Below are 57,671 nucleotides of genomic sequence, written 5' to 3' on the forward strand. Positions count from 1 at the left end.
TCTATTTACACAAGATATTTTACGCTCTCCAAATCGTTTACTGAAATGAGTTTGATAAATGCAACTTTTATTAAATCATTAACTAATTTGTTTGTACGTTCTTCATTACTCTCCGCTCTACAATTGCAAGCCGTGTGAACAGCGCAACAGCTCCTGCTGCTAGACCGCTAATCAGTCCGATCCAATAGCCATACGCTTGCAGCTCTGTCCAATTCGCCAGTACATAGCCTAACGGTAGACCAATAATCCAATACGAGGCGAATGCGATCATGAACACGGCATTGACATCTTTATAGCCGCGAAGCGTTCCTTGCACCGGTGCCGCAACTGCATCAGACAGCTGGAAGAATATCGCGTACATCAGAAACGTCGATGTAATCTCACGCACACCCGCTTCCTTCGTGTACATGCCTGCCACTTCATTGTGGAACAAGAACAGAAATACCGCACAGAGCGAGGATAAGCCCACCGCTGTAAATATACCAAGTCTTGCATAGGTCTTCGCATCCTTGAATCGCTTAGCGCCTACCTCGAATCCAACGAGAATCGTTAATGACATCGCGATGCTCATCGGAAGCATGTATAATAATGAAGCAAAATTGAGTGCCGATTGATGTGCTGCAATTGTTGCCGTGTCATATTCACTCATGAATATGGTTACCATGGAGAAAATACTTACTTCAAAGAAAATCGATAATCCGATCGGCATCCCAATGCGAAGAATCTCTTTCCAATGGGTAAGCGATATCCCCTTCCAAGAACGAAACATGCCCATTTCCCGCATGCGATCGTTACGACGCAAAAATGCAAATGCGATGCATGTAATAACGAAATACGTAATTGCCGTTGCTATTCCAGCCCCTGCCCCACCGAACTGAGGAAGTCCCATTTTTCCGAAAATAAACAAGTAATTCAACAGCACATTAATTGGGAAGGACAGCAGGGTAATGATCATCGTAACCCGAGTTAAGCCAAGTCCATCAATGCTTGCGCGCATTACGGTATAAAGGAAGGATGGAATGACTCCGAATCCGATTGCAGTCAAATATTCTCTTGCCACCCGGTGAACATCCGCATCCAGCTTCATAATAGTAAGAATCGGATCAACCGCAAATATACCAATCCCAATGACAGCAGCTCCGAAGATGACCGCTAAATATGCTGCCTGGGTCACACTTGGAGCAATTAACTGCTTGCGTTCTGCTCCCATATGCTGCGCCACAATTGGCGTCACCGCAAGGAAAATACCGCTTAGCCCTGTGTATACGGGCACCCAAATACTCGTAGCGATCGCTACACCTGCTAAGTCAGAAGTTCGGTAGTTACCTGACATGACCGTATCAAAGAATGTCATCAGCTGCATCGCCACTTGCGTAACGAATATGGGCAATAAAATATGTAGCATTTGAATCAATTTTTGCTTTAATGAGTAAGTCTGTTTCATGTCTTCTTATCTCCTTGTATGCACAACTTTAACCATTGTAGCATCTCTCCCCATTGGTTTGAACAACTATTTGACCATTGACTCCTTTACGTGGGATCACTCGTTCATTACAATAGAAGGAGTATGGAAGGAGGTCTCTGCCCAATATGACGATTCAGAAGACGAGAGACCGTGCTGTGCTTCAGCACAAGCTGCCGTCCCTGCCCTGGTACGTGCAACAATTCATTGAATATAAAATGCCCGATTTATCTCCATCCTCCTTGTTGGAATATGTGCGGGACTACGAAATATTTCTGGGCTGGCTCGTGTCCGAGCGATTAACCGATGCGCATGATCAGAAGGATGTTACCTTATTAGATTTGGAATCGCTTCGCATGGAGCATATCACTTCGTTTCGCATTTATTTGACGACATACAAAGAAACAACCAATGCTCGTGTAACCGTGTCCCGCAAGCTATCATCGCTACGCTCCTTATTCCACTATTTGAGCCAAATTGCGGAGGATGAGAACTTCTACCCGTTATTGAAGCGCAATGTAATGGCCAAGATCGAAATCAAACGCGTGCATAAACCAAAAGACAGCGCCTCTAAGCTGAAGGGTAAGCTGCTTGAAGATAATGAGATTAACGGGTTCATTCATTATGTGCGGGATGGTTATGCCCAAGATGTAGCCAATAACAAACAAGCTGCATATGCTCATGCGCAGAATGCGGTTCGGGACGCTGCCATTGTCAGCCTAATCCTGAATTCCGGGTTGCGGGTTAGCGAAGTTGTGAATCTCAACATGGATGATGTCGATATGAACAACAAGCTCGTCTATGTATACCGCAAGGGTCATAATGATGAGACGTTCAAGACTCCAGTTTATTACCGTGACAGCGCAAGACAGGACTTGGCCGAATACTTGGAGGCTAGATCAACTCGGTATGCAGCGCCTAAAAAGGAAAAAGCCTTCTTCCTCGCGATCAAGAATGGCGAGAAGGAAGGAAACCGCATGACGAAGCGTGCTATTCAGCAGATGATTATTAAATATGCAAAGAGATACGGCAAGCCTGCTCTAACTGTACATAAGCTTCGGCACTCATTCGCCACAGATTATTATTTGCAAAATGACATCTACAAAACAAAGGAACAGCTAGGACACGCTTCGACAGAGACAACGGAGATCTATGCACACCTGACAGATAAGACGATGTCTGAAGCTATTGAGCGGCGGCAGGACGAGGAAGAGTAATCTCTTCTAATTTCCCCTGGAAGAATATCAGGAGGATTGGATGGGAAATCCATTGTGTACCAACTGTAATGAAATAGTATCAAATAAGAACCGCTCTTCTATCCTAGAAGAGCGGTTCTTATTTGCCTTCTGCTATCGCTTTCGGCGGAATATACTTCCCGAACCGGAACGAGTCTTCGGCGGTTTCGATTTTTTTACTTTCGGTGGATTATAACTTCCCCCGCTACCCCCTCGTGATATGGAGCCGCGATTGCTATTATCCTTCGGCTGCCTTGAGAAGAACCCGCCCCCCGTATTCTTCGACGTATCTGTCGAGGAGCCTCTGCGGAAGATGGATCCCTTGCGATCCACTGTCATTGGAGGAGCCTTCTTCTTATCCTCCACCGTAGGCTTTTGGTATGATTTCGTCGGCTCGTATGTACGACGCTCATTATAACCCCGGTACTTCCCATACCCGCTTATTGAATCGAACAGTGTATCGAGAAGCTTGTATTGCAGGTACATCTCCAAGAAGCTTCGATCATAATTCTGCCTTACGTATTCCTGTGAAGCCACTTCAATAATCGAATCTTCTGGTTTGTCCTTGTCGCGCTGCACCTGTATGAGCTCATTATCATAGACGAGAAACATTCGCTCATCGCTCTGTTCAGAAGTCTGCTTCGGCTTGCGTTTATCCGCAATCTCCTTGGCCACTTCAGGTACGGTCGTATTCTCAGCGCGATAAATATAGGAAGTGCTCTTACCATCACGACTAACAGACTCCAGCGGATACGTTTCCGCTACATCATACTGTCCACAAGCCGTTAGCAACGGAATCAGTAAGCTGAAAATGACAAGCCATTTGATTGAATCCAATCCGAATTTTCGCATAGGCGCCTCTTAAGAACCGCGCAGAATACGTACGTCGGCGGATATGACGGAATCTCCTTCATACAACTGGAATCGTCCATCCTGCCATTCAATGCGAAGCAGCTTACGATCATCGGCTTGATAATGCCACACGTACTGCTCCCCAGATACGCCAAATGGCGTTTGTCCTGTACACACGACTCTGCCGTTATATTGGTCTTCCATGTAATACCACTTACCATCCAGTTCAATTTCTGTAGGAACTTCCTCTACATCATCCAGACGTCCGTCAATAGAATCGTACAGACTATAATAGGCTTGCTCTCTTTGCTCCACGAATAAATATTTGATGTGTGATCCGTCTCTCAGTGTCAGCCATGCAGAATTGCGCATACGCCAATCTGTACGGCCAATAATTTCATAACTGACGAGTGAGATTTCACAAATATCCCCGGGGCCAAGCGTAGAGGGCGTTTTCTCTGGTTGAGGTGCTTCCGGCTTCGCCATAATATTTTTAATGCGTTTCCATAAGCTCATTAGTTCTGCCTCCTTCCTGTTGAACCCTTGTTATATGCAGGCTGCAATAATTAACGCGCCAACCACATGCAGCGAACCAGCCACGAGTGCATACGACATATTGCCTTGCTTCGTTCCCTCTTCCAAGTTCATGTTGAATACAGTACGGAACAACAAGCGGATTAGCAATTCTAGAATAAGCAATATGACAAATGAGAAGAGAGACATCAACAATGCCTCGCCTAAGCTGTAAGCGACACGAATAGAACTAGATAGAATATAGCCTTGCGAGAACAGCTTCATAATAAAGCGAGTCGTTACCGCTACATTGCCTTGTCTCATTTCATGGACATCCTTATAGCCTGTAAACAAGGAGTCTACAATCATGAGAATGAATAAGAGCACCGCTCCTATCGCTGTCCACACCGCAATACGCGGCACATTCTCCAGCAGAACTGACCAGTTTTCCAATCCGAAACTCAATTCGAATCCTCCCCCATTGCCCTTTGGACGAAAGCCTGCTTACACAGCAGTTTGTCCAGATTCGGCAATCTCGTGTAAAAGTGTGTTCTCTTCATTTTATTTCATTAACGAACCCATATACCTGTACAAGAATAAAGAAAGACGCTTGTAACACAGATAACAAGCGTCTTCTGTATCCGATTATTCGGCAGATTTGTCGTACTTCTTCATCAGAGCTGCCAATTCATCCTCGACACCTTTATCCTTCGTCAAGCTCGCGAACTCATCATCGAGCGACTTGCCTCCCGCTCCACGGATTTCGTTGCTTGCTTCTGCTTGAGCTTCCATTTGAAGCATTTTGTCTTCCATACGCTTCAAGCCTGACATCGCAGTATCGGAGCTGAATCCCGCCATCGCTTTGTTGATTTCCGTTTGCGCCTTCGCAGCGTTGAAACGAGCGACCAACGTTTCGCGTTTGTTCTTCATATCTGTGTACTGCTTGCGCATTTCTTCCAGCTTCGCGCGAAGAGCGTCTGCTGAAGCTTTGTTCTGATCATAGCTCGCTTTGTACTCGTTCATTTTCGCTTCTGCTGCCTTCTTCTCTTCCAGAGCGCGGCGTGCCAATTCAATATTGTCGGCCTGTACTGCAATTGCTGCTTGCTCAGCACGCTTGTTCACAAGTGCTTCTTGCTCTTCATAGGACTGCTTGAAGCGCTTCTCGATCGCGATCTGCTGGGCTACTGCACGTTCTGCTTCTTCCAAATCCTCTTGCATGTCACGTAAGTATTGATCTGTCATCTTAATTGGATCTTCTGCCTTCTCGATCAAGGCATAAATATTAGACATCGTTAAATCACGCAAACGTTTAAATACGGACATTGTATTGTTTCCTCCTTTGTGTGCATAACCATTGAAACAAAATACCCATCAGCTCAATATTATGTTTCATTACACATTCATACGAATCAGTTCTGAAGTTGTTTCAAAAAAACAAAAAAATCATATCTCTATTGTATACGGAAATGTGGAAAATTGTATACTCTTCTCGCTGCTTAAAGAAATCTTCATTCCATTCATACTTTCTTTACATAATGACTCGTAGGTAGCCATAAAAAAGAAGAAGATCAGGATTGCCCAATCTTCTTCTCCGTATTCTAACCATTGTGATTTAATCAAGGGTGGACAGCATAAGCAAAAATTGTGACCACGCATGATCAACAACTGCATCAATATGTGCCGAACTTAGATTATCATAATGTATCCCTGCACATACGGTAACCGTAGCCTGAAGCTGACTCACCGCTTGCTTAGCCATTGGCTCTGTCAGTACATATTCTTTATGCCCAGGAACTCTATTCGTCTGCACAACCCATTCGTGCTCATCCGTACTCGGATCCCTATATGCGGTAGATACCGCCCCAATATGCTCGTCTCCCCCGGCAATGATGAACAGGTAGTCTCGCCCAATTTTGCGATATTGAATGGTTATGTCTGCACCCGGTCGTTGCTCCTGCATGTATTCAGAGCCCCCCTTTAATGAAATACATTTGTCCAGAAGGCCTTACTTAATAATGCCGCGAATCTCATCCAGACTTTGAATGTTCTCCATTTCCATGAAGCTTAGAAGACCAGCAAGCAACTCTTCGCCAGCACGCAAGTTCATGAAGTTGTATGTGCCTACTTGAACCACCTCAGCCCCGGCCATAATAAATTCAATAATATCCGAAGCGGAGGCGATGCCGCCCATGCCCATGACGGGGATGGATACATGCTGGGACACCTGATGAACCATGCGCAGCGCTATTGGCTTAATAGCCGGCCCAGACAAGCCCGCGTACGTATTGGAAAAAACACTGCGCCGCTGATAAATGTCAATCTTCATTCCCGAGAACGTATTTACTAAAGAGACACAATCCGCTCCCTCGTCTTCACACATCACTGCCATTTCTACAATATTCTCAGCATTCGGCGATAGTTTCACAGCAAGCGGCAGTGAAGTGACTTGCCGTACTTCGCGAATAACCTCACGCGCAACGTCTGTTTTCACACCGAAGGCAATGCCGCCTTCCTTCACATTCGGGCATGAAATGTTTAACTCAATCATATCTACAGCCCGAACACGTGCTTTGCGCCGCTCTTCTGCATCCTTCGTTATCTTCAAGGCCCCGAGGACGTATTCTTCTATATTACTGCCGCCAAGATTGGCAATTTTCACGGGCTCTATCGTTTCCCAGAATACCATTTCCTCTTCCAAAAATGCATCGATACCAGGATTCTCAAGCCCAACACTATTCATCATGCCGCCTGGTGTCTCCCACACCCGAGTTCCGTTATTCCCTTGACGTGGATGTAGGGTGAGTCCTTTGCAGGAGATGCCCCCCAGCTTGTTAATATCATATAATTTGGCATATTCTTGCCCAAAGCCAAACGTTCCCGATGCCATCACGATCGGATTGTTGAACGGAATGCCGGCTACATTACAAGCTAAGTTCCGCATGCCATTCCACCTCCTCCGCCAAAAATACAGGTCCATCCGCACATACTTTGCGGTTGCCGTTTTTATTCTTTACTGAGCATACATAACAAGCCCCGATTCCGCATGCCATACGTTTTTCAAAAGATACATACACCTTCGTATCTAAGCCTTCTGCTTGCAAGGCAACTGCCTTCATCATTCCCAATGGACCACACACCAGCACATTATCGTATTTACTTAAGTCCAAGTCATCTAGGAGGTTGCCGTTTACACGGACAACCAACTCATTCGCGTAAGGTTCGTATGCTTCCGTTAAATAGGACTGCCCTCGAAAGCCAAGATAGATATCCGGTTTATCCAACTGCTTCGCCGTATATAATAAGGGTGCAATGCCAATACCGCCTCCGATAAGTGCAGTTCGTCCCTCCACTTGCGGAAAGCCATTGCCGAATGGCCCCTCTAGCTGGATACGGTCTCCATCACGCAGCTGTGCAATTAAACGCGTACCCTCTCCTGCAATCTTGTACAGGAACTGGATGCTATCCTTCTCCAAATTGCAGATGCTAATTGGACGAGACAGAATAGGTGCCGTATTCCAGGCTCGCAGCATAAAGAATTGACCCATGCTTGCTTGAAATTGACCCTCCACCGTCATGAGGTAAATGCCTTCAGAGATGCGTTCGTTGGAAAGAATCGTATACACAAGTATGCTCCTTTTTTCACGAGTAAGGACAGTCTGCATCCTTCTCACGTTTATTGAGATGTGCAGATTCCTGCTCGTAAGAAAAGCCCACATTCACAACCTTATGGATTGCTGCCTATATGGCCTATGCATAAGCTTTTCTCACCTTTACACTTCTACTATGCATGTTCTGGTTGACACCCCACTGTGACCCATGTCACATTAGCGTATGAATTATGACAATGGTTTCGCAAATTTTCAGAATATTAGCAAGAAGTTACAAGTGAACATCCTAACAATTATAGTCGATGAGATTATTTCCCTACCGTACTAGGTAAGTGGAAGGGCATATTTCTACCACCCCAAGGACATAACAAGAACATTGAACTGTTTATGGAATGGGGGAATGGCGCTATGCAACATTGTCGAATCTGCTTATCTGTACTATCCCTTTGTTTGCTCTGTATTACTGGCTGCTTCCATCGTTCGCAGGAAGCAACGCCTCCCATACCCAATCTTCCACCAAGCAAGCCAAATCAGTCGGAATCGATCCATTCATCAGCAGACAGTCTGTGGAGACAAGATCGCACTCATCCAGTACCACGTATCTTCAAGGCAGACTCTGTGAACATGCATTCCCCACATGCTAAGGAGAAGCAAGAGAATGCAGCTTCATCGGATCATCTTGAGATGCCTAAATTCACCATATCAGCTGAGCATAAAGAGCGTGATAACCAGAAAAGTCAGAAGAGAATGGAGTCGCAGCAGGCAGAGTCAGAATCTGGCCAGCAGAAGCAGCGCTCTTCCTCTTCGAATGAACGCCAGAACAAGTGGCAGAAATCAACCACGTCGCAATCTGCGGCGCAAGCTTCACAATCATCCCGCTCAAGTATGCATAAGATGAAGAAACAGCATCTCACGATTGCGGAACTGCGGTTGAAGTACCCACATATCTTTAAATTGAATGCGAAGCAGCGTCATGGAGAACGACAAGTTGCGCTCACCTTCGATGACGCACCGGATAACCGCATTACGCCGCTTGTATTGGATATATTGAAGGAGCACAATATCCGAGCCACTTTCTTTCTCGTTGGCTCTCGTGCCAAGGCATATCCAGGACTCGTCGAGCGGATGGTACGCGAGGGGCATGTGATCGGTAATCATTCGTACAATCATCCGTTGCTGACAAAGCTGACGCTTCCAGCTTTTGAACATCAGGTGAAGGATACTGAACGCATTATCGAGCAGTCAACCGGATATAAGCCTCGATACTTCCGGCCGCCATATGGAGAAATCAACGAAGAGCAATTGCGCTGGGCAGGAGATAATGGATACATGGTCGTCAATTGGGATGTAGATACGAACGATTGGAGAGGATTAACCGCTTCACGTATTTTGCAAAATGTGATGCGTGGGGTACGCCCAGGTTCCATAATATTGCAGCATGCCAGCGGAAGCACACAAAATGGGTATCTGCATGGAACCGTGAAAGCACTCCCATCGATTATTCAGCAGTTAAGGGAGCGGAAATATGAATTCGTCACCCTGCCTGATCTGCTCCAAGATCAGAAGGAAAAGAAGGAATAAGAAAACAAGCCCCGCCATAATGGCGAGGCTTGTTGTTCAATTGCTATTGTAAGTATTCATCTACATCTATATATAATAGTAGATATTATTTCAACACGTATACTTTAACGTCTTGCACGCCGAATGTGTTGCCTGTCTTCTTGCTTACCGGTACAAATATGTCAACCTTTTTCCCCTTGATTGCACCGCCTGTATCCGTAGCTACAGCAACCATACCGCCTGTCGGCAAGTGTTTGAAATCATATCCCGTAATATACAATTTCGTACCAAGCGGAATCACTTTTGGATCAACCGCAACTGTACCTAGTTTCAATGCATTACCCAATGCATCCACTGCGCCCCATTTGCCGTTTTCACTCGGATGAGCGGTGTAGGCTGTTGCACGCATGCTTATCGTTTTCTTGTATGTCGCTGTACGTCCAGAGGACAATTGAACTACATTTTTAGGAGCAGCTTGTTGTACTGCTGCTTTCTGATTATTCGAAGCCGTTTTGACTGCCTGTTCGTCATTTTTTGCTACACCCAAAGCATTATTGACTGGCATCCCTTCCAATACCGACTTTTGAACAACAGGGCTTGGAAGTTCGATGGAGAGTCCACCATACAGATTTTTCGGATTAATTGTCGGGTTTGCCGACAATACGGATTCAACACTCATGTTGTAATTCTTAGCAATTGAATAGAACGTTTCTCCTTCTTTTACCGTATAGGGCTCAGCCTGTGCCGGCAAAATTTGAAGAATGGACGCAAGTCCAAGTAAAGCTGCTGTAATCGTTAGTGTAATTCTTTTACGCATATGTTTTGTTTTCCTCCTGTGCATTAGCCTGCGGGGTTAGTTGTCGGATTCGGGTCAAGGAGTTCCCCTACGCCATTCCAAGTTGCGGAATAAGCGATTCACCCCAAGGTGTTCTCGTAATATCGAACACCGGTCAATAGTCCCCCGTACGGGTGTGTCGTTTCGGCTCGGATTGCATCATATCACAATTTTGTAACCTGTGCGCAGGAATATGATGGTAAGTCTCTGGAACCCGCGCCCCCCAATGGATTGAAGCTTCAAACTTTTTTTATTTCATAACAAATTTGTAATCAGAGATGACATTTTTGTAATCTTTCTGTTTCTATCATAGCACATATTTCAGATTTGTAAACGAAAACGCTTACATAATACAGCAAACAACAATAGGCACCCCCTAAGGATGCCTATTCGAACACCTATATATTTACAATACCTCTTTACAATACTCTGCTTAGAAAATCCTGCGTTCTAGCATGCTTAGGATGGTTAAATAATTGGTCTGGAGAACCTTCCTCCACAATATTGCCGCCATCCATAAACAAAATACGATCGCCCACTTCACGTGCGAAGTTCATCTCATGAGTTACGATTACCATCGTCATTCCTTCTCCGGCGAGTGATTTCATGACCTCAAGCACTTCGCCGACCATCTCTGGATCAAGCGCTGATGTCGGCTCATCGAACAGCATCACATGCGGCTGCATAGCAAGTGCTCGCGCAATCGCGATACGCTGCTTTTGTCCACCGGACAATTGTCTAGGGAATGCCTTGGCCTTATCCGCCAATCCAACCTTGCCAAGCAGCTCCATTGCTAGTTTATTTGCTTCAGCCTCTGGCACATGTTTCACCTTTATTGGGGCAAGGGTAATATTTTGCAGCACGGTCATATGGGGAAATAGGTTGAACGATTGGAATACCATCCCCATTTTTTCACGTGTTTTGTTAATGTTGTGCGACTTGTCAGTGATGCACTGATCCTCGAATCGGATATCCCCTTGTGTCGGAGTTTCCAGCAAATTAATGCAACGAAGGAGAGTACTCTTTCCGGATCCGCTAGGGCCTATGACTACAACCACTTCACCACGATCAATAGAGACATTTACCCCTTTTAAAATCTCCAATTTATCATACGATTTATGCAAATTTTGAATTTTAATCATGCTCGCTCAACTTCCTTTCCAAACGTGCCACCACTTTCGATAAAGTGAAGGTTAGAATGAGATAGATACACGCTGCTCCAATCAGTGGTCCCATCGCTGAATAAATTTTGGCTCGAACGATATTTGTCTCAAACATCAAGTCTGCAATCCCGATGGTGCTGACAATTGAAGTCTCCTTAATAATCGTAATAAATTCGTTGCCGATCGCCGGAATAACATTGCGGAACGCTTGTGGAAGTACGATCAAGCGCATCCCCATTGGTTTTGACATTCCGAGAGAACGAGCTGCTTCCAATTGACCGTGGTCGATCGATTGTATGCCGGCACGGAAGATTTCAGCCAAATACGCACCACTATTTAAGGATAGAGCAATCGCTCCAGATGTTAGTGCACTGAATTCTACGCCATACTCTGCAAGTCCATAATGAATAATGAATAATTGTACAAGCAGCGGTGTTCCACGGAACACCTCGATATAGGTGACAGCAAACCATTTAAGCGGCTTTATTTTAGACATTCTCATCAAGACAATGGCCACTCCCAATAATAATCCGAACAGAACGGATATCGCGGATAGCAGCACGGTTATGCCAGCACCGGATACAAATCCTAATTTATACGTCCATAACATGTCGAACCAATCGAACATGACAAACTTCCCCTTCCCTATCTATCACGACTGTTAATCTGCATTTCTTCTATATAAAGAGAAAAAGCTCCTCACTGGTTGAATTCCCACGAGGAGCGAACATATCACATCGAGATCCGTATAGACCGCATATAGATGCAATCCATCTGATCTTATTGTTCCGCCAGTTGTACCGCTTGTGTAATGAATTCATCCAGCTTGCCCTGCTGCTTCAAGCGTTCAAGCGTCTTATTCACTTCATCACGCAGTTTCACACTGCCCTTGCGTACTCCAATTACATATCCTTCACTTACTGGCTTCAATTCCACCGGCGCGACAGCGACTTCCTTGCGATTCGCAGCAAATGCCGCTGCCACAGGCTTCTCCACAACGACAGCCTCTAAACGATTCGACTCCAGTGCAAGAACGAGGTCGTTCACCTTATCCAGCATTTCCTTCTTCGCATCAGGGATTTGCTGAACGACATCCTCGAAGGTTGAGCCAAGCTGTACGCCGATCTTCATGCCCTTCAAATCTTCAGGTGACTTGTACTTATCCTTGTCTGCAGCACGTACAATAACCCCTGCTTCCGCCAAGTAATAAGGTGTAGAGAATTCCATTGCATTCTCCCGCTCCGGCGTTGGATCTAGTCCCGCGATTGCGATGTCAATCTTGCCTGTCTTCAGTTCCTCTGGCAATGACGACAGTGATGTATCCTTAATCTCTAATTCAGCGCCCAAATCCTTCGCAATTTCCTTCGCTATCTCAATATCGAAACCGACAATTTGATCCTTGCCGTCGATTGTTTTTCGGAATTCAAATGGTGGATAGTCAGCACTCGTGCCGAGTACCAGCTTTTTATTCTCTTGAACAGTTGCTAGACGGTCTTCCTTCGCACCGCAACCAACTAATAATGATAGAATGAGTGTGCATGCTGCAACAATTTTTAATGATTTCATTTGCTCCAACCCCGCTCTGTATATGTGTAATATTCCCCGCTCGCTCTTAGTGAGGTAACATCATTATACACGTAGATGTATAGTTATACAACCATTATTTCTTAGGAATTGGTTATTAAAGTAGAATATTAGCGCACAACTCTTCCATTTTATAATACATTGGTCAATTATGGCAACATCCAAACTAACCTTCTTGCTTCTTGCGGAATAGCGGGAGACTAATTGTGATAACTGTGCGCCCTGGCACAGATTCAATGATAAGGTCTCCTTCATGGCGCTCAACGATACCGTAGCAGATGGACAAGCCTAGTCCTGTCCCCTTCTCCTTCGTCGTGACAAAAGAAGTTCCTGCCCTGGCTAAAACCTCGGCTGGGAAGCCTGGCCCTTCATCTTCAATACATAGAAGAACTCTATCCCCTTTCATACGAGTTCGAATCGTCAACATCTGGTTTTCACTCATCGCTTCAAGTCCGTTCCGAATGAGATTGTGAAGAAGCTGCTTCATCTCTTTCTCATCCATTTCAATTGAAGGAACTGGTGATATGTCCAGACGGATATCCTGGCAGTGTGCCGATGCTGATGCTTGCACAAGCGGGTATAATTGTGTAATGATTTCATTCAAGCAATGAGGACGAAATTGGACGAATTTATGTCTAGCCAAGGTCAAATACTCCGTAATGATCGTGTTCGCCCGCTCAATTTCCTCCATCATCGTACGGAAATAGACATGCTCATCCGCATGCTCCGGCTTATTGCGAAGCAGCTGCAGAAATCCCTTGATTGTCGTTAGCGGATTTCGAATTTCATGACTAAGCGCGGCAGCCATCTCTCCCACAACCTGCAGCGCGCTCATACGCTTCATTTCTTGCTCCATCTGTGCCTTCTGACGCAGCGCCTCACTCATCCGATTCATATCTGAGCCGAGCTGGCAAAATTCATTATTGGATTCGATTCTCACTGTCACGTCATAATCCCCACCGGCAATACGATGAGACGCCTCGACTAATTGATGCAGTGGAGTCACGATCAAACGACGGATCCACCAGTTTATTAGGAAGTAAATCGCAATAATAAGTAAACTGATCGTAATTAGGGTTACGACCCATACGTAAAGCAACACGTTGCTAATAACTCCCGCAGGCAGCATAATGATTGCTCTCCAGTTCGTCTCCTCAAGCGGAATTGAGAATATATACATAGAGTTCCCACGATAGTCATCAATGATAATAGACTCCTTAGAGTCATTTACTTTGCGTAATAAAGTCGCTATATCTTCATTAAGATTGGTGTATATATTGTCATAAATCGTTCGTTCTTCATCTGGGTTATATAACAAATTGCCTTGTAGGGAAGTAAGTAGAATCTTGCTGCTGGGGTGTACACTTAGCTTGTTAGCTAACTGCTTCAAATCGCCAAACCGTATATCAACTCCGGCCACACCGAGCAGTGTGCCTCCTGAGTCGTATACAGGCGTGCTGACGGATATCATCGGTAGGTTTACATAAGGATCAATGTATGGTGCTGTTAAATAGGTTCCATTCTTCTTCACTGAACCATGATAATAGTCGTATTGCGGGTCATCTCGATACTGTGGCAGTGACTCGTCCACATGTTCTTGTTTATTGAAATTACGGAGCAGACCGGATTCATCATGACCAAACCAGGATGTAAATTTCTCCTTCCATTTCGAACCGGTCTGCAAGGTGAACCAGTACCCGAATACGAGGTTCTTCGGTTGAAATGCATACCATTCTGTCAATTGATTCACTTCAGCCTTGATGCGCCCAGATGTGTCGAATATGCCCTGAATGACTCTCGCATATGTCTCAACCATTAGCTTGTGGTGACGAATGGCCGCTTCAACATCGTGAGCGGCCATCTTAACTTGATTCAAATAATTGTTCTGCATGCTCGTCTCAATAATCGAACGAACAGCTGCATACGAAAATGAAAAAATAATGGCCAACGCAGCAACTATTGTCGTCACTACCCGGGCGCTTAGTTGGCTATGTATCGTTCTAAACATAACATCCTCCGATTGACAATTGTCAAGACAAGATATCGTAGCCCGTTACAGTCTGGATGATATGTACGCGCGCAGTTCTTCTAAGTCGAATGGCTTCGAGAAGAAGCCAATCGCTCCTGCCGCCTTCGCTTCGTTAACCTTGTCTGCATCGCTATAGGCAGACATCATTATGACTTCGGTATCTGGACGCATTGTACGAACCGTATGCAGTACATCCAGGCCATTCATATCCGGTAGGCTCACATCCATGAGCACAATTTTACTTGGACACGCACGCATTGAATTAAGCGCCTGCTCTCCCGTCTCTGCTTCCCTTACTTCCAGTGGCAGTTCATCCAGTGCTTCCTTCAATAGAATCCGTATAGGCATCTGATCTTCCACGACAAGAATGGAGCAGTGACTCGCCACGTCTTCAGCTTCGTCCATCTGTGCATGCGTAAGCGCATTACGATCTACCGTAACCGCAGCTTCTTGTACACATGAACGCTGCTTGATGACAAAGTATAAGTAAATGATAAATGGGACAGACGCGGAAAATATAACGAATAAAAATAGTTCCACTATCCTATCCTCCTTCCGATGAGGACGACAACAATCGAGTTATTACGACAACATCATGGATGATTATGATACATATTATAGTATGTTTTGTCGAAGTAAGATATGCTATTTTCTTAATTTCCCCGAAAAAAAGACCTCTGCATGAAATAATCACGCAAAGGCCGTATAAATTCAAATGATATTCGAAGAGATCATGAATCCCTAGATTCCTCTATAGCATCTGCTTCAATCGGCATGTTGACTGGCAACGTCACAATAACCGTCGTCCCTACCTCAGGCTCACTTTCGATGGACATTTCTCCTCCATGAGCCTTCACCAATTCGTACGTAATCGCCAGTCCGAGCCCTGTACCGCCATGACTAGGATTCACCTGATAGAACTTGTCCATTACTTTGGTCAAGTGTTCTTCGCTTATTCCAATTCCTTGGTCAACAATACGAACAACCACTTTCTCAGCATCCCACGACGTATGAATCGTGATCACCGACTCTTCTGGGGAGAACTTGACCGCATTATCAATCAGATTCAGGAATACTTGCTTCAATCGATTTGGATCCGCATTCAGAATTTGCTCGTTGCCTCTGACGCGTTCCTCCAATCGAATTTGCTTCTTCTCTGCTTTCATTCTCACTTGCAGAATCGTGTCTTCGATAATTGTCGCGATGGATACCTGCCGCCAGTGGAACTGCAATTTATTCTCCTGCAGCTTCGAGAAGTCTAGCAATTCCTCAACAAGACCAATTAATCGATCCGTTTCCTTATGAATAACGTTCAACCCCAGCTTCGTCTCCCCTTCATCTAACGGACCAGACAGCAAGGTCTCGCTCCATCCCTTGATTCCCGTCAATGGAGTCCGCAATTCGTGAGAGATCGATGAGATAAAGTCATTCTTTAATTGGTTGCTTCGCACAATCTCATGAGCCATGAAGTTGAGTGTCTTAGACAGCTCCCCAAGCTCGTACTTATATCCATCCTTGGCTCTGACATCGAATCGTCCCCGCGCCATCTGAGCGGATACAGCCGTAATCTCATTAATTGGCTTCACAATCGAATTCGCCAGCCCAAGGCTAATCACTAATACAATGATTAATATCGTAATCGAAATCAGTATAGACACGAGCACAATGCTATTCAACTGACTGTTCACTACTTCTAGTGAGGTGACAAGTCTGACAATGTAGCTGATGTCGCCTCTCTCTAACAATGGAGCAGACACAGCCATTATCGACTCACCGGTTCCAGGCTGCTTGCCGATCCATTGTTCCAGCTTCCCTTGCTGCTGTACAGTAATCACATCTAGTGAGTTGATCGGCTTGTCGATTCGGAACCCACTGGAGGAGATAAGCACCTTCCCAGTCCGATCCAGAATTTGCACCTCGGCGCCCGGCAATTTGAATAATTCGAGCAGCTCCGGCAATATGCCTTGATCATCTTCACTGGAACTAAGACTTATATATTGCTGATAGTATTTCGTCGTTACGGATGCATGGTTAGTTAAATTGCTGGATACTGAATCATAATAATACGTTCGCACCGAGATGAGAAAGACCACTTCCAGCATCAGCATCGTCATAAAGACGACGATGAAGTAATGCATGACTACCGAGCGGCGTATGCCCGGCTTAATCAAGGAGTTGTTCCCTTCCATTTGTACCCGTGCCCCCATACCGTTTCAAGAAATCTTGGTGATGATGGCTCATCCTCAATTTTTTGACGCAAACGGCGAATGTTTACATCCACAATCTTAGGATCACCCATATAATCCTTGCCCCATACATGATCAAGCAGTACGTCTCGACTTAATGTCATCTCTTCCTTCTCCATGAAAAACTGTACCAGCGAGAATTCCGTAGGAGTTAAATCGATTGCTTGATTATTTTTGGTAAATCGTTTCGCAATTAAATCAAGTGAGAACGGACCAGATTGATACACTACCTTCTGGGTAGTGTGCTGATAAGAGCTGACCCTGCGCAGCAAGGACTGAATGCGCGCAACGAGCTCAGTAGGACTGAACGGCTTGCTCACATGATCATCCGCACCAACAGATAAGGCATATACTTTGTCCTGTTCCTGCACCTTAGCAGTCAGGAAGATGATTCCGAGCCGCTCATTCTGTTCCCTTACTCGTCTACACACCTCAAAGCCATCAATACCCGGTACCATCACGTCTAGTAGTGCGATATCTATCGTCGGATCGCTCATGATCATTTGATAAGCATCATTGCCGTTATCTGCTTCCACCACATCGAATCCATTGCGTTTTAAATTAATGACAATAAAGCTGCGGATTGATTCTTCATCTTCAAGAATGAGTATTTTCGTCATCTCTACTTATCTCCTTACTTCGTTTCCTTTAAGAATCACTATCACTTTTGTCTAGTTCTGGTATTTTAGGAACCCCTTGTTTCGCATTCAATGGCTCCTTGCTGTAAATGCCGATAATCTTGTCACCAAACGAACTGAGGTACGTCCATTTCTCCTTATAAGACTCCCATGCCTCAGGTGTAAAGAATCGGATAATGGCGAACGTTTCGTTCGTATGAAGATCGACAAAGCGGAGCATTTCATCTTTTTTCGATTTTGTATCCACAGTCACACGTCCATACCAAGATTTTGGGAAAGTCAAATGGAAGCGATCCATATGGTCGCGATATTGCTTCTCCACTAACTTCAAGCCATGCTGTCCATCCCATTGGAAGAAGTTCGTAAAATAAGGGATTTCATGAGATTGATACAGATCCCAGCCGTGAGGCTGCTCGGGAATACCGATCTCAATAATGCCATCGCCGTTCATGTCAGAGCTCTTAATACCTCCCCATTTGCTTTCCGTTAAGCCCTCTTGCAACAAGGATTCAAGGATATGATCCTTATTCATTCCGATAATATTTGATATATAGTAGTTGGCCCCTGAATCTGCATCAAGCACGAGTCCTTTGCGGTCTTTTGATATAAATCCAGACACCATATTCATGTACGCATTAGCATTAGATGATAACTTCACCTCATGAAATTTAACCATCCTGCCATTTTGGTAATCGAATGAAAAGAGGACTGGTATTTGACCTGAGCGGTTATTCAATATAAACAATCGATTCTTACCGCTCTGATCCAGATCATCGATCACGAATTGAGAATATGGCTGTTCGAACATTCTGACCATCTCTGTGTCTGTGAATCGATACACAACAAGTCCCTTATTCAGCTTCGGGTCATTGCTGCCATAACCTACCACAAGCTCCAGATTCTTATCTCCAGTCAAGTCAACCAGTTCAACCCGGTCTAACTGAGTACCCTCACCGTCGAAGTCGAATACCTTCGTCCATGTGTCACCATCTGATTTAAAGATCATACCATGGATTCGGACATCCTTATCAGGCGTCTCATAGAACACAATCGCCTCACCTTTGCCATCATTGTTCAAATCCGCAATGCGAATCGTGCTGCGATCGTCTGCATTGCGAGGCCGGATGATATTTGCTCCTTCAGGCTTTTGGGAGTCAATAATCGATTTTAAATTCGCTTTATCTGTCGACAATCGTGGTTCCTTAAGCATGGATTTGGGGTCTTGAACCCACTGACAGCCGCTTAACATGACACTAGCCAGTAGAAGGAGTAGCGATGCTTTTCGTATTGTTCGGCTTTTTATCATACATGCCATTCCTCCTTTGATGCTTCTATTATTCGTTCTTTCGTCGAAACACATTACGTATCATCTATGTAGCCTATTTACAGGCATACTCTCTCATTATAAAAAAAAAGAGTCACCTAATGGTGACAAACCCGTGACAAAGCGATGATTCATTGGGAAAGAAACTTCCTCCTTGCTCAGCACACATGCTTCGTACTATATTTGAGCCTCGATGCTTACCTCGATGCTTAGTATGACAACTTATCTATAATGCCATTATCCGCTTTAATGTCGTTCAACTCGTATACTGATATCGGGAAGTACAGAAATCCATATACATACGCCGCAATTTCGTACAACTGGAAGAAGAGAACGAGCGATTTATCCGTCATATAGAAATCTTGATCCGGACGAATCGACTTGAATGGCTCTAGCGTCTGGATATCCCGCATTTTAATCTGTGCGGCGACATGCTTAGACAACACGTCTACGTAAGGGGCCCCCGGCTTGAACAAATCAGGTAGCTTTATCAGCTTGCCTGTCTCCGTCTCAAAGGTCAATCCACGCTGATAGGTCATCCCATGGGCTGCATGATAGGGATAGTCATATACACTAACAGTAAGACTAAGGTATCCTCTTTCGTTTAATTTGATTTCGTACCAACCTTGCACCTGAATATTCTTCGGATCTTCCTCGTAGCCGGAAGTACGAATTAATTCCCTGACCTGCTTTTGTATGGTATGATTCATACGCTCCGCCGCTTGTGGATGCTTCGGATCCACAACGACAGGAACGTACACCTCCAGGTTCGGCTTGCGAATAACATGAGGCTCGATCGGAATCGGCAATGGATACAGCATAAATAAAGCCACCTCCTACGGATGCGTGAGTGTTCGGAGAGAAAAGAACGTTCTTCCCCCACCTTACAACATATGCATCCATAAGAGATGGCGTGACAATTGCCTATTTACTTATTCCAAATCTTCATTATAATATGAGAGCCTTCTCTGATTGAAGAAGCCGTCTGCCCTTCACATCGACTGCGATAGTGCCGTCATGAATTCCCCACAATCGTGTAGCAAATTTCTCTGCTAGTTCAACCTGATGAAATACCGCAATAACAATCTTGCGCTGCTTCGTACACAGGTCTCGGAATGTCGACAATACAGATTCAGCCGATTGCGGGTCTAGTCCGAGAACAGGCTCATCTGCAAGCAGCACGTCTGCTCCGTGTACAAGCGCCCTGGCAATGGCAATCCGCTGCTTCTCCCCACCACTCAGATCACTACACTTCTTATGGGCCTTGTCCAATAGGCCAAGCTGTTCAATGGTATCCATTGCCCCCATGTAGTCGTCTGAGCGTATCATTCCGGTAGCCATTCTCCATAACGGAGTTTGATGGAAGCGTCCGATTAAGACGTTCTTCAATGCCTTGCGATTGTCCGACAGCACTGGGTTCTGTTCCAAGTAGGCGAACTCCCGCTTCACCTTGCGTCTTCCGCTCAACTGCTGCGCGAAGATATCCACACCGTCAACGACAAATTTGCCGCTTGTCCATCTCTCCTGAAGCGCCAAACATTTCAGCAGTGTCGACTTCCCGCTGCCGCTCGCACCTACTACACCAATGAACTCGCCCGGCTGCACCTCGAAGCTAATATTTTTCAATACCTTCTGTTCAGGAGGGTACTGCTTCACTAACTGATCTACTCTAATCACCGTCAAGACTCCTCTCCATTCCGACAATGGCAGTTCGCTGCTTGATTGCTGCGAGAGACTTTTTATATGTGCGCAGCGATTCACGAACATGTACTCTTAGTGTAAGGAAGGTAGCCCCTAACTTGCAAGCGTTTTATTGCGCCGTCTGAAGATGAAGCCGAGTAGTGAGAATCCAATATACCAAGCCCCGAGCAAGTAGAACATGCTTCCAATTGATACGTATTGAATCCCAATGCCCGCTAAATTCGGCCCAATGATGCTCCCTAAGCTGAAGTGAATGGATGCAATCACGTTAGCGGACGGCAAATATTCCTTAGGCAATATGTCTGCTGCATACGCGAGCCCTAATGAGAAGAAAGAACCAACCAAGCCTCCAACGAGCATGAACATAATGAGAATTCCCCAGATGTTCGTACCCACAAACGGGATGATAAGGAACCCTAATCCCCCCAAGATACCGCATGCCATCAATACTTTTTTGCGGTCGATGCGGTCGCTAAGCATGCCTAACGGCAGCTGCAGAATAAGTCCCCCGATCCCGAAGAATGGAAGCAAATACGATATCCAATGCTGTTCCATGCCGAGACGAAGCGCGTATACAGGGAAGTTGCTATTCATCGAGGCTTCCATGTAACCGTATAGGAATGCTGGCATCAGAGCGAACCAGGCCCATTGGTAGGAACGGCGATAGCGTTTCTCCGGTCTCGATCCGTCCTTCATCATCGCAGCTTCTTCATTTGGCAGCTTCACATATACAATTGCCATAACAATGAGGAACAGGAGAACAATCGCGATGAACGGTGCTGAATCATGGATAGACAACAAATTAATGCCTAATGGCCCGAAGCTGAAGCCTACCCCATACGCCATCCCATATAGGGAGATGTTTCTTCCCCGTCGATTCGCTGGACTGACTGACACGGCCCACAGCTGTGTCGCATAATGCAGCGCGCTGTCACCTAGACCAACAACAATTCGCAGAACGAACCATACCCAAATGTTCGGGAAGAACGGAAATAACGCTAGTGCGATCGTAACCGACACCATACCGGCAAGCAGCATTTTCTTATAGCCGAGCCGAATGAGTATCCGCTCTACTAGGAACATCATGGAGAATACCCCTAAGTAGAGGGCGGTAGCATTCAATGCATTCAGATCGGATGGAACCCCCATCCGCTCCAAGAAGATCGTAAGTAAGGGCAGCAATAACCCCTGACTAAGACCTGTAATCATAACAACAATAATCAGAATTATAAATTTCCAAGTTGGGGAATCTGTCGTGTTCCGCCAAGATGCCATTCTTAAACCTCCCCATTTATCTCTATCAAATGAACATTTCACAATTATAGTAGACAATGCTATGCAATACAATTCATAATAAATGTAGACATTCATTGTCATTACCAAGGAGGCTACGCAGGCATGACCTATCATGTTCGTATCGACTGTTCATCGGTATATGAACTTATTGGAAGCTTCATGCTATTTGTACACCGCAAATGGATTCGCAATGTTGACAACGGCATGACGTGGGTACGTCAAGCAGAGCAAATGATGCCCAGTGAATGGGACAAGCATGCTAGTCAGGTGAAGCGTTATTCACTAACGGATTATGACATGCTGTATGCTATAGCGCTTGAATATACAGGCGGCAGTCATATTACAGGGTACATCGAGCATCTGGAACAGACAACTGATCAGCAATGGAAGCACGTTCAGGAGCAGTATGGCCTGCTAGAGATTTCGCTCACCAGAGAGGATTGCCAACGATATTATGTACCCGCATTGAAATGCTGGTATGAGCATTACATCTCGCACACCTTGCCGCAATGGGAGCCTATTTTGCTGCAAGATGCGGATGAGAAGCGGCTCTTAATGAGCAAAATAACTCCAGAAGAAGTTGTCGAAGTTGCAACGAATGGCATCGTCATTCGTGATGAGAAGAATCATATTCGCGAATGCATTCTTGCTCCAATGTGGCACTATCGTCCTATGAACAATACGTGCACGTTTAAGAACAAGCTGCTTGTCCTGTACGCGGTTGACGAGCCCGCTGAAGATGATTGCATGCCGTCTCACAGCTTGCTTCGGATGACGCAAGCACTTGCTGATCAAGAACGGCTGCAGCTGCTACGTTTCGTTAGTCAAGGTTCACGCTCATTTGCTGATATCCAACAGCATCTCTCCTTATCCAAAGGAACCGTGAAGCATCATTTGGCCGTTCTTCGTTCCGCTGGATACATACGTACCTATTGGGACGGCGATTCGGAATCCATCGCCCTTCGTCGGGAAGGGTTGTCCGACTTGTCCGTATTTCTAGAAGATTATGTGCAAGTACAATTGTAACGACTGACAAAGTATGCGTAATGGAAGGTTATCGCTATCCTCCTCACGCTTGTCATGTCTGAAAGGCGCAAGGAGGAAATCACATTGACTACATCAATGCCAAAACAAACAATACTGTTCGACATGGACGACACGCTCATTTATTGCAACAAATACTTTGACATTGTCATTCATCAATTTTTGGATACGATGACGACTTGGTTCAACTCATCGAACATGAGCGCGCAAGAAATCAAGTCCGTCCAATCTAAGTTCGACATCGCTGGCGTACAGAAAAACGGGTTTCAGAGCGAGCATTTCCCTCGTTCCTTCATTGATACGTACGACCACTTGTGCAACTTGACAGGCAGAGATTCCACTGAAGAGGAGAAGGAACAGCTCTGGAAGCTCGGACTTAGCGTGTATGACATGGAAATTGAGCCTTATCCAGGAATGGTTGAAACACTAGAACTGCTTCGTGATCAAGGTCATGAACTGTACCTGTATACAGGCGGCGAGCCTGTTATCCAGCAGCGCAAGATTGACCAGATGAAGCTGTCCGCCTACTTCGGAGATCGCATCTTCATTCGTCAGCATAAGACAGCTGAAGCATTAGCAGAGATTGTAAAGGAGCAAGGCTTCTTACCTGCCAATACATGGATGATCGGCAACTCCGTGCGGACAGATGTACAGCCCGGCCTCTTAGCAGGACTTCATGTCATTTATTTAAAGCGTCCGAATGAGTGGCTCTATAATGTCATTGACATTGAGATCGAGCCCCAGGGAGCGCTGTACACTTTAGAGAAGCTTGCTGACGTACCTCGTGTTATCGAGGAATGGCTGCTCACTTCCAAGCTGAGCTAGATCAAGCAGACCCAAGTTCACTTCGGAACACAACATGAAGAAGCCATGCTGTCTCGTTTCCACCCTATGATACGGGCATGTGGCTTCTTCATGTATGCTTCTAATGGAGAAACGGATATTCGTGTTCCGCTATTCTTCAACCACTTTCAAATCCCCAGTTGATCGATTGGCTAGAACCAATCTTCCTTTCACCGTTGCATTTCCTCTGGTAAAGCTAAGCTTCTTCGTGCTTCCCTTCTCCAATAGCTCACGCATCATCACCGGAGATATCGTCTTTCCTGTAGCCAACTGCTTTTTCCACACAACGAACTTGCAGCCTAGCTTATAGTTCGAACAGCCGAACCCCTTGCGCCCTTCAATTATCGTACCGCCACAGCCCTCACGAGGACATATGCCGAAGGTTTCAGGTGCTGCATGTTGTCCGCTTCCTTCTGACGAGCGGCTAGAGCCAGAAGCTTGCGTCGCCGAACTCTTCACTTTGGAGCTCTTCGATGTCTTGGCGCTGGTTTGCGGCTTGCCTCTCCCCTTGGATGACTTGTCCGATTCGATCAATGCAAGTACTTCCGCTGATACAGGGCTTTGCTTGCCGACACAATCAATGACATGAAGCGTAAACTTGCGCACAGCTTCCATGAATACATCTTCCGATGCCTCTCCTCTGGCAATCTGCGTTAATCGTCTCTCCCATTGCCCCGTCATCTCTGGTGAGGTTAGAAGATGTACCCCTGCCCCGCGAATCAGCTCAACAGCTGTCTTACCTTTGGTTGCGAGTGTAAGACGTTTGCCAGTCATCAAGATATATCCGACTTGCTTCAGCCGTTCAATTGTCGCCGCCCGCGTCGCAGGGGTTCCCAGCCCTGCATCCTTCATTACTTCACGCAGTTCTTCATTGTCCAGCTGCTTCCCTGCGCTTTCCATTGCCTTCAGCAATGTGCCCTCTGTATAAGACTTTGGCGGCTGTGTTTCCTTAGCAGCCATCTCCGCTTCGCGACAATGCACAGGCTGATTCTTGTCCAGGTTGAACTGCTCCGTATCGTTAAGTTCCTCTACTTGATCCGAGGATGATTGAGAATCCCCTTCATCCTCATCTTTCTTTTTCGAGCGCTTAGTGCGGGACTTCTCCTTATCATGATCATATAGGAGCTTCCAGCCCCGTATTCGCCATTGCTTCATGCTCGTCTTGAATGATTCCTGCTCGACCTCGGTTAACACCGTATAAAGTGTATACTCTGCAATTGGATAGAAGTGCGCCAGCAAGCGACGAACGATTAAGTCGTAGATTTTACCTTCTTCAGGCGATAAGGTGCCCGGGCGCTTCGTCGTTGGCAGAATGGCATGGTGATCCTCAACTTTGTCTGGGTTGCACACGCTGCGGTTATTTTTATGAACCCGACTCGGTTCTGCTTGCGCCGCCAAGTCCGCATAACCCGGCATACTCATTAGCATCTTGAGCGCCTGATGCATGCCTCCAATATTCTGCTCCGTCACATAGTTCGAGTTCGTCCGCGGGTACGTAATCGCCTTGTGCTTCTCATATAATGCTTGGGCTATATCCAGTGTCTTCTTCGCCGAGAATCCAAAACGCGCGTTAGCATCCCGCTGCAGCAGTGTTAAATCATAAAGCTTGTACGGATACTCCTTGCCTTCTTTGATCTGGTAGTCGGCAATTCGTCCGCTCTTCCCTCTCACTTTGTCAGCAATCTCAGTCGCCTTTTGCTCGTCCGTAATTCGGTCGCCCTGTCTAGTTCCCTTATAAGTTGTATCTCCCTGCTGAAATACAGCTGTAACCTCATAATAGGATTCGGATTGGAACGCCGCAATCTCCTGCTCCCGGTCATAAATAAGCGCAAGGACTGGTGTCTGAACGCGTCCAACCGACAATAGTGCCTTGTGCTTCGTTGTAAAGGCGCGAGAAGCGTTCATCCCAATAATCCAATCTGCCTGACTTCGGGCTCTTGCTGCAGCTGTAAGCCCTTCATAATACTCTGCACCCTTCATCTCTTCGAATCCTCGGCGAATCGTGTCTGCTGTCAGGTCGGATATCCATAAGCGCTTAACGGGCTGCTTCCATTTGTAATGCTGTTGAATTAGGGCGAAAATATATTGCCCCTCGCGCCCGGCATCGCACGCATTCACGATTGTATCGCATTGTTTCGCCAACTCACCGATCATTTTCAACTGATCCTTCGTGCGGCGTTCCGCCACGATCTTGAAGCTGTTCGGTAGAATCGGCAGATCGTAGAAGTTCCATCGTTTATATTTCGCATCATAGGCTTGCGGCTCTGCTAATCCGAGCAAGTGGCCGATTGCCCATGTAATAATGTAGTGATCTCCTTCAATATGCGTTCGGTGCTTACGGCCCCTTGGCTCGATGACAGAAGCGATGTTGCGTCCCATATCAGGCTTCTCAGCCACGACAAGTGTCTTCATCCTACCACCTCTTTCCATACACAACAGAAGAAGCCGCGCATGTGAGAATAAGCGCAGCTTCTTACTAACGTTACTATGTTCTATTATTCACTACTTTCGCATTTAAGGCAATAGTGTAGTTCCCATCAAATATCGATCCACTTCTCTTGCAGCCTCTCGTCCTTCATTGATCGCCCATACGACGAGACTCTGTCCACGGCGCATATCTCCTGCGGCAAATACTTTACCTACATTCGTCGCATACTTGCCATAGTCGGCCTTCACATTCGTCCGACGATCGGTTGCCAGTCCGAGTTGTTCGACAATGGTCTGTTCCGGACCATCGAAACCGATCGCAATCAGCACGAATTGTGCTGGGAATACGCGTTCCGTACCGGGAATCGGCTGATAAATTTTCCGTCCATTCTCATCGACAATCCGTTCAATCTGCACCGTGTGCAGTTCCTTCACCTGTCCATCTTCATCACCGACGAACTTCGTTGTCATGATGGAGAATTCACGAGGATCTCTGCCATACAAGGCTTTGGCTTCCTCATGGGCATAGTCCAGCGTGTAGACGTTCGGGAACTGCGGCCAAGGATTTGTACTTGCATCTCGTTCTAGCGGAGCCTTCGCATGCGTACCAAATTGTGTAACACTGCGACACCCGTGACGGAGCGCAGTAGCAACGCAATCGGTTCCGGTATCTCCGCCTCCGATGACGATAACATCCTTGCCTTCCGCATTAATATACTGACCATCCTCCAGATTGGAGTCAAGATAGCTCTTAATCGTACCATTCAAGTAATCCATCGCATAGTGGATTCCGTGCAAATTGCTTCCTTCTATTTGGAACTCACGCGGCTTCGTTGCACCTCCGCATAGAACTACCGCATCATGAGAGGCAACTAACTGATCAGCTGGGATGTCCTTGCCAATTTCCGTATTCGTCACAAATTGAATGCCTTCCGCCTCCAATAGCTGAATGCGGCGATCTACAACTTGCTTCTCCAGCTTCATCGTTGGAATCCCATACGTGAGGAGGCCGCCAAGACGATCTGAACGTTCAAAGACGGTTACGGAATGGCCGGCTTTATTTAATTGCGCGGCGCAAGCGAGGCCAGCAGGTCCTGATCCTACAACAGCCACATGCTTACCTGTTCGCTGTGCTGGAGGCTCGGGCTTCACCCAGCCCTCTTCAAATCCCCGTTCGATGATAGCTTCTTCTATTGTCTTAATCGTAACTGGCTGTCCGATTAGCCCCACCGTACAAGAGCCTTCACATGGTGCAGGACATACACGCCCTGTGAACTCTGGGAAGTTATTGGTCTTGTGCAGGCGCTCAAGTGCCTCCTGCCATAACCCACGATACACGAGCTGATTCCATTCTGGAATCAAATTGTGCACCGGACAGCCTGATGTTCCTCCCGTCAGTTCAATACCTGTATGACAATATGGGGTTCCGCAGTCCATACAGCGGGCGCCTTGTGTGCGAAGCTCTTCTTCACTTAAATGCTTATGGAACTCTTCCCAATCCTTCAGCCGTTCCAATGGATCGCGATCAGCCGGAATCTGACGGCGATACTCCATAAATCCAGTAGGTGTTGACATGCGATTTCCTCCATCCGTCCATCCGTATATTTGTATGAGTAAGGTTGATTGGTCATTCTTTTGTTGCTTTTTCATGGATTTTCATGCAGACATTCATTGCACTCTTCGACATGTTTTCAACCTATCCTACTCAATTTACGCCTATATTCCAATGGAGTCATGAACAAATCATTTGCATTTCTTCACACAAAAGCACATCAACACATTTACGATCTCAATTATTTTTTGCGTACAAAAGATTGGAACAGATGATCGAATTCATTCTTCTCATCAACGATTCCTGGCTCTTCCCACTCAAGCTCCCATACACGCTCATCGTATTCTGGGAAATGCTCGTCACCCTCGAATGTCTGCGCGATTCGCGTAACAAGCAGCTTGTCCGCATACGGCATAAACAAATTATAAATTTGGGCTCCGCCAATAATCATCACTTCTTCATCTTGAGCAAGCTCAAGCACGGGAGTGATGTCCGAGATAACCTCAGCGTCATCTGTACGCCACGCTGGGTTGCGCGTCAAGACAAGATTGCGCCGCTTCGGGAGTGCTCCGTTCAGCGAATCATACGTTTTACGCCCCATCACAACGGTCTTGCCTTTTGTATTCTCTCGGAAAAACTTCATATCATTCGGCAGATGCCACGGCATTCCATTGTCCTTGCCAATAAGCCGTTGTTCGTCCATCGCCCATATCATCGTAATCGACAATTTCAATTCCTCCTTTGATCGTTCTTAGCAGAGTCACAGAAGTCGAATGTAATATTCGTGCGCGTTATTGCACAACAACCATCGATTACACAGCGACAGGCGCTTTGATTGCTGGATGATATTCGTAGCCTTCGAACTCAAAGTCCTCAAAGCGGTAATCAAAGATTGATTCTGGCTTGCGCTTAATGACCAGCTTCGGAAGCGGCAATGGATCGCGCTGCAACTGCGTATTCACCTGTTCCAGATGATTCGAGTAAATATGAACGTCTCCACCGCTCCAGACGAACTCGCCTACTTCCAAATCACATTGCTGCGCCACCATATGCGTTAACAGCGCATAGCTTGCAATGTTGAAAGGCAAACCAAGGAACGTATCTACAGAGCGCATGTTCAACAAGCAGCTCAGCTTTCCATCTGCCACATAGAATTGGAAGGAATAATGGCATGGAGGCAGCTTCATCTGATCGACCTCGCCTACGTTCCATGCGGATACGAGCAACCGGCGGGAATCCGGATTCGTCTTAATTTGTTCAATCACATTCGCGATCTGGTCAATCGTACGACCGTCTTTCGTTTCCCAGTTCCGCCATTGCGAGCCGTATACAGGGCCAAGATTGCCGTTCTCGTCCGCCCACTCATCCCAAATCGTTACCTTGTTCTCCTTCAAATAGCCGATATTCGTATCGCCGCTAAGGAACCACAACAACTCATGGATGATCGAACGAAGATGCAGACGCTTCGTCGTTACGAGTGGAAATCCTTCATTTAGGTCAAATCGAAGTTGGCGACCAAATACGGATATCGTACCTGTGCCTGTACGATCTTCTTTTTTCACGCCATGATCCAAAATATCCTGCAATAATGCCAAATATGATTTCATTCTCTTTTCACTCTCTTTCCTCACCGTTCTGAAGTGTCTCTTACCTAGTGTACCATTCCAGAGTAAAAAAATCATCGGTATCCCATTCCATTATCATCATCGTGTTAATCGGTTACGATAGCGCTATTGTGTGACGCTCATTGAATCTCTCTCGAAAATGGAAGCTTAATCAAAGAAAAATCCGGCCATCATATGCCCGGATAAGAAAAAAGATAGAATTCACGAAATACCCAACGTTAAAATAACGTCACCCCTATTGACTCACAATGGGCAAACCGTACAGAATGTCTTATCGTTATTCTTCGAATTTATGACCACATTCTGCACAGAAGCTCGACCCTTTATCACTTGCTACCTGACACACAGGACATACAACCATCACTTTTATATCTACAACTTCCTCTTCTGAAAAATGCCCTACAAAATGATGTCCGCAGCCTGAACAGAACTTTGTATCTAATGTAGCAGGTTTACTACAAGACGGACACAGTTTCTCATTCTGCACCGTACGAATCCGATTTTCAACATCCTGAACTTCTGCTTTCTTCTGATTGATCTGTTCACTAAACAGCAGCAGTTGATCGCTTATTTCTTCTATTGTCCCATTTTGCATGGCATGATACACACATTCTCCCATACGACTGTAAATACCCGTAATTTCTTTTTCCTTTGAAGAGATTTGAAATTTCAACCGATTTACCTCTATCGTGGACTGTGCTTTTTTTCCTGCTTCCGCTGCACCTTGCTTTAATTTATCAAAAAAACTGCTCACCGTAATCCTCTCCATTCCGTAAATGTGTACTGATCATGATAACTTTGGATATTAGTAATATAGAGAAAAACATCTCTGTTTATTACATGAATCACCTTACATAACCAGTACTATTCACATCTCGGTAAAAAAAAGCCCCCGCAGCGCTGCTGCAAGGGCAAAAGCAAATCAAATATATAAACAGAACCGTAACAGAACGTATACAGAACCCTCAGAGAGAGAGGGGATTACTTACCTACTGTGTGGATTGGGTGACCAAGAACAACTTCAGCAGCTTCCATCACGATTTCACCAAGTGTTGGGTGAGCGTGGATTGTCAACGCCAAGTCTTCTACAGTTGCAGCCATTTCAACTGCTAAGCCCATTTCTGCGATCAAGTTCGATGCTTCAGGACCTACGATTTGAGAACCGAGGACGATACCTGTGTCAGCATCGGATACGATCTTCACGAAACCGTCAACGCTGCCGCCGAGGGACAACGCACGACCGTTACCTGCATAAGGGAATTTACCAGCTTTTACTTTGAAGCCTTTTTCCTTCGCTTCGGATTCAGACAAGCCTACGCTTGCGCACTCTGGATCTGTGAAGCATACTGCAGGGATGCACTTGTAATCTACAACACTAGGCATACCGGAGATTGCTTCTGCAGCCACTTTACCTTCGTAAGAAGCTTTGTGAGCCAATGCAGGGCCAGCAACGATATCGCCGATAGCGAAGATGTGCGGAATGCTTGTGCGTCCTTGGTGGTCAACTTCGATCAAGCCGCGATCAGTCATTTTCACGCCTATCATGTCCAGACCAAGCTCACCGTCAGTGTTCGGACGACGACCAACTGTTACGAGCAAGTAGTCAGCTGTCACTTCTTTGGACTCGCCGCCAACTGTGAATTTCACAGTAACGTCTTTGTCTGTTTGTGTAGCAGATTCTGCTTTCGCACCAGTGAAGATCTCAACATTGGATTTCTTCATGTTTTTCGATACAAGTTGTGTCATGTCTTTGTCGAAGCCAGGAAGAACCATGTCCGCGCCTTCGATAACAGTTACTTTCGTACCGAACTTGGAGTACATTTGACCAAGCTCAGCGCCGATGTAGCCGCCGCCGATAACGATCATGGACTTAGGAACTTCTGGCAATTCCAAAGCTTCTGTCGAAGACAGGATGCGTCCAGTGAATGGGAAAGGCTTCAATTCGATTGGACGGGAACCAGTTGCGATGATGCAGTTTTTGAACTTGTAGCGCGGTGCTTCTTGATCGTTGAAGACACGTGCTTCATTTTCATTGATGAACATGCATTCGCCTTTGAAGATTTGAACTTTGTTAGCTTTCAACAAAGCGCCTACGCCGCCAGTCAATTTCTTAACTACGCCGCCTTTAAATTCTTGCACTTTTGTGAAGTCCACTTTTACGTTTTCTGCAGTAATACCGATTGCAGAAGCGTGTTGTGTTACTTCATATTGGTGTGCAGCGCTGATAAGCGCTTTGGATGGGATACAACCGCGGTTCAAGCACACACCGCCGAGTTCGGATTTATCTACGATGAGTACGCTTTGGCCGAGTTGGGCAGCGCGAATCGCTGCCACGTAACCGCCAGGGCCTGCCCCGATAACCAAAGTGTCAATGTTCAAAGATGCGTCTCCTACTACCATTTGGTTACACCTCCATAACAAGCAACTCAGGATTAGCAAGCAGTTGCTTGATGTAGTTCATAAAGTTTTGAGCTGTCGCGCCATCGATCAGACGGTGGTCGAAGCTGAGGGACAATGCCATAACTGGCGCTGCCACGATTTCGCCGTTCTTCACAACTGGCTTCTCGGAGATACGGCCTGTACCCAAGATTGCAACTTCTGGGAAGTTGATGATTGGAGTAAAGAACATACCGCCAGCGGAACCAATGTTTGTGATTGTGATTGTGCTGCCTTTCAGTTCGTTCGGAGCAAGTTTGCCTTCACGACCGCGGCTAGCCAAATCTTTAATATCGTTAGCGATCATCCAGATGCTGCGACGATCTGCATCATTGATTACAGGAACCATCAAGCCGTTGTCTGTATCTGTTGCGATACCGATATTGTAGTACTTTTTGTACACGATTTCGTTGTTTGCTTCGTCGATCATTGCGTTCATCGCAGGGAATTGACGGCAAGCTGCAACGAGTGCTTTTACGATGAATGGAAGGTAAGTTACTTTTGTACCTTTCTTCTCCATCATTGGCTTCAAGCGTGTGCGGAATGCAACAAGCTCGCCAACTTCCACTTCGTCCATGATTGTAACGTGTGGAGCTGTGTAAGCCGATTTAACCATTGCATTCGAAATCGCTTTGCGGATACCTTTGAATGGTACACGCTCTTCTTCAGCATCGCGTCCAGTTGCTGCTGCCGCTGGAGCTGCTTTTTTCGCTTCTTCAGCTTTAGGAGCTTCAGTTGCTGCTGGAGCTGTTGCAGGTGCTCCGCCGTTAGCGAATGCTTCTACATCTTCACGAGTGATTTTGCCGTTCTTGCCAGTAGCAGGAACTTCAGCAATGTTCACGCCAAGATCACGAGCATGCTTGCGAACGCTTGGAGTTGCAAGTACATCACGGTTAGGTGCTGCTGCTACGCCTTCAGCTTTAGGAGCTTCAGCTGCTGCTGGTGCAGGAGCTGCTTCCTCTTGAGCTGCTTCTTCTGGCATATCTTGCTCAGGAATTTCACCTTCAGCGTCGATGATCGCTACTACTTCGCCCATGTGGCATACTTGACCATCTTTCGCGAATACTTCCAATACCGTACCATTTACAGGGCAAGGAACTTCAACGATAGCTTTATCGTTTTGTACTTCCATGATGATATCATCATCAGTTACCTTGTCTCCTGCTTTAATGTGCATTTTGATAATTTCGCCTTCGTGAAGGCCCTCCCCTAGTTCAGGGAAGCGATACTCAAATTTAGCCACAGTAAAATCCTCCTTCTCTCTGTTCCGGTTCTATCTTAGAAGTTCAATACTTTGTTGACGCCTGCTACGATACGAGCTGGTGATGGCAACCATTGATCTTCGATTTGTGCGAAAGGATACACTGTATCTGGACCTGCAATTCGAAGTACAGGTGCTTCCAAGTGAAGAATCGCTTTTTCGTTGATTTGTGCAATAACTTCTGCAGCTACGCCGGAAGTCTTTTGCGCTTCTTGTACCACAATTGCGCGGTTCGTCTTCTTGATAGACTCAACGATTGTGTCGATATCAAGCGGCGCCAATGTGCGAAGGTCGATAACTTCTGCTTGCACGCCTTCTTTTTCAAGTTCAGCAGCAGCTTTCATTGCTGTGTGAACCATCAAGCCGTATGCAAGAATTGTTACGTCTTTACCTTCACGAACAACTTTGGCTTTACCGATTTCAACTGTATATTCGCCTTCTGGCACTTCATCACGGAATGCATGATACAAGTTCAAGTGTTCCATGAAGAATACTGGATCATTGTCACGGATTGCGGAAATCATCAATCCTTTTGCATCGTAAGGGTTGGAAGGAACAATAACCTTGATACCTGGTGTTTGTACCATCAAACCTTCAAGGGAGTCTGTATGCAATTCTGCAGCTTTTACGCCGCCACCGAATGGTGTGCGGAATACGATTGGCGAGTTGTAGCGGCCGCCGGAACGGAAGCGCATGCGTGCTGCTTGAACGCACATTTGGTCAAGTGCTTCATAGATGAAACCTACGAATTGGATTTCAGCAACAGGACGGAAGCCTTGAACGCCCAAACCTACTGCCATACCGCCGATTGCGGACTCTGCAAGCGGAGTATCAAATACACGCTCTTCACCAAATTCTTTTTGCAAACCTTCAGTCGCACGGAATACACCGCCGACATGGCCAACGTCTTCACCAAAGACCACAACATTAGGGTCTCTTTTCAATTCAACGCGCATTGCGTCGCGAATTGCTTCTTTCATATTCATTTGTGCCATTGCTTGTTTCCTCCTTACCGTTATCACAGAACCATATATGGATTCGTTGTCCTCGCATCAACGAGGCCCGTTAACTTTCAGAACGCTGTTCGAATTATTGGAAATCCGCTTTTTGCTCTTCCAAGAATTTCGGAGTAGTTTCGAACATGCTGTCGATCAAGCCTGCAACAGTCATTTTCTCTGTTTTTTCAGCACGTTTGATTTCTTCGTTCACTTTTGCTTTTGCTTCATCTTTTACGCGAGCTGTGTCTTCTTCTGTCCAAAGACCTTTTTTCTCCAAGTATTTGCCGAAGCGCACGAGTGGATCTTTGATTGCCCATTCTGCTTCTTCGTCTTTTGTACGATATTTTGTAGTATCGTCCGCCATGGAGTGTGGACGGTAACGGTAAGTCAACGCTTCGATCAACGTTGCGCCTTCACCTTTGCGTCCGCGTTCTGCAGCGATTTGAACAGCCTTGATAACGGCAAGTACGTCCATGCCGTCTACTTGCATGCCATGGATACCTGCTGCAACGGATTTATGAGCGATCGACTTCGCATTTGTTTGTTTCGCAAATGGAGTTGTGATTGCATAGCCGTTGTTTTGTACGAAGAAGATAACTGGCAAGTTGAATGCGCCTGCGAAGTTCAAGCCTTCGTAGAAATCGCCTTCGGAAGAACCGCCGTCACCTGTGTATGTGATTGCAACCTGTGCTTGCTTTTTCAACTTGAAGCCCATTGCAATACCCATCGCGTGCAAGATTTGCGCGCCGATGATGATTTGCGGCATCATTACGTTAACGCCTTCTGGAATTTGTCCACCATGTTGATGACCACGGGAGTACAAGAAAGCTTGGTACAAAGGCAATCCGTGCCATACGATTTGCGGCATGTCACGATATGCTGGTACAACAAAGTCTTCTTTTTGCAAAGGATATACGCTACCTACCATGGAAGCTTCTTGACCGGACACCGGTGCATAGAAACCAAGGCGGCCTTGACGGCCAAGGTTGATTGCGCGATCATCCCATGTACGTGTAAATACCATACGGTACATGATTTCTTTCAATTGTTCGTCAGTCAGATCCGGAACCATATCCGGGTTAACAATTTCTCCTTCCGGAGACAAGACGGACAACGGTTGAATCTCTTCCGTCTGAACTTCAAATGGGAACTTGCTCATGTTTTTCACCTCAATAAAAGTTTGAAGATTTTGTTTCGCTGTTATAGAATTATTATACACCTGTTTTAGTCGATTGGTCAAAAGAAAACGCGAAAAAAGTGAACATTTTGTTGAATTGTTGTTATAACAGCTGTTGTTTCGGACTATAACAGGGTGTTACAAATTTGTGAACTCACTCACATAGTCGATACTTGTTCGCGGACATTATATAGTAGAAAGTCAAAGATTCTTATTTCTTTCCTATAGCGAGTCCCTAATCAAGACCATCGAAATTAGTATTCACCAACATTGATAAAATTTTGCATGAGGCGGTGCTATGCATGTCAGATTCTTCAATATTCAAGAGAACCATTGTAAAACACGACATTCCAAGCAAATATCTTGAAGGAGGCAGTCGTCACGTTCGCGTCTATTTGCCGCCAGGATATCAGGAAATACTCAGTTATCCCGTTGTCTATTGTCAGGACGGAGAAGATTTCTTTAATTTTGGTCGTATTGCGACACACGCGAATCAGCTCATTATCGAAGGTGACATGGAGCCATTCATCATCGTTGGAGTTGATGTGAATAAGAAAATCCGTACTTCTGAGTATTCCCCGGATGGAGAACGATTTGAATCCTATACTCGCGCCTTTGCAGAAGAGATTGTACCTGCAATTGAGCGAATGTATCCAGTACGCACCGATTGGACAGAAATCACGCTCGCAGGTGATTCACTCGGTGGCACTGTTTCCCTACACCTAGCGCTAAAATATCCTGACAAATTCCGTCAGGTAATCTCCTTGTCCGGCGCCTACTACCCATACTCGCAGCAGCTTATCGCGCAGGAGCAGGATCTATCATGGCTGCATCTCTTTATGATCGTCGGTCTGCAAGAGACTGCGTTCACAACCGATACAGGGACTTATAATTTTGTTGAATTAAATCGGGATACACACAAGCTGTTTACGGATCGAAATGCTCATGTTCTCTATGGCGAGCATGAAGGGCATCATTTGTGGGGATTCTGGCAAAAACACGTCCCAGATGCTCTTCGTCATTTTCTTGACTAGCTGCTTGTCCATTTCCATATGAGCATACAAGCATTGATGAGGAACACCCCTATTAAACATAAAAAAAGTAGTGGCATACAAGGATGTATGTCACTACTTTTCATCAAACCCATAGATATTTTATAACATGAAAGGATGTTCCTCTTTAATCCGCTCTAACAATCGTACACACCCCGCTTGAACTAAACGATATACTTCTTCAAAGTTGCCTGTATAGTACGGATCAGGCACCTCTTCACGGTTCTCTTCAGGAAGCAAAGTCATAAATCGCAGAACTTCAGATGTTCTGTTGTCCGAGCCTTCCCACGCCAGCACATTTTGTTCGTTGCTCGGATCCATACATACGATGTACGTATAAGTTTGAAAATCTGTCGGATGAAGCTGTCGTGCTCTCATCCCTTCATAAGTAATCCCGTGTTCGTCCAATAGCTTGCGAGTTCCTTCATGCGGAGGATGACCTATATGCCAATCTCCTGTTCCTGCTGAATCCACCTGAATCACCTGTTCTAAGCCTGCTTGCTCCACTTGCTCACGGAATACAGCTTCAGCCATAGGAGAACGGCATATATTTCCCAGGCATACGAACAACACGTTCACCTTCGTACTTTCAGCCACGTAACATTCCTCCCTTTTCTATATACCTTAGCTTCTTGCCTTACTTAGTGTTTCATTATGTAAGGTGTATATCCTGTTAAGATTCACTTATTGTATCGGCAGTCTTTATTTATTGCAAATGGATATATTTATTTGGTTCCCCATTCATATTTCGATATAATGGGAGGGATTCAACTTGTCATCATACTTATTGCGATATAAAGGAAGGTCATAACGTTGTCAAACGATCAACAGGTTACTTCAACACCCGCTCATATTGCCATTGTAGCGGGTGGAACCATTTCCGAGAAAATAGCAGACCAGATTCGTACGATGGATTACATCATCGGCGCTGATCGAGGAGCTCTCTATCTGGTACAGCACAACATTATTCCCGATCAGGCCTTAGGAGATTTCGACTCCGTAACAGAGGATGAACGGGAGCATATCCGCGCTTCGAGCCGGAAATACATGGATTGTGACGCCGTCGATAAAAATTATACCGACACCGAACTTGCTTTCAATCATGCTCTCGCAATGAAACCAACGCAAATTACGCTATTCGGCGTAACCGGCACGAGACTTGATCATACGCTGTCTAATATTCATTTATTGCGCAAAGCCGTCGATGAAGGAATTAAGTGTCAAATCGTTGACGAACACAATATCATTATGCTAACGAATTCGAGTGTTACATTACAGACGAATTCCTTCCCGTATGTATCATTGCTGCCACTGAGCTCAACGGTAACTGGTATTACGTTAACTGGATTTAAGTACCCGCTTCATGATGCAACCCTGCAGATTGGACAATCCCTAGGAATAAGCAACGAATGGGATGACGGTGATACTGCTTCGGTTCGTGTGCGAGAAGGCTACCTCTTAATTATTTGCAGTCGCGATTAATATAAAGTGGATTTCAATCTCTGTCAAAGTGTCATTCGTAAAAGGAATACGCCATTCAATCGTTCTATGATGTAACTACCTGCGAACGTTCGAATGGCGTATTTTTTATTTGTAAATAATCTTTACATCACCGCTTACAACAACAGCATACCTAGCATGGCTGACAGCAGAACGGTAATCCAAGGCGATTGCCTCCATACAATTAGTGATAATATACCAATTAGCACGATACACATGTGAATCGGACTCGTTACCGATGTTGTGAGGACAGGATCGTAAAGTGCTGCAAGCAGCAACCCTACAACAGCGGCATTGATCCCTTGAAAAGCTGCCCGAACACTCCTCCATTGCCGAACATGCGACATATAAGGGAGTATTGCCCCCATTAGCAGGTAAGAAGGGAGAAAAATAAATAAAGTAGCAACGATGGCAAGAACGATTCCAAATCCACCTGAATGAATAGAAGCACCTACAAATGCTGCAAATGTAAACAAAGGCCCTGGTACTGCTTGTGCTGCCCCATACCCTGCGAGCAGTGAAGAATCATCCAGCAACCCTGCCGTCATCAGTTCATGCTTCAGTACAGGAAGGACAACATGTCCGCCACCGAACACCGCTGACCCGGTACGATACATGACTTCCATAAGCTGTGTCACAACACTTGGTATATAATATGCCAGCATAGGCAGCCCGATAAGCAGTCCGAAAAATAACAGTGTCATCCATTTTGCAAATGTACGTGAAATGTTTGACTTCCCTTCTTCATTGCACTCATATTGGTTTTGATTGGTGCTGATCGCCGGTTCGCTATGTTCCGCCCGATTTCGGTATAGAACGACACCTGCAGCAAGTGCCCCCCCCATAATAAGGAGCTGTCCGTAAACACCGGTAAGAAGAAGGGATAGGATTGCGGCAACAATTGCGATCGTTCTTCGAAGCGCGTCAGGTGTCAATTGTTTATTCATTCCCCATAACGCCTGAATAATAATCGGAACTGCCGCAAGCTTCAATCCTTGCAGCCACCCAGGATCCTGATTGGGCAGCCAACTAATTCCGAAGGCAAATAAGGCAAGCAGACAAGCAGACGGCAGCGTAAAGCCCAACCACGCCATCGCCCCTCCAAGCCATCCAGCTCTCCTCATACCTATTCCAATTCCAAGTTGGCTGCTGGATGGGCCGGGAAGCATTTGACTAATCGCCTGCAATTCAGCAAACTGCTGATCGTCTAACCATTTCAACTGCTGTACATAGGTTTTATGAAAGTAGCCTATATGCGCAGCCGGCCCTCCAAAAGAAGTCAATCCTAGCCGCAATGCGGTCACAAATGTTTCTCTAACTCCATGCCAATAGGTTCTCATCCGATTCCTGTTACTCCTCTTCTATTTCGCACGAATATATCTTCATTGTTCCTTCATTTCTTATATGATGAGGTACCATCCGAATTGAAGCAATAGATTTACATAATCTTATTATTGTGCAAACTGCGTTTAAATTTGTGAATCAGAACAGCCCCAGCAAATTTACAGTAAAATAAACAACCTCCCTGCTGTTTTCAGGACGGCTCATTAAAACGTCGCTTTGCGATATGTATTACAGCAAAGACCCCTATTAAGTTGAAATCGCATTAGGGACATGATTTCAAAAAATATCCTTGTTTGGCCGCATCAGCTGCTAAATGATAGGATTCCAAAGCATTCGATGGAGCGCATTTTTCGGGGAATGCATACTTAATGCCATTCATGATTACGCCATGATAGTTGTTTCTCTTAAGCAGCCGTGAGCCGCCGAGAGCATAATGATTATACGAAGAATAGCCTAAAGGCAAACCTTGTATGAAGGCCATAACACCCACGTCGTTGATGGTATTATGCCATTCTTCATCTGAAATGGAAGGCAAGGTTAACGTATAGGAGACACCATTTCGTAAAGCCCGTTCGTTGTGTTCATTGATGGTGTTGGCCAGCGCTTGTTGAATGGTATCTACGATTGTCGTACGTCTTACCGCATCAAATAACTGATCATCCTGTAGTATCGGAACATCTGCAGCCGTGCTTTTTAACTCCCGTTGATATCCTGCAAGCCAGCTCCCCGATGATGGACGATACACGTTAATATAGTCATCTAACGTAAATCCGATCACATTTCCACCTTGATCCATAAACCCATAAGGCAACTTCGGCTTCCATACATGCTGCATCTGGGATTCACCATTTCGGCCGATATATTCATCCTCAGCATACATATCAACACCATCATAGCCAATGATTGCAATCACCGGAATATATCGCTTCAATTCATCCTGCTTTTTCTCCTCATTCCATAAACCAAAGTTAAGAAATAACGTCATAAAGAATGAATTAACCGCATCATTACGACGCAGTTCCAGCCGCTTCTGTGACTCATATCCTTCCTCCGTCTCCTTCCACACAGCAGATATCTGCAGTGTACGGGCTGCATCATCAACGGCTTGATTCATAGCGTCATTATAATTCAGTTCAAGCTGCAGCTTGCTCGCTTCCTCTCTTGCTTGTAGCTTATTCACCCAAAACAAAGGGAAACAGATCAGAACAAAGATTATTGAAAATTTAACTACTTTCATTTCGCACCATTCCTCCGACAGGAATACGAATCCGTTCAGTTGGGCCAAATGAGCCTGTCAGCCAGTCCAAAATCATGGCCGCACGTGTTCGATTCGTATTGCTTACGGACACATAGAAATAATCTCCAATGCTCAGCTTATACGTACGGGACGGAGATTCAACAGATTGTCCATCTCCCGGAAACAGCTTTTCCATCAGCATCACTTTATTGTTTAGTTGGTAACGGATTAGATAGTCCCCAGTAAATGTATTGACTTGAACGGGATCCCTATAGATCGGATCATACTTTTTCTCATAATGCTCAACAACCACATCATATACATTACCCGTCTTCTCCATTTCCGCCATAAAATCATTCCACATGACAGGAGTGATCACTCCCTTATCCCTTACGGCATCTGAGAATGTAGATGCACTTCGCTGCACATACATCGCAGCTAGGTCATCCTGCCGCTGATATGATTCTAATATCGGGTAAAGAAAGAGCAGCAGCACTCCTATCATCACACCAAGCAGCTTAACTACTGCATTGCCCAATCCGCTACCTCCTACCTGAAGATCATTTTACGGATGTCGCCATCTTCATTTCGTTCGATATGAAGATGATATTGTTTCGTTCGTGATATCGAATTAAACTGAATATCCTCAAGGAGGATTGGAGATTTGACGCTCATGCCTTCAACCTCAAGCTCAACATTCTCCCTCAACTGACTGATAAATAGAATGACATCAGCTCCCGTTAATGGCTTAGATCGTATAGGCTCCATCGTAGATCGAACATTCCGATCCTTCACTTGATTGGCATGATCTACTTGTCGAATCGTAAAGGACGTACTTCCAATGAGTTGTAAGGCCCCCGTCAATGCGACCAAAAACAGTATCGATGCTACTGCTAGTTCAGCTATTCGACTCGCATTATGCATACTGCCTCCCTTTTCAAGCACTGATGTCAAAATATAAGTTTCCCAAAATTCCACAGTGGAGATATGTATATAAGAAAACACAGGGTGACACCCCGAATCTTACTGCTGTTCAAATACAATCCCTCTTGTTACGTTGCTGGAGTCCACGATTAGCTTTGCTTTAAACTTTCCGCTAGGATTCACGTAGTTATCAGATGATTCATTCAATGCCAAATCTATGCTGTCATTTCGATTGTTCCCCGCAATCTCACCGTTCGGCAGCACGTAATATCCATAATGATTTCCATCCGATTTTCCTGCACGATTTTTACCAGTTACAACACGAATCCCGAATTGATCTTGCTTGAAAAATTTACGTATTGCATTAATGACCTGAGAACCGCTAACCGAGGTATTATCATAAACCGTAAATGATGCCTTGCTTAACTCTGTCTGGATCGATGAAAATTCATTTTGAGCCGTTTTTGTCGCTTCCTGCGCACTAACGAACAACAACACAACAATTGTAATTAGTGCAATGGTAAGGAAAATTCCTGCTGCCACCTTCAATGCAGATTGGGCATTATTCATACTTTATACACTCCTTTGTTATAGAGATCGGATTTGTTCAAAGGAAGAACGCATTTGCTCTGCGCTCATCCATACAAGGGGTACCACGAGATACAAAAAAATTAAGGCATACATCGGAGCGAAGCCCAGCCACCTTCCCCAGCCTGCTTTGGCTTCGATACTTGTCTCATAATGCTGTCTAAGCATATCCTGTTCATAGAACCAGTCTTGCTCTGCATCATCGAACGCCTCATTAAGCGGAATATGATTGTGAGCTAGCTCCAGCTTGTCCACAAGCCTGACGAAGTCTGGATATGGCGCATGGATTCGCAGCTGTTGTAGCGCATGATCCGAACCACTCTCCCAATTAAGCAGACACAATTGTAAAGGGCGGCGGAACATAGTCGTGCAGCGACTCATCCACTCCATCATCGATTCAGCCGTCATCCGCTCGAAAGCACGCAGCAGCATGCAAAGAGACTGCATTTGACTGATCTCTGTACGCATATCCAAGTTTCGAATCCGAATACGGATCCGCAGAATCATAACAAATGTATAATATGCACCCCACCCAACGGTGAATGGAAGCAGAACCTCCCACCATGAAACTTTCATCTCACGATCATAAATAGCAAGTGGTACGAGCGACTTCGTCGATTGTTCGATTCGTTGATAGCTCCAGTCTGGGTGTTCCTTCAAGATCGCAGTTTTCAGAGCGAGTTGAAGTCCGTGATTGCCTGTCTCTGGGTTGGAACTTAGTATCCATTGCTTAGTTAACTCCATACTTAGTCCCGCTTCTAGCGATTTGGTATTCAGCTGATTCCATATCCATCGCGTAGATCCCAAGTGCAATGAGACAATTAACACAAAGCAGATTCCACAAGTTACGATCGCGTGTATGAAGCGATGGCCATAGAAATGCCCTAAGGTCATCGATTCGTTTGCTTCATGTAATAAGCGCTGAGCACGCTTAAGTGACCCAATCTGCCTACTGTTCACCCAGACATCCAGTAATCTTCGAATGATTCGCTGCTCCAGCAATCTTCTGATCCACCCAGTGCGCTGTGATTGATCCTCAGCCATCGCGCTTATCCAATGAAGCTGTTGTAATATGCGATGGCACATCAAGACGGAACAGAAAACTGTTAGTTGCAGACACCAACCAAGCTTCGAATGATAAAACAATTCCATAGATGGAAAATAGGTCGTCGCCCACCTTTCCAGTGGATCTGTAAATAGGACGGGAATAACGGCAATTGCTTTTAATCCCCCAAGCAGATAATCGAGTCGTGCACGCATAACGAGCTCTGTTTGCATTTCACGAACAATCATGGCAAGTCCCTTCAAATAGGAAGAACCATCTGTTCCCTTCGGATCACCATACTCAGCTACCAACTTGGATAAGCCTCCAAGCATCTTATAATAACGATTCGGAGCTGCCTCCTCATAAGCAGCCATAGCGGAATCGGAATCGGGATCGCTAATCAACTTCGCAACACGCTGTAAATGTGGTGCGAGCATCGGGTGCGAGCATTCAATCGTATCTTCTAGTGCAGCATCCACCATCTTGTACCGATGATAGGCATGTCTCATATGCCCAATCGACATGGATGATAAATGAAGAAGCTTCACTTCGGCACGTGTGATCATAACGTCACGATATAGACTTTCCGCCACACTAAGTACAACAATAAGCATGATCCATGACAGCAGATTTTGATCGAAGGAGACGAATATTGAGAGCGCAATGAGAATCGCTATTCCACTCCCTAGCAGTATGGAGGCTGTTCGCTCACGCAATAGCCACTCGTCATAACTGTATAACGGTGCAAGCTGTTGGCGGAGTGACGCCGTCTTCTTTTTTAGCATAGGAACTCTCAAGCTCCAACGATAGACATCCCTCAGCAGTTTTTTATACACTTGTGTGAGAGCCTTAACTCCATTCTGATGTCCATGGGTACGTACCCTATTCTCAGCAATCCCAGTCGACATTAACTTTCTAGACAACATCCATAACATGAAAGAGACAGCTATTGCCCCGCTTGCAATCCATAGTAACAAGCTGCTAACTAGCAACCGAATATCCTCCCTCCTGAGCAAGCCAATCGCGGAATCGTTGCTTATCCTCAGCAGTCATTTCGGCTTCCATCGCTTCTCTCTGGTTCACGGATATCGGGTTCACGAGGTAATATCGGCCTTGATGATATTCGATAATATTTCGGTATGTGAAGGTGCGAGTTCGCATCATATGTCGGTGCACACGCTGTGAGGATTCGATATAGCGATCCCATGTCATGTTCGCATCACTTTGTGTGTCAATCATTTCTTCGCCTTCGTTATGATTAAGAAGTGGAATACATTCTGTAATGCGCTCAATATATCGTTTGCCCTCGACATCCCGAGAGAGATGAACATCGAAGTGAATCACTTGGCTTACCTGCTGCTCGGCTATCGACTCATTATGGAACATTCCCGTCTTAAGCAACGAGTTCCGAAGCGACAGCACCAAATCAGGAAATGTCTTGGCATGATGCGTGAAGACGGTGAACAGGCTTGCGACTTGAGCCATCTGTACCATCCAAGCTGCAACCGGATCCGTTGCCACCTCACCTAAAATATGCACAGTTCCGTCTGTCTTCTTCTGTACGTCCAAACCAGCCTGACCTGCTATGCGCTCTGTCTCTCGGAGCGTAAGGATATTCCTGCTGGGATATAACTTACGAAGATTCAGTTCAAAAGCCTGTTCCTGTACTCGAAGCGGATAGAACGCATAAATCGATTGAATTAATGCCATTAACAGAGTCGTCTTCCCCGATCCTTGCGCACCTGTGATGGCGGTCACTCTCGCCCCTCGCATTAAGAAATGAAGCAATTCAGTAGGAAGCTCAGCGTTCTTGTCTCGTATGAGCTGCTGAAGTGTTACAACCTGCGTATCAAACTTACGAACAAAGAATGACCAAGATTCTGCAAATGGCGGACGTAGCACAACGACACGCGACCCGTCCTTCATATGATTGATCCGATAGCCGTCCGCTTCCGTTAATGATCCAGGTGTCTGGTATTTATATATGTTGTGGCATACCCGGCGCAGTTCAGCCTCCGAACCAAATGATAGGAAGGAAAGTTGAATCGACTTCCCCTTATAGAAGATCCATACACTATCACATGCCCGCTGTAGGCCGCCAGCAACTAAATCCCCTTGATTCTTTGTCGGTGAAGCTGTGTTCGAACTCTGCCAGTAGCCCCCTCTTGTCATGGCTTCATCTGGAATACCACTTACTCCACCTGACACACCATCTATCCGCATGTCGCGTATCTCATCAATAACAGAGAATCCCTTATAACGTTGATACAACCGCTGTGCGATTATCCAGATCCGATCCTCCCAACTGAATTGAAGCCTTTCTAACCGATATGCTGCATCGATATCTTCCTCCGTAATTACATCGTGCATTTGATGAACACCCTGTGCCATCGGTATGCGTTTACGCTCACTCCAGCCATATTTATCGATTAACCTATGCAAGGCATCGAAGCTGTACCGCTTTTTAAAGGCATACAGTAATAGATCGAATTTGTCTTGTGAAGTTAAAAGCTCGGGTCGATCTATCGGTAATAACTGTTCGGAATTGCCTTTGCTGAGCTTAATTTGCTCTTTGAGCATATCCACAATCCATTCCTTAATGTACTCTTTATCCGCGACATCCCCACTGCAGCATGTACGGAGTGTTTTGCGAAGAGAAACACGCCGATTCATTTCACGAGAATATTCTTCTTCATTACGGTACAAATCCAGCGGCAGATCACTCGTCCATGCAAGAAACGTATCCTTCACTGTTTGATCCAGCAAGTCCCATGTCCATTCATCCTTAGTAGGATAAGAGGTGTGTCTGTTAGGGTTACGGAACAAGCGCCAACAAACGAACATCGCTAGGAGCAGAACCGAAACACCCAAAATTGAGGATCCTACATAGCCCCAAATTGACATCCACTATCCACCTGCCTTTCTCCCTTGATGATAGCCGGACTCTTCCAGAATATATTTACTCAGCTTCATATTCTCTAAAATGAATGGGCATCGTTTCCCTCGTTCATGGCGCTGAGATTGGCGCAAATACCAGTCCATCACCATTCTATCGTCTGCAGCATTGCGGTAAGCTGCTGCATACGGCATTGTGAAAAAGGGCTGGTGGAGCGAATACATACGTTTTACGTTCATAGGATTTACCTTCACATCCGCATCATACTGTCCTATCACGAATGCATCTGCGCTTTTTCCTGCTTTCTCCATTGAGATATGGATCTCTGACCGGTTCTGCGGCAACACTGCGATGGTACCTTGCATATTCATTTTGCCAATGAGCTTCAAAGCGGTTATATCCTGCTCATTCATATCCCACAGCACAAGATCATATCGTTTGCTCACTAGCCTCTGCACGTGAAGCAGAAGATGCTCATGCAGCGTATCTCCCATCTCCTCTGAGTCATAACCAGGGAGAATATCTAATCGACTCATCACACTTATCATATAGGAGGAGATCGATTCTTCCTCAACTTGATGGTGTCGAAGCATGCGTGCAAGAGCACTCCAGCCGTTCGGAGTTATTAGCCGCCCGCCTGCTCCTGCCTGGCGCATAACATCAAGAGCGGGAGGAAATAGCTTCTCAACTCCTTCCCCTCTTCCTTTGACATGTATGAGCAGCACTTTCATCCGATAGTGCCAAGCGAGACTAATTGCCGTACACGCAGCAACTGTTGTTCCTCCAGCCATGCCTCTTCCGATTGACGAAATCATCCAATGTTTACAGAGCGACATGTTTCATTCGTCCCTTCTTAGGTGTTCTTAAACACTGCTTCCATGCCCGTTCTGTCAGTTTACCGGTGAAATGCTCAGTAAGGATGCGCCAAGCACGCTTCGTAGCACGTGGATAGTTGGATGCTTGCAATTGACCATCCTGAAAATCTGACATGCGTGCAGTCCAATTACGCTCATCTTCTTCAATAGCGATACATTCTCGAGCCCACCGGTGCTCAAATACGGAATAATACCATTCGATCATAAACGCAAACTCATCCTCCGGCATGAGCGAACGCAGGATCATGGGCACGAATTCAAGCTCCTCATCTCCGTCGTATTGCTGCTGGAATGCTTGCAGCCATTCTCTGTTCTTCTGCAATGAAAATCGTTCCATCGTCTGCACAAGCAAGCGAGTGTCGATCTGCTTCCATTGTTCAGCATTACAAAACAATGCGCGATCCGTGTCAATAATGATATGGTCGTAGCCTTCAACACTGCTGCCATGCCGTTCAAGCAACTGAATCATATCGTCCCAAGATATAGCTCCTGACAGCACATCATAACCATTCCAGTGCATAATAGGTTGCTGAGATTGCATGAGCAGCCCTGTCTCAGTCCCAATCCGTCTTGTTGTTGTTGCATCAACAATAAGCACCTTCTTCTCTAATCTCGTTAGGAACGTCGCTAGCGCCACTACATGATCGCTCTTATCGCAAGCGCCCACGAATATACCGATCGTCATTTTCCTAACTCCTCCTGTATATTCATCTTTATAACTACTCTTTGACAGAAATCCTCTTCGCTACTGCTTCTTTGAGCTCGGTATCGCTTCTGAGAAAATAGAGCTGACCTCTTCCCCTGTCGATACCTCTCCCGTCGATTCTTTATTCAGATTGTCCCGGTTCAGTATCTTATCTTGGTGATTCTCGGCATCATGAGTAATAGTGCTCCCCTTCTTAGCGATGCCTTGCTCACCATTCTTCGGATTTGGCTGTTTTCGAGTATCGTTATCTTGTTGGACTACACCCGTCTCCCGTTGATTTTCATTAGATGACAGATCCGTGGACTGCACGGAATTAGAACCAGGTTGTCCAACAAATGGTGAATTACGAATAGGTGCCCCAGCTCTGCCGGTTAAAGGTGAGTATCCTGAAACTTCAGCCGAACCCTCTCCATGCGTAGAAACATAGCTTGCATCTGTTCGGTTCCCCTCCATGTTGTTCCAACCATCTGCTAGACTCTTGTTGGCACTCTGTCGTTCCCATTCCTTCTCCATCCGTGATCGAACCAATCGTGTCAATGCTGTATCTGCCTTCTTTACAATACTCGGATCCGCCTCAATCAACTTCAACACTTGCTCATTGGCCGGATAATTTGGCACCGCTTCATTTTGTATTTGAGGTTCAATGTATCGCAGCGCATAGATTTGTCCACCATTAACAAAAGCATCGACACAAGCACTTGAGAACAGCAGCCTTTCTTGTTCGTCCATATGTGCCCAAATGGTCGGATATTGCATGCTCTTAATCTCTTTCTTGCTAAGGATGATATAGTCTTGACCATTCGGAAAGCGGATTCGTACGTCAATCATATCCTTCTCTTGCAGTCGTAAAGGAAGCTGAATAACCGCTGTCTCCACCCAGCGCAAATCATCAGACATCTTCCCATCTTCATATAGCATTGTAGATATCACGGGTGTTCGGGGAACCGTGTCAATCTTCAATACTTTCCCGATAATTTGATCAGGATGATTCAACGCCTGTTTCGGGGCTAGGTCTGACGACATCTCAATCTTGGCAATATCATCGGATCGAATGCGCTTGCCTGCAAGAAGTGGCTGATTGAAAACCCAGACGCTTGTTCGTTTTTGCAGTTCAGCATCTGCAAGCTTGCGCAGCTTGGCAATCTCATCTTCATATTGCGCTGCTGCCTTACGCTGTGCCGCATCATTCTGGCCAATTGCCCAATAGTGATACCCTCCTACAAGCAGCCCAGCTACCGCTGCTCCTCCTACCGACGCCGCAATCATCTGCTTGGTCTTCCTCGTCCATCTTCTCAACTTCTTCTCTCTCCTCTCTCTGTTCTATTCCGACTCATCCATCGCCGCAAATGATAGATAAGCCCTCCCCGTTGTATCGGACCAACTAATTGTTCCACCCAAAGGGCTGTATCGTCCGAACATGCGAACGGATCTGCTTGAATCGGAATGTAGGAGGTAACCTTTGCTCCTCGTCCTTTCACTGTTCCACCAGGATAAAAACGATTCGAATAAGGAATGCCTAGTACCCAACGATGGAACCCTCTTCGCTCAAATTCCCCAACGATTGTTGTACAATCACTCTTTCTCCAAGGAGCCAGGCTTCCCACGAGCACAGGGACATGAGCCCTCATGAATTCATCCATTCGTTCTCCATGATCATCACAACCAAGGTCTAACACAATATAGTCATAGAATCCGAGCAAGGGTGGCATTGGATTCGTACCATACTTCCATTCCATGCAATCCACTCCAAACAATTTGAACATATCCCCATCAGCTAAATACAGCTCCTCTTCACCCTCATATTCCTGAGCCAATAATGGAACAAGAGATGGATCTTTAACATTAGCATCGATATATAGCGTCTTCCGCCCCTTCTTCGCAAGCATGGCGGCACACATGAGCGCTGATTGTGTAGTTCCAAGTCCTGAAGCAGCACCCAGAAAAGCAATCACCACCCCTGCATTCGAGGCTTGCCATGTATTGACCTCATCACGGTTAACTCCTTGGCTTTCAGATTGTCCTGAATAGTAACGTCGTAGATGATCAATTAGTTCATCAGCAGTTTGATAGCGTTCTTCAGGCCGCTTTGCGAGTAATCGTGTCAGTACCGAAAAAACGCTCTCTGGCACATCTTCTGCCAGCATGGATGCGGTTAGCGGACGCTCTCCCTTCCATATGCCGCCGGTCAACATATGACTAATGAGTGCACCTACCCCATATAGATCCGTTCTTGCATCGGTCTGTTGTCCCCGATATTGCTCCGGAGCAGCAAAGCCTACTGTACCAAGCTTAACCGTATCTTGATTAGATAAAGGATTCACATTCCTAGCGATTCCAAAATCAATAAGTTTCACCTGGCCATCCTTCGCCAGCATAATATTAGATGGCTTTACATCTCGGAATACAACGGGCGGATTCTGCCGGTGCAAATAGGCAAGCGCTTCACATACCGGAATGACAATATGCATCGTCTCTTCAAAACTTAGAGGCTTCATGCGCAGCCGATCCGCTATCGTGTGCCCTTCAATATACTCCATCACCAGATATGCTCTGCCGCTGGCATCAGGTGGATAGAAATCCACAATAAGCGGAAGATGTGGATGTCGAAGCGATGTTAAAATAGATGCTTCATGAACAAGCTGTCTCACATCTTGCGCCGCTGGTCTTGATTCCTTAATCGCCCACTGCTTGCCGATCAATCGCTCGTCATTGGCTAAATATACAACGCTCATTCCCCCTGTTCCGAGCAACCGAACGATTCGATATCTGTCTTGCAATAAGTGTCCTGCCTGCAAATGGTTCGTTATGGAATGCGCCACAATTCTCCCTCCAGGCGACAAAAAAAGCACCCTGATTGCAAACCTATCGGTTTGGAACAATCAGGGTGCTTCCCTTCGCTCATATTCATTTGTTGTTATTTTATGCCATTCGGAAGTATATGTCTAGTCTTTTTTCTAAAGAATACTAAACTTCCCAATCAGGCAATGCCAGTACACCGCAGCATACGCTACATCTTCATCATGTACAGAGTGATTTCATCGCGATTATGGAACAATTGTTTCGCGCGAATAATGTGAAGATGCTCAAGGAACATTTCCTTCACTTCCCGTATTGTCTGCAGCGGTTTTTTGTGCATCAGCTTTACAGTCACAATGACAGTACCGCCTTGCATAACCGAATCCAATAAGCCAATAACAAGCTGCGCTGTAACTTTAGGGCTCCAGCTCATGTCGCATACGAGCAAATCGAATTCTCCAGGTTCCAAAGCCACGTCCCCTGCATTGCTCTTATAGTAAGTCAAGTTCGGATGATCAATCAAGCTTGGATGCATTGCAGCAGGATCGACTGCAGTAACTTGTACGCCTCGCTCCAGAAGAAGACTTGTCCAACCTCCTGGCGCAGCTCCAATATCAAGGGCATTCCGATAAGCCGTAAAGTCCAAACCGAAAGTCCGTTCCGCCTCAAGAAGTTTGAACTTTGCTCGAGATACCTGCCCCTCTTCCTTGCGGAAGCGTACCGTACCTCCTGGCCAATCTGAACCCGCTTCAGCTGTTGTCATGAGGCCTGCATAGCCAACGCCATCATGAATAAATAAGGATACAATTCGCTCGGGATCTTGGATCGCGACAGACGCTCCAGTACGCTCAACAGCAGCACGCAGCGCATCTCGAAGTTCCTTGTCGAGTGAATCACCCGATGCGCTGGAACGAACATGGACGCCTAGTCGCATGCCCTCTATAGGACCTTCTAGATCATGAATCAAATGAGTAAGCAAACTGTCAAATGATTGAACTGTGTCAGTCTGCAATGCTTGAATATCGAATGCAATGTCAACCGGTTGCAAATAGCGAATGAACATCGTCGGCTCAGACTCCATCGCTTGGAATACCTCGTTGCGATCAATAGGCAATTCCATTAGTGCAATTTCACCAGAAACCATCATTCGACTCTTCAACTGACCGAACCTTCTTCGCCACTCTTCCTGCGCGTAGGCAATATAGCCATGATTGGACGTGACGATCCAGTGTGATCCATATTCATAATTTGTGTCTAATTGTAGCGGATGTAATAATTCCAAGCAGTGCAACCTCCAAATGCTAAGCAACTTAACTTGCTTCAGCTGTTTCCATTTCATTATGTTAACCAATTGTAATCTATTTACGTCATTAATTATCTGCCGAAACTACACGATTCGGAACATTTCCTTGCTTAAGACAATCAACACGGGACACCCAATCAGGTGTATCAGATCATTCTGCGTCCGGCCATTAACCAGCATAATCCTTGTATGAAGAACAGCCCTATAAGTACATTCAAATATTCTCTACTGAATGTTTGAGTTACGAGCTGCTCCTTACTCACATTAGGATTAAATTTATGAAGAGGTCTCCTCTTCTCTCCTAGGATTCAAACGTTCATAAATGTGAGATACAGAATGAAAGGCATATATCTTGTCAACGCTACCCATGCCTTCTCGATGATCCCATACAAGCAGACAAGGGACACTTTCAATTCGTAATGCGTTCACCCATACAGGAATAGAGCTGACATTGACCGCCGCTATTTCCAACTTCGGATTCGTTACTTCTACAATGTTCAGCATCCGAGATGCTAACTGGCAAGTCCCACAAAAAGGACTATGTATGAATACTGCATCCCATTGCCTAAAAAACAGCTCTACAGCAGACAAGCTCTGTGATTGCACCTGTGCTGCCTTCAGCTGTAATTCCGAAATTTCAATCATACCTTATTTCCTCGTATCCGCATCAGCAAAGACTCTGGCATCGGCCCATTAATCAGTTCAACATGCTCAGGCTTATTCGCATAGAGCATCTCGAACATTCGCTTTCTACCAATCATACTCGACGTATGCAAATAAATCGCAGTCTGCGGATATAAGCCACGTACAACCATTTCTCGAACTAGTTCCGTTCCCGTTCGCTCATCTTCACCCAAATCATGATCCAAGGACAGGATCCCCACTTGTTCATGTTCCAATAGCAGAAGGCACTCTTCCGCATTGCGAGCAAGCACGAAGCCTTCTGGACAGCGACGGTAATCATCCAAGTACACATGTATCATCATTATCACTTCCTTACCTATCCGATGCCCATTGATAACAAGCAGCAGCATAACTACCGTACAATGATTGGCCTACTGCAAAATATCCTGGATAAGCTTCCATTCCCGCATATGCCCTCCAGAAGCATCGCCTGGCGTCTCCAGCACGAACATGCTTCGCTCCAATTCCTTCGCTCTGAGGAGCTCCGTAAATCCGTCAATTCCAATATACCCTTGCCCCAAATTTGCATGACGATCTTGCTTGGAACGATATGGATCGCGAGAATCATTTAAATGAACTGCATGCACATGTTTCCAAAAGTCATGCTGGTTCCCCGCCATGAGAAGTTCATTCGTTGCAGAGGGGTTCCACAAGCCACTTGCGTACGCATGACAGGTATCGAAGCAAAAACCGATCTTTTCGGGATATTGACTGAATTGCCGGATACTCACCAATTCTTCCAACGTAGCACCTAACCCACCGTGATTCCCGGCCTGATTCTCAATCAGCAGCTTAGCTCGACCACTCCATACGGAAAGAACAGTGTTCAGTGTAACAATAATATTTTCGTAGCAACTCAGCTTCTCCGCATCTGTGGCGGGTGTACTTGAGATCCCCTTATACGAACCAAAATGTACGACAATCCCTACCGCTCCACAAGCCTCTGCAATCATAAGATCGTTCAGTAATGACTGAACCGTAAGCTGAAACTTCTCAGGTGAACGGCTTGCATCCACAGCTAAATTTGTCGGATATGGCGTATGAGCAATGGACTGGATGCCATGCTCTGAACAGATTTCACGCGCAGTCTGAGCATCGGCCTCATATCCGCTTTTGATCGATAAGCCTCGCGGATTTTTGCTAAAAAACTGATAACTTCGAACTCCTGCTGCCTGCTGCAGTTGAACTGCCAATCGCGCTGCGTGCGCATATCCTCCCCGTAAAGGCAAATGACAACCAAATGCGCGCGCAGCATGGCGGGATTCATTCTTGTTCGGAGCCATCCGCTGCAGGATCAATCTGGCAATGTGGACAGAAGTTCGCAGGACGACGTTGAATCATCGTGACTTCAATCGCTGTGCCGCATTTCGGACAAGGTTCTCCTGTCTTGCCATGAATGGTTATGCCCGTTGTTTCCCCTGTTTCGGGCTGGTGTTGTTGTGTCTGCGTATTCACTAAACCATCTTGCTCAATTTCAATATGCAACACATCAAGCATCGCGTAAAACACACGATTCCAATGTTCTGATTCAAGCTTCTCCGTACGTACAGTTGGGAGCAGTCCAGCAGCAAATGCGATATCATCCGCCAACTGACTTCCTATCCCAGCGATAATGTTTGGATTGGTCAATGCGGACTTCAAAGTCGTACGACGCTTAGCGAACCGCTGAGCGAAGCGCTCTGCTGTCAAATAGCGAGATAAAGGGTCTGGCCCCATCTCGAGATGCATTTCCTCCACCCGCTTCGCTGTTAACCACATAATCTGGCAGCTTCGTGCACCATGAATGTACATCTGTGCATGATCGGTAGTAATTGCGAATTGTGCATGGGAGACATCAAGTTGTTGTTCTTCATCTGGTTCTATATGTCCTGATGCTCCTTGAGCAACTGCTTGAAGGGTAGAAACTGCTTCCATACGACTACCGGTTCCTATATGAAGAACAAGCCTACGGCCATCATCAAGATGCAATATTAAATCTGTCCCTTTGCGTTCAATATACAGAATTTGTCTTCCAACCAAGCCATTTGTCAAGCTATGGAGATCCGTATTCAACCAAGATTCACGCTGTACATGAAGGCTGCGAATGCGTTCTCCAGTAATCAACTGATCCAGCTGTTTGCGGTAGCGTTCCATTTCTGGAATTTCCGGCACCTTGCATCTTCCTTCCTAATCACTTTCATGATCGCCTTGTATTTTATGTTATTAATTAAATCATTCACATTCCAAGATATACATTATAGCATTTCCTTAATGAACCATTCACGTACTTGCTTCATGTTATGAAACACCATGTTTGGCTCCACACCGGCACGAGCACAAAATGAATCATAATTGTCAGGCGTCGTTACTCCTGTATAGGTAAGTGCTGTGCGGCATCCTGCATTCGCTCCGGCAAGAATATCAGTCATCATATTGTCTCCAATAACGATAACGTCCTGTGCCGTACACCCAAGCCTATTCATTGCTTCATCCATAATAATTTCACTTGGTTTCCCGATAATAATAGGTTCCACACCAGAAGCGGATTGGAGAGCGGCACCTATTGTACCTGCTCCAGGGGAAAATCCACGATCTGATGGCAGCATAACATCTGGATTAGTCAAGATGGATACAGCTCCCCCACGTAGGGCACAAGCAGCTGCCTCCAATTTGGCATAAGTCAAGCTCCGATCCAAGCCCTGAACGACAACTCCAATCTCAGAATTCCACACATCATCTACTTGATCCGTCCACGATATTCCGGTATCCTCCAGCGCCTGCTGCAAGCCAAGCTCGCCTATCATGAATACCATTTTATCCGAAAATCTCTTCTGAATATACGATGCAGCCGCTTGAGCAGAGGTGAGAACATCTTGAGCACCCGCAGAAATACCAAAATGCTGCAAGTGATTGGCCACTTCTTCCGGCGTGCGCGTTGAATTGTTTGTTACGAACAGATAAGGAACTCTAAGTTGGCCAAGCTCCTCTATTAGCTTGTCCGCTCCTTCAATCGGAGAAGTCCCATGATACATGGTTCCATCTAAATCGATAAGCGCATATATGCTGTTGCGCGATTTTTCTGTCATCATTTCTATACACGTTCCTTCCTTGCCTAACACATGCCTGCAGCATGCTGTGGAAAATAGCAACCTACCTGCAAGAACAATCGTTCCACCATCTAATGGGAAGTACTCATCAAATCATCGAATAGAGAATCTGAAAATCCCCCAGCACATATTGGATTCAAAATCAAAACCTGTCTGGAGTCCCCCACAGATTGTTGCCCTGATATCCATAGCATCAAAGCCCATACAGTTGAATCAATGCTAGTATACGCAATTCCGAGCCAAAAGGACAGAGCCCCTTATCAAATCCAAGGGCGATTCCTATTCGCTTCCTATTGATTGTAGAGAACTCCCGCCGCTAGTGAGTGTTCCGATACATAGAACAGACGCGATGAAATAGAACAACTCCCGCTATTCCCATGTAGAGGGGCGGGAGCCATGCTTGGCGTGTTGGGATTGAAGATCTTGCGCCTACATTCTGTGTGCTTCTGACTGTTACCGCTGCTTCCGTGCTTGTGAGGCGTGAATCACTTGATCTACCAAGCGTTCTACGACAAGCCCATCTTCAAGTGTTGGAGCCAAGTTATCCCAACGCTCATCCCCGCAGTGGCGCAAAATAAAGTGATGCAGCGCAGCGAAATGACTGTCCTGGAATATGCCCATTGTTGCCTTCTCATCAGGAAGCAATGCAAGTGACTCTGGTTCTGGTGTCGCCCCATGACGACCGCTGACTAGATGCAGCTGTGGTTTCTTATCGGTTTCCAAATCGCAAGTGATGCTGCCCTTCGTTCCAACAATGTGCACACGGAACGCATCCTCACCTAATGCAATACGGGATACTTCCACGATTCCTTGAATGCCTTGCTCTGTTACATAATTCATAAGTGCCCAATCATCTACATGAACAGCCAACCGTTCGTCCGTTCCGTTTCCTGCTCTACGGCTCTTAATAAATGTTTCGGTATTGCCATCCACACTCTTCATTTCACCAAACCAATGACGGAGTAAATCAAGTGCATGAACACCGATATCCGTAATAGCTCCTCCTCCAGATAACGAGTTGTCTACCCGCCAACTGTAAGGCCTGGCATCACTTAAATATCCTGAACGCAAATATGCCAGTCTGCACTGAAGCACATCGCCGATAATCCCTTCTTCCAGCCATGCCTTTATCCGCATAACTGCCGGATGATAACGATAGACAAATGCAAGCTGCTGTGTCAGTGTTGAAGGGACATCCTTCAGCAATTGCGCGGTAGAAGCGGCACTTTCTGTTACTGGCTTCTCGCAATAGATGGCTTGATTATATTGAACCGCCATACGGACTTGCTCAGCATGGAGCGCATTTGGCGTGCAAATGCTAATTGCTTCCGCTCCATCGTATTGCAAAGCTTCTTCCAAGGAGGAAGTAACATGTACAAAGCCAATTTGGCGTGCCTGATCCAACGTCTGTTCAGGTCGACGGGTAACGAGTGTATTCAATACCGGTGTAACGGGAAGCTGCTTGATAATCGGCATCGTACGCAGTGCAATCATATGCGTCTTAGCGATATTTCCGAAGCCTACGATCGTAAATCCAAGTGTATTCATAGCAGATCCACCTTCCATGTATCCAGCAACGACTAAGATGTTTCGAATAGAAGTGCCTTGGGAAATGAAATAACTTATTTCTACATTGTAAATAACCATTACAAGGCTGGCAAGAGCATATATACGGCTCAACAAGGCGTCGCTTCGACGAAGAGTGATGTCAGAGACTGTCGATTGCAGGCAGTGCGTGATGCAAACAAGCTGCAAGCCGGACTATTTGTCAGGTTCTGCGCTTTCCCGGGAAACTTTTATGTACAATTGCCTTTCTACTCCCCTACTTTTCCCCTTCCGCTCGTTTCAGACTGCTGGATCTCAAGTAAATCACCAACGACTTGTACCATAACCTTGATGAAAAAGAAAGAAACGGATTGCTCCGTTTCTTGTAGATGAGCCAGTCATTCCTAATGTAGATTCACTTTGCATATTATTCTCAGTTGGAATGTTGCAGCTATTCAAGCTGTACGTTTCTGTTATACATAAGGAGGCTCCCAGCCTTTTTTACTCCAACCGACTTTCGTTCTAACTACTCGAAGCTGCTCATCAAGCTCTACCTCAACGCCGAACGGCAGCCCTCTTCGATGCCAGAAGCGAACATCATTCCATATGATTTTGTAGCCATCGCTCCAGCGCTGTGTTCGAACGATCACTCGTTCAGCAAATCCAAGAAATGCCCGTACT

The 57,671-nt window shown here is 45.8% G+C and carries 55 protein-coding genes and 1 riboswitch (1 of these 56 running past the window's edge); of the genes, 6 read left to right on the forward strand and 49 right to left on the reverse strand.

Annotated elements, in window-relative coordinates; genetic code table 11:
* Window positions 1-82 precede the first annotated feature (82 nt).
* Entirely contained in the window at window positions 83-1,444 is a 1,362-nt protein-coding gene (locus BBG47_RS10185; protein WP_065291657.1) for an MATE family efflux transporter, read from the reverse strand.
* A 146-nt stretch (window positions 1,445-1,590) separates the two neighbouring features.
* Here BBG47_RS10185 and xerS point away from each other — a divergent pair, with 146 nt between their 5' ends.
* Window positions 1,591-2,679 (forward strand): tyrosine recombinase XerS, encoded by a 1,089-nt coding sequence (gene xerS / locus BBG47_RS10190; RefSeq protein ID WP_021253856.1) that lies wholly within the window; start codon window positions 1,591-1,593, stop codon window positions 2,677-2,679.
* A gap of 132 nt (window positions 2,680-2,811) precedes the next feature.
* Here the strand turns inward: xerS and BBG47_RS10195 are convergent, their stop codons facing one another.
* The 7 genes from BBG47_RS10195 to BBG47_RS10225 form a co-directional block, all read right to left on the reverse strand.
* Window positions 2,812-3,549 carry a DUF4247 domain-containing protein gene (locus BBG47_RS10195; protein ID WP_065291658.1) on the reverse strand — a complete coding sequence of 246 codons (738 nt, stop codon included), beginning with the start codon at window positions 3,547-3,549 and terminating at the stop codon, window positions 2,812-2,814.
* Between the two features lie 9 nt (window positions 3,550-3,558).
* Entirely contained in the window at window positions 3,559-4,065 is a 507-nt protein-coding gene (locus BBG47_RS10200) for a DUF4178 domain-containing protein (RefSeq protein ID WP_065291659.1), read from the reverse strand.
* 30 nt (window positions 4,066-4,095) lie between these two features.
* Entirely contained in the window at window positions 4,096-4,527 is a 432-nt protein-coding gene (locus BBG47_RS10205) for a DUF350 domain-containing protein (RefSeq protein ID WP_021253859.1), read from the reverse strand.
* A gap of 180 nt (window positions 4,528-4,707) precedes the next feature.
* A complete protein-coding gene (locus tag BBG47_RS10210) occupies window positions 4,708-5,385 on the reverse strand; it encodes a PspA/IM30 family protein (RefSeq protein ID WP_021253860.1) in 678 nt (225 codons plus the stop codon).
* Window positions 5,386-5,674: 289 nt separating this feature from the next.
* Entirely contained in the window at window positions 5,675-6,022 is a 348-nt protein-coding gene (lpdD, locus tag BBG47_RS10215; protein ID WP_065291660.1) for a prenylated flavin chaperone LpdD, read from the reverse strand.
* A gap of 45 nt (window positions 6,023-6,067) precedes the next feature.
* Complete coding sequence (locus tag BBG47_RS10220; protein WP_065291661.1) at window positions 6,068-7,003, reverse strand: dihydroorotate dehydrogenase; 936 nt, start codon at window positions 7,001-7,003, stop codon at window positions 6,068-6,070.
* A complete protein-coding gene (locus BBG47_RS10225; protein WP_065291662.1) occupies window positions 6,984-7,685 on the reverse strand; it encodes a dihydroorotate dehydrogenase electron transfer subunit in 702 nt (233 codons plus the stop codon). Before BBG47_RS10225 ends, BBG47_RS10220 begins: the two co-directional genes overlap by 20 nt.
* Before the next feature lie 393 nt (window positions 7,686-8,078).
* On the opposite strand from BBG47_RS10225, the gene BBG47_RS28930 reads away from it, so the two are divergent.
* Window positions 8,079-9,251, forward strand: coding sequence for a polysaccharide deacetylase family protein (locus tag BBG47_RS28930; RefSeq protein WP_083189217.1), 1,173 nt, complete (start codon window positions 8,079-8,081; stop codon window positions 9,249-9,251).
* Between the two features lie 85 nt (window positions 9,252-9,336).
* Here BBG47_RS28930 and BBG47_RS10235 read toward each other — a convergent pair whose 3' ends face one another.
* The 12 genes from BBG47_RS10235 to BBG47_RS10290 form a co-directional block, all read right to left on the reverse strand.
* Window positions 9,337-10,047 carry a 3D domain-containing protein gene (locus tag BBG47_RS10235; RefSeq protein WP_021253865.1) on the reverse strand — a complete coding sequence of 237 codons (711 nt, stop codon included), beginning with the start codon at window positions 10,045-10,047 and terminating at the stop codon, window positions 9,337-9,339.
* 9 nt (window positions 10,048-10,056) lie between these two features.
* Window positions 10,057-10,225, reverse strand: a riboswitch (cyclic di-AMP (ydaO/yuaA leader).
* A 259-nt stretch (window positions 10,226-10,484) separates the two neighbouring features.
* The gene (locus BBG47_RS10240; protein WP_065291663.1) at window positions 10,485-11,207 is read right to left on the reverse strand and encodes an amino acid ABC transporter ATP-binding protein; all 723 of its coding nucleotides are present in this window, start codon (window positions 11,205-11,207) and stop codon (window positions 10,485-10,487) included.
* Window positions 11,200-11,856 (reverse strand): amino acid ABC transporter permease, encoded by a 657-nt coding sequence (locus BBG47_RS10245; protein WP_021253867.1) that lies wholly within the window; start codon window positions 11,854-11,856, stop codon window positions 11,200-11,202. Before BBG47_RS10245 ends, BBG47_RS10240 begins: the two co-directional genes overlap by 8 nt.
* Before the next feature lie 152 nt (window positions 11,857-12,008).
* A complete protein-coding gene (locus tag BBG47_RS10250; RefSeq protein WP_021253868.1) occupies window positions 12,009-12,794 on the reverse strand; it encodes a transporter substrate-binding domain-containing protein in 786 nt (261 codons plus the stop codon).
* 184 nt (window positions 12,795-12,978) lie between these two features.
* Window positions 12,979-14,820: a HAMP domain-containing sensor histidine kinase gene (locus BBG47_RS10255; protein WP_065291664.1), complete on the reverse strand. Its 1,842-nt coding sequence runs from the start codon at window positions 14,818-14,820 to the stop codon at window positions 12,979-12,981.
* Between the two features lie 45 nt (window positions 14,821-14,865).
* On the reverse strand, window positions 14,866-15,381 hold the full coding sequence (locus BBG47_RS10260) for a response regulator (RefSeq protein ID WP_083189218.1): 516 nt from the start codon (window positions 15,379-15,381) through the stop codon (window positions 14,866-14,868).
* Between the two features lie 191 nt (window positions 15,382-15,572).
* Window positions 15,573-17,030, reverse strand: coding sequence for a sensor histidine kinase (locus BBG47_RS10265; RefSeq protein ID WP_083189219.1), 1,458 nt, complete (start codon window positions 17,028-17,030; stop codon window positions 15,573-15,575).
* Complete coding sequence (locus BBG47_RS10270; protein ID WP_021253872.1) at window positions 17,009-17,707, reverse strand: response regulator transcription factor; 699 nt, start codon at window positions 17,705-17,707, stop codon at window positions 17,009-17,011. The genes BBG47_RS10265 and BBG47_RS10270 overlap by 22 nt, the downstream gene beginning before the upstream one ends.
* A gap of 28 nt (window positions 17,708-17,735) precedes the next feature.
* Complete coding sequence (locus tag BBG47_RS10275) at window positions 17,736-19,031, reverse strand: hypothetical protein (RefSeq protein ID WP_254659796.1); 1,296 nt, start codon at window positions 19,029-19,031, stop codon at window positions 17,736-17,738.
* A gap of 227 nt (window positions 19,032-19,258) precedes the next feature.
* A complete protein-coding gene (locus tag BBG47_RS10280) occupies window positions 19,259-19,870 on the reverse strand; it encodes a DUF3298 and DUF4163 domain-containing protein (RefSeq protein WP_065291665.1) in 612 nt (203 codons plus the stop codon).
* 127 nt (window positions 19,871-19,997) lie between these two features.
* Window positions 19,998-20,726 carry a phosphonate ABC transporter ATP-binding protein gene (locus BBG47_RS10285; RefSeq protein ID WP_065291666.1) on the reverse strand — a complete coding sequence of 243 codons (729 nt, stop codon included), beginning with the start codon at window positions 20,724-20,726 and terminating at the stop codon, window positions 19,998-20,000.
* A gap of 117 nt (window positions 20,727-20,843) precedes the next feature.
* Window positions 20,844-22,025, reverse strand: coding sequence for an MFS transporter (locus BBG47_RS10290; RefSeq protein ID WP_021253876.1), 1,182 nt, complete (start codon window positions 22,023-22,025; stop codon window positions 20,844-20,846).
* 123 nt (window positions 22,026-22,148) lie between these two features.
* On the opposite strand from BBG47_RS10290, the gene BBG47_RS10295 reads away from it, so the two are divergent.
* Both BBG47_RS10295 and BBG47_RS10300 read left to right on the forward strand, forming a co-directional pair.
* Entirely contained in the window at window positions 22,149-23,072 is a 924-nt protein-coding gene (locus tag BBG47_RS10295) for an ArsR/SmtB family transcription factor (RefSeq protein WP_065291667.1), read from the forward strand.
* An 84-nt stretch (window positions 23,073-23,156) separates the two neighbouring features.
* On the forward strand, window positions 23,157-23,915 hold the full coding sequence (locus BBG47_RS10300; RefSeq protein WP_254659797.1) for an HAD family hydrolase: 759 nt from the start codon (window positions 23,157-23,159) through the stop codon (window positions 23,913-23,915).
* Window positions 23,916-24,044: 129 nt separating this feature from the next.
* On the opposite strand, the gene BBG47_RS10305 is transcribed toward BBG47_RS10300, so the two are convergent.
* From BBG47_RS10305 to pdhA, 9 genes are all read right to left on the reverse strand, one after another.
* Window positions 24,045-26,345: a type IA DNA topoisomerase gene (locus tag BBG47_RS10305; RefSeq protein ID WP_065291669.1), complete on the reverse strand. Its 2,301-nt coding sequence runs from the start codon at window positions 26,343-26,345 to the stop codon at window positions 24,045-24,047.
* A gap of 102 nt (window positions 26,346-26,447) precedes the next feature.
* On the reverse strand, window positions 26,448-27,935 hold the full coding sequence (locus BBG47_RS10310) for a glutamate synthase subunit beta (RefSeq protein ID WP_065291670.1): 1,488 nt from the start codon (window positions 27,933-27,935) through the stop codon (window positions 26,448-26,450).
* Window positions 27,936-28,153: 218 nt separating this feature from the next.
* Window positions 28,154-28,639 (reverse strand): dihydrofolate reductase, encoded by a 486-nt coding sequence (locus BBG47_RS10315; protein ID WP_065291671.1) that lies wholly within the window; start codon window positions 28,637-28,639, stop codon window positions 28,154-28,156.
* Window positions 28,640-28,724: 85 nt separating this feature from the next.
* Window positions 28,725-29,519 carry a thymidylate synthase gene (gene thyA / locus BBG47_RS10320; protein ID WP_065291672.1) on the reverse strand — a complete coding sequence of 265 codons (795 nt, stop codon included), beginning with the start codon at window positions 29,517-29,519 and terminating at the stop codon, window positions 28,725-28,727.
* Between the two features lie 295 nt (window positions 29,520-29,814).
* Window positions 29,815-30,291 (reverse strand): zinc ribbon domain-containing protein, encoded by a 477-nt coding sequence (locus tag BBG47_RS10325; RefSeq protein ID WP_065291673.1) that lies wholly within the window; start codon window positions 30,289-30,291, stop codon window positions 29,815-29,817.
* A gap of 227 nt (window positions 30,292-30,518) precedes the next feature.
* On the reverse strand, window positions 30,519-31,937 hold the full coding sequence (gene lpdA / locus BBG47_RS10330; RefSeq protein ID WP_021261328.1) for a dihydrolipoyl dehydrogenase: 1,419 nt from the start codon (window positions 31,935-31,937) through the stop codon (window positions 30,519-30,521).
* Window positions 31,938-31,941: 4 nt separating this feature from the next.
* Entirely contained in the window at window positions 31,942-33,216 is a 1,275-nt protein-coding gene (locus tag BBG47_RS10335; protein ID WP_021253885.1) for a dihydrolipoamide acetyltransferase family protein, read from the reverse strand.
* 35 nt (window positions 33,217-33,251) lie between these two features.
* Complete coding sequence (locus BBG47_RS10340; RefSeq protein WP_021253886.1) at window positions 33,252-34,229, reverse strand: alpha-ketoacid dehydrogenase subunit beta; 978 nt, start codon at window positions 34,227-34,229, stop codon at window positions 33,252-33,254.
* Window positions 34,230-34,323: 94 nt separating this feature from the next.
* The gene (gene pdhA, locus BBG47_RS10345) at window positions 34,324-35,391 is read right to left on the reverse strand and encodes a pyruvate dehydrogenase (acetyl-transferring) E1 component subunit alpha (RefSeq protein ID WP_021253887.1); all 1,068 of its coding nucleotides are present in this window, start codon (window positions 35,389-35,391) and stop codon (window positions 34,324-34,326) included.
* 320 nt (window positions 35,392-35,711) lie between these two features.
* Between pdhA and BBG47_RS10350 the strand changes: the two genes are divergently transcribed.
* Entirely contained in the window at window positions 35,712-36,443 is a 732-nt protein-coding gene (locus BBG47_RS10350; RefSeq protein WP_065291674.1) for an alpha/beta hydrolase, read from the forward strand.
* A 120-nt stretch (window positions 36,444-36,563) separates the two neighbouring features.
* Here the strand turns inward: BBG47_RS10350 and BBG47_RS10355 are convergent, their stop codons facing one another.
* Window positions 36,564-37,058, reverse strand: a complete 495-nt coding sequence (locus tag BBG47_RS10355; RefSeq protein WP_083189222.1) for a low molecular weight protein-tyrosine-phosphatase — start codon at window positions 37,056-37,058, stop codon at window positions 36,564-36,566.
* 216 nt (window positions 37,059-37,274) lie between these two features.
* Here BBG47_RS10355 and BBG47_RS10360 point away from each other — a divergent pair, with 216 nt between their 5' ends.
* Complete coding sequence (locus tag BBG47_RS10360) at window positions 37,275-37,943, forward strand: thiamine diphosphokinase (protein WP_081819932.1); 669 nt, start codon at window positions 37,275-37,277, stop codon at window positions 37,941-37,943.
* A gap of 134 nt (window positions 37,944-38,077) precedes the next feature.
* Here BBG47_RS10360 and chrA read toward each other — a convergent pair whose 3' ends face one another.
* The 19 genes from chrA to BBG47_RS10455 all read right to left on the reverse strand — a co-directional run.
* On the reverse strand, window positions 38,078-39,301 hold the full coding sequence (gene chrA / locus BBG47_RS10365) for a chromate efflux transporter (RefSeq protein ID WP_065291675.1): 1,224 nt from the start codon (window positions 39,299-39,301) through the stop codon (window positions 38,078-38,080).
* 266 nt (window positions 39,302-39,567) lie between these two features.
* Window positions 39,568-40,542, reverse strand: coding sequence for a hypothetical protein (locus tag BBG47_RS10370; protein WP_065291676.1), 975 nt, complete (start codon window positions 40,540-40,542; stop codon window positions 39,568-39,570).
* Entirely contained in the window at window positions 40,529-41,080 is a 552-nt protein-coding gene (locus BBG47_RS10375; protein ID WP_065291677.1) for a hypothetical protein, read from the reverse strand. The genes BBG47_RS10370 and BBG47_RS10375 overlap by 14 nt, the downstream gene beginning before the upstream one ends.
* A gap of 11 nt (window positions 41,081-41,091) precedes the next feature.
* Window positions 41,092-41,466, reverse strand: a complete 375-nt coding sequence (locus tag BBG47_RS10380) for a hypothetical protein (RefSeq protein ID WP_065291678.1) — start codon at window positions 41,464-41,466, stop codon at window positions 41,092-41,094.
* Window positions 41,467-41,565: 99 nt separating this feature from the next.
* A complete protein-coding gene (locus BBG47_RS10385) occupies window positions 41,566-42,036 on the reverse strand; it encodes a hypothetical protein (protein ID WP_021253895.1) in 471 nt (156 codons plus the stop codon).
* An 18-nt stretch (window positions 42,037-42,054) separates the two neighbouring features.
* Complete coding sequence (locus BBG47_RS10390; protein ID WP_254659798.1) at window positions 42,055-43,884, reverse strand: GTPase SAR1; 1,830 nt, start codon at window positions 43,882-43,884, stop codon at window positions 42,055-42,057.
* 196 nt (window positions 43,885-44,080) lie between these two features.
* Entirely contained in the window at window positions 44,081-46,003 is a 1,923-nt protein-coding gene (locus BBG47_RS10395; protein ID WP_065291680.1) for an ATPase, T2SS/T4P/T4SS family, read from the reverse strand.
* Window positions 46,004-46,006: 3 nt separating this feature from the next.
* A complete protein-coding gene (locus BBG47_RS10400; protein ID WP_065291681.1) occupies window positions 46,007-46,831 on the reverse strand; it encodes a hypothetical protein in 825 nt (274 codons plus the stop codon).
* Complete coding sequence (locus BBG47_RS10405; RefSeq protein WP_065291682.1) at window positions 46,818-47,555, reverse strand: ParA family protein; 738 nt, start codon at window positions 47,553-47,555, stop codon at window positions 46,818-46,820. The genes BBG47_RS10400 and BBG47_RS10405 overlap by 14 nt, the downstream gene beginning before the upstream one ends.
* Before the next feature lie 60 nt (window positions 47,556-47,615).
* Window positions 47,616-48,872 carry an SAF domain-containing protein gene (locus BBG47_RS10410; protein WP_065291683.1) on the reverse strand — a complete coding sequence of 419 codons (1,257 nt, stop codon included), beginning with the start codon at window positions 48,870-48,872 and terminating at the stop codon, window positions 47,616-47,618.
* Entirely contained in the window at window positions 48,869-50,395 is a 1,527-nt protein-coding gene (locus BBG47_RS10415; protein ID WP_065291684.1) for a serine/threonine protein kinase, read from the reverse strand. Before BBG47_RS10415 ends, BBG47_RS10410 begins: the two co-directional genes overlap by 4 nt.
* Before the next feature lie 188 nt (window positions 50,396-50,583).
* A complete protein-coding gene (locus BBG47_RS10420) occupies window positions 50,584-51,654 on the reverse strand; it encodes an SAM-dependent methyltransferase (protein WP_065291685.1) in 1,071 nt (356 codons plus the stop codon).
* Window positions 51,655-51,951: 297 nt separating this feature from the next.
* Entirely contained in the window at window positions 51,952-52,320 is a 369-nt protein-coding gene (locus BBG47_RS10425) for a thioredoxin family protein (protein WP_021253903.1), read from the reverse strand.
* Window positions 52,317-52,658, reverse strand: coding sequence for a cyclic-phosphate processing receiver domain-containing protein (locus BBG47_RS10430; RefSeq protein WP_065291686.1), 342 nt, complete (start codon window positions 52,656-52,658; stop codon window positions 52,317-52,319). Before BBG47_RS10430 ends, BBG47_RS10425 begins: the two co-directional genes overlap by 4 nt.
* 72 nt (window positions 52,659-52,730) lie before the next feature.
* Entirely contained in the window at window positions 52,731-53,642 is a 912-nt protein-coding gene (locus BBG47_RS10435) for a deoxyribonuclease IV (RefSeq protein WP_065291687.1), read from the reverse strand.
* Window positions 53,623-54,510, reverse strand: coding sequence for a DNA-formamidopyrimidine glycosylase family protein (locus tag BBG47_RS10440; RefSeq protein ID WP_065291688.1), 888 nt, complete (start codon window positions 54,508-54,510; stop codon window positions 53,623-53,625). The genes BBG47_RS10435 and BBG47_RS10440 overlap by 20 nt, the downstream gene beginning before the upstream one ends.
* An 83-nt stretch (window positions 54,511-54,593) precedes the next feature.
* Complete coding sequence (locus BBG47_RS10445) at window positions 54,594-55,424, reverse strand: HAD-IIA family hydrolase (RefSeq protein ID WP_094183151.1); 831 nt, start codon at window positions 55,422-55,424, stop codon at window positions 54,594-54,596.
* Window positions 55,425-55,898: 474 nt separating this feature from the next.
* A complete protein-coding gene (locus BBG47_RS10450; RefSeq protein ID WP_065291690.1) occupies window positions 55,899-56,993 on the reverse strand; it encodes a Gfo/Idh/MocA family protein in 1,095 nt (364 codons plus the stop codon).
* 470 nt (window positions 56,994-57,463) lie between these two features.
* Window positions 57,464-57,671: the final stretch of a metal-dependent hydrolase gene (locus BBG47_RS10455; RefSeq protein WP_065291691.1), read on the reverse strand. The gene runs 788 nt beyond the window's last position; 208 of the gene's 996 nt are visible here — the last part of the coding sequence; the start codon falls outside the window, past its right edge — the gene reads right to left on this strand; it ends in the stop codon at window positions 57,464-57,466.

Origin of the sequence: Paenibacillus sp. KS1, assembly GCF_001680695.1 — a bacterium.
In the GTDB taxonomy this organism is placed as follows: domain Bacteria; phylum Bacillota; class Bacilli; order Paenibacillales; family Paenibacillaceae; genus Paenibacillus_B; species Paenibacillus_B suaedae.

What these genes read in the sequence shown, in the direction of transcription:
- BBG47_RS10185 (WP_065291657.1), bottom strand. Translation starts at nt 1,444, where the DNA reads ATGAAACAGACTTACTCATTAAAGCAAAAATTGATTCAAATGCTACAT.
- xerS (WP_021253856.1), top strand. Translation starts at nt 1,591, where the DNA reads ATGACGATTCAGAAGACGAGAGACCGTGCTGTGCTTCAGCACAAGCTG.
- BBG47_RS10195 (WP_065291658.1), bottom strand. Translation starts at nt 3,549, where the DNA reads ATGCGAAAATTCGGATTGGATTCAATCAAATGGCTTGTCATTTTCAGC.
- BBG47_RS10200 (WP_065291659.1), bottom strand. Translation starts at nt 4,065, where the DNA reads ATGAGCTTATGGAAACGCATTAAAAATATTATGGCGAAGCCGGAAGCA.
- BBG47_RS10210 (WP_021253860.1), bottom strand. Translation starts at nt 5,385, where the DNA reads ATGTCCGTATTTAAACGTTTGCGTGATTTAACGATGTCTAATATTTAT.
- lpdD (WP_065291660.1), bottom strand. Translation starts at nt 6,022, where the DNA reads ATGCAGGAGCAACGACCGGGTGCAGACATAACCATTCAATATCGCAAA.
- BBG47_RS10220 (WP_065291661.1), bottom strand. Translation starts at nt 7,003, where the DNA reads ATGCGGAACTTAGCTTGTAATGTAGCCGGCATTCCGTTCAACAATCCG.
- BBG47_RS28930 (WP_083189217.1), top strand. Translation starts at nt 8,079, where the DNA reads ATGCAACATTGTCGAATCTGCTTATCTGTACTATCCCTTTGTTTGCTC.
- BBG47_RS10235 (WP_021253865.1), bottom strand. Translation starts at nt 10,047, where the DNA reads ATGCGTAAAAGAATTACACTAACGATTACAGCAGCTTTACTTGGACTT.
- BBG47_RS10240 (WP_065291663.1), bottom strand. Translation starts at nt 11,207, where the DNA reads ATGATTAAAATTCAAAATTTGCATAAATCGTATGATAAATTGGAGATT.
- BBG47_RS10245 (WP_021253867.1), bottom strand. Translation starts at nt 11,856, where the DNA reads ATGTTCGATTGGTTCGACATGTTATGGACGTATAAATTAGGATTTGTA.
- BBG47_RS10250 (WP_021253868.1), bottom strand. Translation starts at nt 12,794, where the DNA reads ATGAAATCATTAAAAATTGTTGCAGCATGCACACTCATTCTATCATTA.
- BBG47_RS10255 (WP_065291664.1), bottom strand. Translation starts at nt 14,820, where the DNA reads ATGTTTAGAACGATACATAGCCAACTAAGCGCCCGGGTAGTGACGACA.
- BBG47_RS10265 (WP_083189219.1), bottom strand. Translation starts at nt 17,030, where the DNA reads ATGGAAGGGAACAACTCCTTGATTAAGCCGGGCATACGCCGCTCGGTA.
- BBG47_RS10270 (WP_021253872.1), bottom strand. Translation starts at nt 17,707, where the DNA reads ATGACGAAAATACTCATTCTTGAAGATGAAGAATCAATCCGCAGCTTT.
- BBG47_RS10275 (WP_254659796.1), bottom strand. Translation starts at nt 19,031, where the DNA reads ATGATAAAAAGCCGAACAATACGAAAAGCATCGCTACTCCTTCTACTG.
- BBG47_RS10280 (WP_065291665.1), bottom strand. Translation starts at nt 19,870, where the DNA reads ATGCTGTATCCATTGCCGATTCCGATCGAGCCTCATGTTATTCGCAAG.
- BBG47_RS10290 (WP_021253876.1), bottom strand. Translation starts at nt 22,025, where the DNA reads ATGGCATCTTGGCGGAACACGACAGATTCCCCAACTTGGAAATTTATA.
- BBG47_RS10295 (WP_065291667.1), top strand. Translation starts at nt 22,149, where the DNA reads ATGACCTATCATGTTCGTATCGACTGTTCATCGGTATATGAACTTATT.
- BBG47_RS10305 (WP_065291669.1), bottom strand. Translation starts at nt 26,345, where the DNA reads ATGAAGACACTTGTCGTGGCTGAGAAGCCTGATATGGGACGCAACATC.
- BBG47_RS10310 (WP_065291670.1), bottom strand. Translation starts at nt 27,935, where the DNA reads ATGTCAACACCTACTGGATTTATGGAGTATCGCCGTCAGATTCCGGCT.
- thyA (WP_065291672.1), bottom strand. Translation starts at nt 29,519, where the DNA reads ATGAAATCATATTTGGCATTATTGCAGGATATTTTGGATCATGGCGTG.
- lpdA (WP_021261328.1), bottom strand. Translation starts at nt 31,937, where the DNA reads ATGGTAGTAGGAGACGCATCTTTGAACATTGACACTTTGGTTATCGGG.
- BBG47_RS10340 (WP_021253886.1), bottom strand. Translation starts at nt 34,229, where the DNA reads ATGGCACAAATGAATATGAAAGAAGCAATTCGCGACGCAATGCGCGTT.
- pdhA (WP_021253887.1), bottom strand. Translation starts at nt 35,391, where the DNA reads ATGAGCAAGTTCCCATTTGAAGTTCAGACGGAAGAGATTCAACCGTTG.
- BBG47_RS10350 (WP_065291674.1), top strand. Translation starts at nt 35,712, where the DNA reads ATGTCAGATTCTTCAATATTCAAGAGAACCATTGTAAAACACGACATT.
- chrA (WP_065291675.1), bottom strand. Translation starts at nt 39,301, where the DNA reads ATGAGAACCTATTGGCATGGAGTTAGAGAAACATTTGTGACCGCATTG.
- BBG47_RS10370 (WP_065291676.1), bottom strand. Translation starts at nt 40,542, where the DNA reads ATGAAAGTAGTTAAATTTTCAATAATCTTTGTTCTGATCTGTTTCCCT.
- BBG47_RS10380 (WP_065291678.1), bottom strand. Translation starts at nt 41,466, where the DNA reads ATGCATAATGCGAGTCGAATAGCTGAACTAGCAGTAGCATCGATACTG.
- BBG47_RS10385 (WP_021253895.1), bottom strand. Translation starts at nt 42,036, where the DNA reads ATGAATAATGCCCAATCTGCATTGAAGGTGGCAGCAGGAATTTTCCTT.
- BBG47_RS10390 (WP_254659798.1), bottom strand. Translation starts at nt 43,884, where the DNA reads ATGCTAAAAAAGAAGACGGCGTCACTCCGCCAACAGCTTGCACCGTTA.
- BBG47_RS10395 (WP_065291680.1), bottom strand. Translation starts at nt 46,003, where the DNA reads ATGTCAATTTGGGGCTATGTAGGATCCTCAATTTTGGGTGTTTCGGTT.
- BBG47_RS10400 (WP_065291681.1), bottom strand. Translation starts at nt 46,831, where the DNA reads ATGTCGCTCTGTAAACATTGGATGATTTCGTCAATCGGAAGAGGCATG.
- BBG47_RS10405 (WP_065291682.1), bottom strand. Translation starts at nt 47,555, where the DNA reads ATGACGATCGGTATATTCGTGGGCGCTTGCGATAAGAGCGATCATGTA.
- BBG47_RS10425 (WP_021253903.1), bottom strand. Translation starts at nt 52,320, where the DNA reads ATGATTGAAATTTCGGAATTACAGCTGAAGGCAGCACAGGTGCAATCA.
- BBG47_RS10430 (WP_065291686.1), bottom strand. Translation starts at nt 52,658, where the DNA reads ATGATACATGTGTACTTGGATGATTACCGTCGCTGTCCAGAAGGCTTC.
- BBG47_RS10435 (WP_065291687.1), bottom strand. Translation starts at nt 53,642, where the DNA reads ATGGCTCCGAACAAGAATGAATCCCGCCATGCTGCGCGCGCATTTGGT.
- BBG47_RS10445 (WP_094183151.1), bottom strand. Translation starts at nt 55,424, where the DNA reads ATGACAGAAAAATCGCGCAACAGCATATATGCGCTTATCGATTTAGAT.
- BBG47_RS10450 (WP_065291690.1), bottom strand. Translation starts at nt 56,993, where the DNA reads ATGAATACACTTGGATTTACGATCGTAGGCTTCGGAAATATCGCTAAG.